The 55043-nt window shown below is 58.3% G+C and carries 65 protein-coding genes and 1 tRNA gene (2 of these 66 only partly in view); 53 read left to right on the top strand and 13 right to left on the bottom strand.

The features are described from left to right. The 33 genes from rplC to rplQ form a co-directional block, all read left to right on the top strand. A protein-coding gene (rplC, locus tag GOX88_RS15720) for a 50S ribosomal protein L3 (RefSeq protein WP_170351686.1) crosses the window boundary here: on the top strand, positions 1-249 show its 3' end. 477 nt of this gene lie to the left of the window's left edge; 249 of the gene's 726 nt are visible here — the last part of the coding sequence; the start codon falls outside the window, past its left edge; it ends in the stop codon at positions 247-249. Next, entirely contained in the window at positions 246-863 is a 618-nt protein-coding gene (rplD, locus tag GOX88_RS15715) for a 50S ribosomal protein L4 (RefSeq protein WP_068340788.1), read from the top strand. Before rplC ends, rplD begins: the two co-directional genes overlap by 4 nt. Beyond that, a complete protein-coding gene (locus GOX88_RS15710; protein WP_008757532.1) occupies positions 860-1156 on the top strand; it encodes a 50S ribosomal protein L23 in 297 nt (98 codons plus the stop codon). Before rplD ends, GOX88_RS15710 begins: the two co-directional genes overlap by 4 nt. A 147-nt stretch (positions 1157-1303) precedes the next feature. Beyond that, entirely contained in the window at positions 1304-2938 is a 1635-nt protein-coding gene (locus GOX88_RS15705; RefSeq protein WP_170403712.1) for a sulfatase-like hydrolase/transferase, read from the top strand. A gap of 329 nt (positions 2939-3267) precedes the next feature. Beyond that, positions 3268-4020 carry a hypothetical protein gene (locus GOX88_RS15700; protein ID WP_170403709.1) on the top strand — a complete coding sequence of 251 codons (753 nt, stop codon included), beginning with the start codon at positions 3268-3270 and terminating at the stop codon, positions 4018-4020. 290 nt (positions 4021-4310) lie between these two features. Next, complete coding sequence (gene rplB / locus GOX88_RS15695; RefSeq protein ID WP_008757664.1) at positions 4311-5153, top strand: 50S ribosomal protein L2; 843 nt, start codon at positions 4311-4313, stop codon at positions 5151-5153. A 3-nt stretch (positions 5154-5156) separates the two neighbouring features. Then, a complete protein-coding gene (gene rpsS, locus GOX88_RS15690) occupies positions 5157-5435 on the top strand; it encodes a 30S ribosomal protein S19 (RefSeq protein ID WP_010437056.1) in 279 nt (92 codons plus the stop codon). A gap of 3 nt (positions 5436-5438) precedes the next feature. Further along, entirely contained in the window at positions 5439-5819 is a 381-nt protein-coding gene (rplV, locus tag GOX88_RS15685; RefSeq protein WP_039538267.1) for a 50S ribosomal protein L22, read from the top strand. Further along, positions 5819-6529 (top strand): 30S ribosomal protein S3, encoded by a 711-nt coding sequence (gene rpsC, locus GOX88_RS15680; protein WP_008758042.1) that lies wholly within the window; start codon positions 5819-5821, stop codon positions 6527-6529. The genes rplV and rpsC overlap by 1 nt, the downstream gene beginning before the upstream one ends. 12 nt (positions 6530-6541) lie before the next feature. Then, entirely contained in the window at positions 6542-6955 is a 414-nt protein-coding gene (rplP, locus tag GOX88_RS15675; protein WP_085823145.1) for a 50S ribosomal protein L16, read from the top strand. A 144-nt stretch (positions 6956-7099) separates the two neighbouring features. Further along, entirely contained in the window at positions 7100-7648 is a 549-nt protein-coding gene (locus tag GOX88_RS15670) for an amino acid synthesis family protein (protein ID WP_170403706.1), read from the top strand. A gap of 50 nt (positions 7649-7698) precedes the next feature. Next, positions 7699-8319: a 2OG-Fe(II) oxygenase family protein gene (locus GOX88_RS15665; protein WP_170403702.1), complete on the top strand. Its 621-nt coding sequence runs from the start codon at positions 7699-7701 to the stop codon at positions 8317-8319. A 716-nt stretch (positions 8320-9035) separates the two neighbouring features. Next, positions 9036-9242 (top strand): 50S ribosomal protein L29, encoded by a 207-nt coding sequence (gene rpmC / locus GOX88_RS15660; protein WP_010437082.1) that lies wholly within the window; start codon positions 9036-9038, stop codon positions 9240-9242. A 4-nt stretch (positions 9243-9246) separates the two neighbouring features. Beyond that, the gene (rpsQ, locus tag GOX88_RS15655; RefSeq protein ID WP_170328773.1) at positions 9247-9477 is read left to right on the top strand and encodes a 30S ribosomal protein S17; all 231 of its coding nucleotides are present in this window, start codon (positions 9247-9249) and stop codon (positions 9475-9477) included. A gap of 76 nt (positions 9478-9553) precedes the next feature. Further along, complete coding sequence (gene rplN, locus GOX88_RS15650; RefSeq protein WP_008757934.1) at positions 9554-9922, top strand: 50S ribosomal protein L14; 369 nt, start codon at positions 9554-9556, stop codon at positions 9920-9922. Positions 9923-9924: 2 nt separating this feature from the next. Continuing rightward, positions 9925-10236, top strand: coding sequence for a 50S ribosomal protein L24 (gene rplX / locus GOX88_RS15645; protein WP_170328772.1), 312 nt, complete (start codon positions 9925-9927; stop codon positions 10234-10236). Beyond that, on the top strand, positions 10229-10789 hold the full coding sequence (rplE, locus tag GOX88_RS15640; protein ID WP_170403699.1) for a 50S ribosomal protein L5: 561 nt from the start codon (positions 10229-10231) through the stop codon (positions 10787-10789). Before rplX ends, rplE begins: the two co-directional genes overlap by 8 nt. Positions 10790-10808: 19 nt before the next feature. After that, positions 10809-11114: a 30S ribosomal protein S14 gene (rpsN, locus tag GOX88_RS15635; RefSeq protein WP_068340744.1), complete on the top strand. Its 306-nt coding sequence runs from the start codon at positions 10809-10811 to the stop codon at positions 11112-11114. A 13-nt stretch (positions 11115-11127) separates the two neighbouring features. Further along, on the top strand, positions 11128-11520 hold the full coding sequence (gene rpsH, locus GOX88_RS15630; RefSeq protein ID WP_068340741.1) for a 30S ribosomal protein S8: 393 nt from the start codon (positions 11128-11130) through the stop codon (positions 11518-11520). 11 nt (positions 11521-11531) lie between these two features. Next, positions 11532-12065, top strand: a complete 534-nt coding sequence (rplF, locus tag GOX88_RS15625) for a 50S ribosomal protein L6 (RefSeq protein ID WP_170403693.1) — start codon at positions 11532-11534, stop codon at positions 12063-12065. Positions 12066-12076: 11 nt separating this feature from the next. Beyond that, positions 12077-12436 carry a 50S ribosomal protein L18 gene (gene rplR / locus GOX88_RS15620; RefSeq protein ID WP_170328769.1) on the top strand — a complete coding sequence of 120 codons (360 nt, stop codon included), beginning with the start codon at positions 12077-12079 and terminating at the stop codon, positions 12434-12436. 115 nt (positions 12437-12551) lie between these two features. Then, on the top strand, positions 12552-13121 hold the full coding sequence (gene rpsE, locus GOX88_RS15615; RefSeq protein WP_155148691.1) for a 30S ribosomal protein S5: 570 nt from the start codon (positions 12552-12554) through the stop codon (positions 13119-13121). 12 nt (positions 13122-13133) lie between these two features. Next, positions 13134-13322, top strand: coding sequence for a 50S ribosomal protein L30 (gene rpmD / locus GOX88_RS15610; protein WP_005621828.1), 189 nt, complete (start codon positions 13134-13136; stop codon positions 13320-13322). A 112-nt stretch (positions 13323-13434) separates the two neighbouring features. Next, positions 13435-13818, top strand: a complete 384-nt coding sequence (locus GOX88_RS15605) for a hypothetical protein (RefSeq protein ID WP_170403690.1) — start codon at positions 13435-13437, stop codon at positions 13816-13818. Positions 13819-14006: 188 nt separating this feature from the next. Beyond that, positions 14007-14222 (top strand): DUF1127 domain-containing protein, encoded by a 216-nt coding sequence (locus GOX88_RS15600; RefSeq protein ID WP_170403687.1) that lies wholly within the window; start codon positions 14007-14009, stop codon positions 14220-14222. Positions 14223-14400: 178 nt separating this feature from the next. After that, entirely contained in the window at positions 14401-15261 is an 861-nt protein-coding gene (locus GOX88_RS15595; protein WP_254436301.1) for a hypothetical protein, read from the top strand. Positions 15262-15406: 145 nt separating this feature from the next. Next, on the top strand, positions 15407-15880 hold the full coding sequence (gene rplO / locus GOX88_RS15590; RefSeq protein ID WP_170403684.1) for a 50S ribosomal protein L15: 474 nt from the start codon (positions 15407-15409) through the stop codon (positions 15878-15880). Between the two features lie 109 nt (positions 15881-15989). Beyond that, positions 15990-17354, top strand: a complete 1365-nt coding sequence (gene secY, locus GOX88_RS15585; protein WP_170403681.1) for a preprotein translocase subunit SecY — start codon at positions 15990-15992, stop codon at positions 17352-17354. Beyond that, the gene (locus GOX88_RS15580; RefSeq protein WP_170328763.1) at positions 17351-17995 is read left to right on the top strand and encodes an adenylate kinase; all 645 of its coding nucleotides are present in this window, start codon (positions 17351-17353) and stop codon (positions 17993-17995) included. Before secY ends, GOX88_RS15580 begins: the two co-directional genes overlap by 4 nt. A 201-nt stretch (positions 17996-18196) precedes the next feature. After that, positions 18197-18565: a 30S ribosomal protein S13 gene (gene rpsM / locus GOX88_RS15575; protein WP_008757392.1), complete on the top strand. Its 369-nt coding sequence runs from the start codon at positions 18197-18199 to the stop codon at positions 18563-18565. Positions 18566-18580: 15 nt separating this feature from the next. Continuing rightward, complete coding sequence (rpsK, locus tag GOX88_RS15570) at positions 18581-18970, top strand: 30S ribosomal protein S11 (RefSeq protein WP_093965380.1); 390 nt, start codon at positions 18581-18583, stop codon at positions 18968-18970. A gap of 114 nt (positions 18971-19084) precedes the next feature. Then, positions 19085-20101 carry a DNA-directed RNA polymerase subunit alpha gene (locus GOX88_RS15565; protein WP_170403678.1) on the top strand — a complete coding sequence of 339 codons (1017 nt, stop codon included), beginning with the start codon at positions 19085-19087 and terminating at the stop codon, positions 20099-20101. 130 nt (positions 20102-20231) lie between these two features. Continuing rightward, positions 20232-20654 carry a 50S ribosomal protein L17 gene (rplQ, locus tag GOX88_RS15560; RefSeq protein ID WP_170387757.1) on the top strand — a complete coding sequence of 141 codons (423 nt, stop codon included), beginning with the start codon at positions 20232-20234 and terminating at the stop codon, positions 20652-20654. Between the two features lie 74 nt (positions 20655-20728). On the opposite strand, the gene GOX88_RS15555 is transcribed toward rplQ, so the two are convergent. After that, positions 20729-21682, bottom strand: coding sequence for a TAXI family TRAP transporter solute-binding subunit (locus GOX88_RS15555; protein ID WP_254443349.1), 954 nt, complete (start codon positions 21680-21682; stop codon positions 20729-20731). A gap of 168 nt (positions 21683-21850) precedes the next feature. On the opposite strand from GOX88_RS15555, the gene GOX88_RS15550 reads away from it, so the two are divergent. The 10 genes from GOX88_RS15550 to GOX88_RS15505 all read left to right on the top strand — a co-directional run bounded on the left by GOX88_RS15550 (position 21851) and on the right by GOX88_RS15505 (position 32746). Beyond that, entirely contained in the window at positions 21851-23239 is a 1389-nt protein-coding gene (locus GOX88_RS15550) for a trypsin-like peptidase domain-containing protein (protein ID WP_437436427.1), read from the top strand. Between the two features lies 1 nt (position 23240). Then, positions 23241-24551 (top strand): replication-associated recombination protein A, encoded by a 1311-nt coding sequence (locus GOX88_RS15545; RefSeq protein WP_170403669.1) that lies wholly within the window; start codon positions 23241-23243, stop codon positions 24549-24551. A gap of 75 nt (positions 24552-24626) precedes the next feature. After that, positions 24627-25433, top strand: coding sequence for a crotonase/enoyl-CoA hydratase family protein (locus GOX88_RS15540; protein ID WP_170403666.1), 807 nt, complete (start codon positions 24627-24629; stop codon positions 25431-25433). A 107-nt stretch (positions 25434-25540) separates the two neighbouring features. Further along, complete coding sequence (locus GOX88_RS15535) at positions 25541-26584, top strand: RluA family pseudouridine synthase (RefSeq protein ID WP_170403664.1); 1044 nt, start codon at positions 25541-25543, stop codon at positions 26582-26584. Further along, the gene (locus GOX88_RS15530) at positions 26581-27252 is read left to right on the top strand and encodes an HAD-IA family hydrolase (RefSeq protein WP_170403661.1); all 672 of its coding nucleotides are present in this window, start codon (positions 26581-26583) and stop codon (positions 27250-27252) included. The genes GOX88_RS15535 and GOX88_RS15530 overlap by 4 nt, the downstream gene beginning before the upstream one ends. Before the next feature lie 4 nt (positions 27253-27256). After that, positions 27257-27964: an ATP12 family chaperone protein gene (locus tag GOX88_RS15525; RefSeq protein ID WP_170403658.1), complete on the top strand. Its 708-nt coding sequence runs from the start codon at positions 27257-27259 to the stop codon at positions 27962-27964. Positions 27965-28171: 207 nt separating this feature from the next. After that, complete coding sequence (locus GOX88_RS15520; protein WP_170403655.1) at positions 28172-29188, top strand: amino acid ABC transporter substrate-binding protein; 1017 nt, start codon at positions 28172-28174, stop codon at positions 29186-29188. Positions 29189-29316: 128 nt separating this feature from the next. After that, positions 29317-30585, top strand: a complete 1269-nt coding sequence (locus GOX88_RS15515; RefSeq protein WP_170403652.1) for an amino acid ABC transporter permease — start codon at positions 29317-29319, stop codon at positions 30583-30585. Position 30586: 1 nt separating this feature from the next. Beyond that, positions 30587-31942 (top strand): amino acid ABC transporter permease, encoded by a 1356-nt coding sequence (locus tag GOX88_RS15510; protein ID WP_170403650.1) that lies wholly within the window; start codon positions 30587-30589, stop codon positions 31940-31942. 12 nt (positions 31943-31954) lie between these two features. Then, positions 31955-32746: an amino acid ABC transporter ATP-binding protein gene (locus GOX88_RS15505; RefSeq protein WP_058283489.1), complete on the top strand. Its 792-nt coding sequence runs from the start codon at positions 31955-31957 to the stop codon at positions 32744-32746. A 45-nt stretch (positions 32747-32791) separates the two neighbouring features. On the opposite strand, the gene GOX88_RS15500 is transcribed toward GOX88_RS15505, so the two are convergent. From GOX88_RS15500 to rpmH, 12 genes are all read right to left on the bottom strand, one after another. Continuing rightward, positions 32792-33289, bottom strand: a complete 498-nt coding sequence (locus GOX88_RS15500; protein WP_170403646.1) for a SixA phosphatase family protein — start codon at positions 33287-33289, stop codon at positions 32792-32794. Then, on the bottom strand, positions 33286-33972 hold the full coding sequence (locus tag GOX88_RS15495) for a ferredoxin (RefSeq protein ID WP_170403645.1): 687 nt from the start codon (positions 33970-33972) through the stop codon (positions 33286-33288). The genes GOX88_RS15500 and GOX88_RS15495 overlap by 4 nt, the downstream gene beginning before the upstream one ends. 19 nt (positions 33973-33991) lie before the next feature. Then, positions 33992-34855, bottom strand: a complete 864-nt coding sequence (argB, locus tag GOX88_RS15490; RefSeq protein ID WP_170403642.1) for an acetylglutamate kinase — start codon at positions 34853-34855, stop codon at positions 33992-33994. A gap of 60 nt (positions 34856-34915) precedes the next feature. Further along, positions 34916-35569, bottom strand: coding sequence for a ribosome biogenesis GTP-binding protein YihA/YsxC (gene yihA, locus GOX88_RS15485; protein WP_170328749.1), 654 nt, complete (start codon positions 35567-35569; stop codon positions 34916-34918). Continuing rightward, positions 35566-36303 carry an MOSC domain-containing protein gene (locus GOX88_RS15480; RefSeq protein ID WP_170403639.1) on the bottom strand — a complete coding sequence of 246 codons (738 nt, stop codon included), beginning with the start codon at positions 36301-36303 and terminating at the stop codon, positions 35566-35568. The genes yihA and GOX88_RS15480 overlap by 4 nt, the downstream gene beginning before the upstream one ends. Beyond that, positions 36300-38129: a membrane protein insertase YidC gene (yidC, locus tag GOX88_RS15475; RefSeq protein ID WP_170403636.1), complete on the bottom strand. Its 1830-nt coding sequence runs from the start codon at positions 38127-38129 to the stop codon at positions 36300-36302. The genes GOX88_RS15480 and yidC overlap by 4 nt, the downstream gene beginning before the upstream one ends. Positions 38130-38252: 123 nt before the next feature. Further along, on the bottom strand, positions 38253-39797 hold the full coding sequence (locus GOX88_RS15470; RefSeq protein ID WP_170403634.1) for a putative bifunctional diguanylate cyclase/phosphodiesterase: 1545 nt from the start codon (positions 39795-39797) through the stop codon (positions 38253-38255). A 72-nt stretch (positions 39798-39869) separates the two neighbouring features. Beyond that, positions 39870-40763 (bottom strand): tRNA 2-thiocytidine(32) synthetase TtcA, encoded by an 894-nt coding sequence (gene ttcA / locus GOX88_RS15465; RefSeq protein WP_170403631.1) that lies wholly within the window; start codon positions 40761-40763, stop codon positions 39870-39872. Between the two features lie 44 nt (positions 40764-40807). Further along, positions 40808-42424, bottom strand: coding sequence for an acyl-CoA dehydrogenase family protein (locus GOX88_RS15460; protein ID WP_170403628.1), 1617 nt, complete (start codon positions 42422-42424; stop codon positions 40808-40810). 67 nt (positions 42425-42491) lie between these two features. Next, positions 42492-42734: a membrane protein insertion efficiency factor YidD gene (gene yidD, locus GOX88_RS15455; protein ID WP_170403624.1), complete on the bottom strand. Its 243-nt coding sequence runs from the start codon at positions 42732-42734 to the stop codon at positions 42492-42494. Then, on the bottom strand, positions 42731-43156 hold the full coding sequence (gene rnpA, locus GOX88_RS15450) for a ribonuclease P protein component (RefSeq protein WP_170403621.1): 426 nt from the start codon (positions 43154-43156) through the stop codon (positions 42731-42733). The genes yidD and rnpA overlap by 4 nt, the downstream gene beginning before the upstream one ends. Before the next feature lie 25 nt (positions 43157-43181). After that, a complete protein-coding gene (rpmH, locus tag GOX88_RS15445; RefSeq protein ID WP_005980833.1) occupies positions 43182-43316 on the bottom strand; it encodes a 50S ribosomal protein L34 in 135 nt (44 codons plus the stop codon). Between the two features lie 297 nt (positions 43317-43613). Here rpmH and GOX88_RS15440 point away from each other — a divergent pair, with 297 nt between their 5' ends. The 10 genes from GOX88_RS15440 to GOX88_RS15400 form a co-directional block, all read left to right on the top strand. After that, positions 43614-44345 (top strand): TVP38/TMEM64 family protein, encoded by a 732-nt coding sequence (locus GOX88_RS15440; RefSeq protein WP_170403619.1) that lies wholly within the window; start codon positions 43614-43616, stop codon positions 44343-44345. 4 nt (positions 44346-44349) lie between these two features. Beyond that, on the top strand, positions 44350-45768 hold the full coding sequence (locus GOX88_RS15435; protein ID WP_170403617.1) for a dihydrolipoyl dehydrogenase family protein: 1419 nt from the start codon (positions 44350-44352) through the stop codon (positions 45766-45768). 18 nt (positions 45769-45786) lie between these two features. Beyond that, positions 45787-47169, top strand: coding sequence for an ATP-binding protein (locus tag GOX88_RS15430; protein WP_254436304.1), 1383 nt, complete (start codon positions 45787-45789; stop codon positions 47167-47169). Positions 47170-47233: 64 nt separating this feature from the next. After that, positions 47234-47310 (top strand) — tRNA-Arg (locus GOX88_RS15425). Between the two features lie 922 nt (positions 47311-48232). Beyond that, the gene (locus GOX88_RS15420; protein ID WP_217354250.1) at positions 48233-49282 is read left to right on the top strand and encodes a sugar ABC transporter substrate-binding protein; all 1050 of its coding nucleotides are present in this window, start codon (positions 48233-48235) and stop codon (positions 49280-49282) included. A 167-nt stretch (positions 49283-49449) separates the two neighbouring features. Then, positions 49450-50982 carry a sugar ABC transporter ATP-binding protein gene (locus GOX88_RS15415; RefSeq protein ID WP_170403614.1) on the top strand — a complete coding sequence of 511 codons (1533 nt, stop codon included), beginning with the start codon at positions 49450-49452 and terminating at the stop codon, positions 50980-50982. Positions 50983-50994: 12 nt separating this feature from the next. Further along, positions 50995-52155, top strand: a complete 1161-nt coding sequence (locus tag GOX88_RS15410) for a sugar ABC transporter permease (protein ID WP_217354249.1) — start codon at positions 50995-50997, stop codon at positions 52153-52155. Positions 52156-52292: 137 nt separating this feature from the next. Continuing rightward, positions 52293-53306 carry a substrate-binding domain-containing protein gene (locus GOX88_RS15405; RefSeq protein ID WP_217354248.1) on the top strand — a complete coding sequence of 338 codons (1014 nt, stop codon included), beginning with the start codon at positions 52293-52295 and terminating at the stop codon, positions 53304-53306. A 60-nt stretch (positions 53307-53366) separates the two neighbouring features. Then, positions 53367-54350: a carbohydrate kinase family protein gene (locus tag GOX88_RS23485; protein ID WP_170431677.1), complete on the top strand. Its 984-nt coding sequence runs from the start codon at positions 53367-53369 to the stop codon at positions 54348-54350. Continuing rightward, positions 54292-55043: the 5' end (the start) of a glycoside hydrolase family 65 protein gene (locus tag GOX88_RS15400; RefSeq protein WP_367648079.1), read on the top strand. The gene runs 1690 nt beyond the window's last position; 752 of the gene's 2442 nt are visible here — the first part of the coding sequence; the start codon lies at positions 54292-54294; its stop codon lies beyond the right edge, outside the window. Before GOX88_RS23485 ends, GOX88_RS15400 begins: the two co-directional genes overlap by 59 nt.

The raw sequence follows: 55043 nt of genomic DNA, 5'->3' as shown, positions 1-55043 counted from the left end.
AAGAAGATGGCCGGTCACATGGGTGCTGCCCGTGTCACCACCCAGAACCTGGAGGTTGTCAAAACCGACGCCGACCGTGGTCTGGTCTTCATCAAAGGCGCCGTTCCCGGACCGAAATCGGGCTGGGTTACCGTCAAGGACGCCGTCAAGAAGAAAGCACCGGAAGGCCTGCCTTTCCCGGCTGCTGTGAAATCGGCTGCAACCGAAGCACCTGCGGAAGAAGCTCCCGCGGAAGGTGGTGAAGCATGAAACTTGATGTAATCAAACTGGACGGCGGCAAAGCCGGCGACATCGAGCTGAACGCCGATCTGTTCGGTCTCGAGCCTCGTGCGGACATCCTGCACCGTGTGGTCCGTTGGCAGCGCAACAATGCGCAGGCTGGCACCCACAAGGTCAAGACCCGCTCGGAAACCAGCTACTCGACCAAGAAGATTTATCGCCAGAAGGGCACCGGTGGCGCTCGCCATGGTGACCGTAACGCGCCGATCTTCCGCAAAGGTGGTATCTACAAGGGCCCGACCCCTCGTTCGCACGGCCACGACCTGCCGAAGAAGTTCCGCAAGCTTGGCCTGCGCCACGCTCTGTCGGCCAAAGCCAAAGCAGGTGAACTGGTTGTGATCGAGAACGCCGAAGCCGAAGGCAAGACTGCCGCTCTGGCCAAACAGGTTGCAAACCTGGGCTGGAAGCGCGCTCTGGTCATCGACGGTGCGACCGTGAACGAAGGGTTCCTGAAAGCGTCCAAGAACATCGAAGGTCTGGATATCCTGCCGTCGATGGGCGCAAACGTCTATGACATCCTCAAGCGTGACACCCTGGTGCTCACCAAAGCGGCTGTCGAAGCACTGGAGGCTCGTCTGAAATGAGCGCGAAGGCAGAACACTACGACGTGATCCGCAAGCCGATCATCACCGAAAAGTCGACCATGGCGTCCGAAAACGGCGCGGTTGTCTTTGAAGTGGCGATCGACAGCAACAAGCCGCAGATCAAAGAGGCCGTTGAGGCGCTGTTTGGTGTGAAGGTCAAGGCGGTGAACACCACCGTGACCAAAGGCAAGGTCAAGCGGTTCCGTGGCCAGCTGGGCCGTCGGAAAGACGTCAAAAAAGCATATGTGACCCTGGAAGAGGGCAACACCATCGACGTGTCCACCGGTCTCTGATCGGACCCGTCTTTGGAGAGAGATAAGGGCCCCCGCGAAAGCGGGGGCCTTTTTTGTTTGACGCGACACTCTCCTTCAAATTGTTGAATGTTTGACTGGCGGGCTCAAACCGCTATCCTTGAGACGATAGTTAATGAGGGGGATTTGATGCTTTTTCGAACCATTTTTGCTGCGTTGACTGCTGCAACAACTCTGCATGCACAAGGGCAACCGATTGTACATGACGGCGAGTACGAATTCCTTCGGGCGCAATTCGGTGATCAATGGGACGCGCAGGATCTCGAAGTCGATGCAAGGCTTGCGGCTATTCGATCAGCCAATAACGACCGCCCACCAAACATATTCTTTGTACTGATAGACGATGTGAGTTTCGGCCTGATGGGCAGCCGGGCAATGAACTATGTGACGGGCTTTGATACCCCGGAAATCAACGATTTCGCCGCTGAGAGCCTTTCTCTCATGCGCATGTATACAGAGCCCTCTTGCACTCCGACAAGAACGGCTTTTTTGACGGGTCGCCACCCGGTTCGTGCCGGGCAGGAAGAAGTGAAAGTTGCCCTGGTCGGCGAAGGGCTGGCGGCAGATGAGGTGACGCTGGCTGAGATCCTAAAGCAATCCGGTTACAATACTGCCCATGTAGGTAAATGGCATCAGGGAGATATTGAGCAGTCGTTCCCGCACAATCAGGGGTTCGATAACGCCTTTTTTCCTGTCCATCAGCAAGTGCAGCTGAGTTTGATGACACCTGAAGCCGCAGCGGCGAGCAATCTAAACGGTTGGCACCGATCTACCCAGTCCGGTGAATTTGCCGTTGACCAACTGTTCAAACCCTATGGGCTTGTGACGGGGTTGGAGGCTAAGGCGGGAGGATTGGCCCGAGAAGTTGACCTCGCTCCGGGTGAAGAATGGACGCAGGCGCATTACGAGCGAATGAATGAACGCTATCAATCCCAAGCCCTGGAGCAACTCGAACTACTATCGAAAGAAGACTCTCCCTTCTTCCTGCAATATTGGCCGCTATATCCGTTGAACTTCACCTATTCCGATCAGCAAACGAGTCGGAATGGTGGCTTCATGGCGGACAAGTTGGAAGTTGTAGATACATGGTTTGGCGAATTGCTGGCCAAGATTGATGACCTCGGTATATCCGAGAACACGCTGGTCATTTTTATGGCGGACAACGGGATTTTCAAACAATACTCGCCGGATTCGGGGATGATGGAGTTGATATATCGCGGTGGTAAAGCTGAACACCTTGAAGGAGGTGTGCGGGTTGATGCTTTTGTCAGATGGCCGGCCGCCGTCGAAGCCGGCAGCTATGCCGGTGACATTATTCATGTCTCAGACCTATACACCACGCTGGCTCGGATCGCGGGAGGCAGTGAACATATTCCGCGCGATCGTGTGATAGATGGGATAGACCAGACCGCATTGCTTTTGGAGGGCGAAGGGAACTCACGCCGAGACTACGTCTATATCTATGAAGGCCCTGTTCTGCGTTCGATTGTTAAGCAGGAATTCAAAATGCACTTGCCGGCGCCCGGTGTGCCTGGCGCTGCAGCGCCGGTTTATAACGTGTTGCGTGACCCTCGTGAATCCACACCTGATATCGGTGGCTCACTCTGGTCCGGCGCGTCCTTTCAGGACATGATGAAAAGGCACCAGAAGATGATCGAAAAGTATCCCCACCTGCCACTGGGCAAAGGTGTGCCCTATGGGGGGATCGAAAATCTGCGGCCCGAAAGTGAGAAAGCCCGGGAAGTTTTTTCAAGCTGGCAGTGAGAACGGGTAAGTGCTTTCGGCCCACTGGGCCATCGGAAAGACGTCAAGACTGCATTATGTGACCCGGGAAGAGGGGAACACCATTGACGTGCCCACTGGTCTCTGATCGAATCCGTCTTTGGAGAGAGGTAAAGGCCCCCGCGAAGCGGGGGTTTTTTTGTTTTGGACATTATTGAGAGTCAGTCTATCAGCTGCCTCCATCTCATTTTGTAGTTTTTAGTGTATGGAGTAGGGTTTTATTTAGACCGGCGCGAATTGTGATGCGGGCGCACGACTAACTTCATCCTATTGCCCTTACATATTTTTTTAGAAAGTTGGAGGAACCCGAAATGCAAATCTCATTCAAAGAATTGGTTTCATTTGGTTCACTCGTTCTCTCTGTGTTTGCACTTGTTTTTTCCACCCAAGCAAAACAGAAGGCACAAGAGCTGGACGAATTGGTGTTTCGGGCGGAAACCGTGCATCAGTTACTAAAAGAAGTGCACGATAACACGACGAATGCTGAGAATGATGAGGACAAGTTGGCAGGCTGTCTTTACGCAGGTGCATTGGCAAAAGCTGAAGAAAGAGTCGTCCAAGAACCAGAGCAACGATTGGTGCTGAGCCTATTTTTGGACCAAGTTGACCGCGGGTTGCTACCGCAAAACTGTGTGGTGGGAACGCTTGAGTTTTTGGAGAACACCGAGCGAGCTGAAGCACCCGATGACGCAGTTACGCAGATTCCGAACACTGATGGACATCGTGAGATCGGAAGCTACCATGCGCTTATCGCCTCTTACCCTGCGGTGGAATCGAGCTGTGATCATGCGACTGATGACGTCAAAGAATTCGCTAAACTCTTAGAGGGCATGGGGTTAAAAGATCGTGATATCTATGTTGCGCGGACAGTCAAATCTAATAGTTACGCTGTTACCGTGGACGCTGGGAACAACAAAGGTCTCGCTGTGGAAATAGTGACCAAAATAAAATCTGTTGCTCCCAGTTCAGTTGATGGAAGAACCGGGCACGATTCCTTTGTGCAAATAAATAGCGATTGGTACATTGACCCAGAATGCACTGCGGCTGCGCAGATTAAGAGCTAACCTAAGCAACGACGTAGAGTTATGGCGGCTTTAGTGTTTGGCTAACCGGATTGCTTCTGCAGAGCGATTTGAAAACTCAGCGTCAGTGTTGCTTGCCGTTTTAGGCTATTTAACTATGGACGAGCCAGCAGGTCTCTGTTACACGCTCCCAATCTTGCGGCCTCGGATTCGTTCCGGGGCCTCTGATATTTGTAACCGGGGACCTTCGGGGCCCTATACCCTTGGCACCTACGGGGGCCTATCACATAGCGGGGAACATCCCTGCACTTGCTAAACGGAAGACAGAAAGCATGGCACTCAAGTCGTACAAGCCGACGACGCCGGGCCAGCGCGGGCTGGTGCTGATCGACCGTTCGGAGCTTTGGAAAGGACGTCCGGTCAAGTCTCTCACTGAGGGTTTGACCAAATCGGGCGGCCGGAACAACACCGGACGGATCACTTCACGCCGCCGCGGCGGTGGCGCAAAGCGTCTCTACCGGATCGTTGACTTCAAACGGAACAAATTTGATGTCGCGGCAACCGTCGAGCGGATCGAATACGACCCGAACCGGACCGCATTCATCGCACTGGTAAAATACGAAGACGGCGAGCAGGCATACATCCTGGCTCCGCAGCGTCTGGCTGTTGGTGACAAAGTCGTGGCATCCGCCAAGGCCGACATCAAGCCGGGCAACGCAATGCCGTTCTCGGGCATGCCGATCGGTACCATCGTCCACAACATCGAGATGAAGCCTGGCAAAGGCGGTCAGATTGCACGTGCGGCCGGTACTTACGCTCAGTTCGTTGGTCGCGATGGCGGCTACGCTCAGATCCGTCTGAGCTCGGGCGAGCTGCGCATGGTCCGTCAGGAATGCATGGCCACCGTTGGTGCCGTGTCCAACCCCGACAACTCGAACCAGAACCTCGGTAAAGCCGGTCGTATGCGCCACAAGGGCGTTCGTCCGTCGGTTCGTGGTGTTGCAATGAACCCGATCGATCACCCGCACGGTGGTGGTGAAGGTCGTACCTCGGGTGGCCGTACGCCGGTTACTCCGTGGGGTAAGGACACCAAGGGTAAGCGTACCCGCAACAAGAACAAAGCGTCCCAGAAGCTGATCATCCGCTCGCGGCACGCCAAGAAGAAGGGACGTTAATCCATGTCTCGCTCTGTTTGGAAGGGTCCTTTCGTCGATGCTTACGTGCTGAAAAAAGCCGAAGCAGCGCGCGAGTCGGGCCGCAACGAAGTCATCAAAATTTGGTCGCGTCGTTCCACCATTCTGCCCCAGTTCGTGGGTCTGACCTTTGGTGTGTACAACGGCCATAAGCATATCCCCGTCAACGTCTCGGAAGACATGATCGGTCAGAAGTTCGGTGAATACTCGCCGACCCGGACCTATTATGGCCACGCCGCAGACAAAAAAGCGAAGCGGAAGTAAGTCATGGGCAAGGAAAAGAACCCCCGCCGCGTGGCTGAAAACGAAGCAATGGCGAAAACCCGCATGCTTCGCACCAGCCCGCAGAAACTGAATCTGGTTGCGCAAATGATCCGCGGCAAGAAAGTCGAGAAGGCTCTGACCGACCTGACTTTCTCGAACAAGCGTGTCGCGCAGGACGTCAAGAAGTGCCTGCAGTCCGCAATCGCGAATGCCGAAAACAACCACAACCTGGACGTTGACGAGCTGATCGTCGCCGAAGCATGGGTTGGCAAAAACCTGGTCATGAAGCGCGGTCGTCCGCGTGCCCGTGGCCGTTTCGGCAAGATCATGAAGCCGTTCTCGGAGATCACCATCAAGGTGCGTCAAGTTGAGGAGCAAGCCTAATGGGTCATAAAGTAAATCCGATCGGCATGCGCCTGCAGGTCAACCGCACCTGGGACAGCCGCTGGTACGCCGACACCAAGGACTACGGTGATCTTCTGCTGGAAGACCTCAAGATCCGTGAGTTCATCAACAAAGAGTGCAAGCAGGCCGGTGTTGCCCGTGTGATCATCGAACGTCCGCACAAGAAGTGCCGCGTTACGATCCACACCGCACGTCCCGGTGTCATCATCGGCAAGAAAGGTGCAGACATCGAAGTTCTGCGCAAAAAGCTTGCTCGTATGACCGACAGCGAACTGCACCTGAACATCGTCGAAGTGCGCAAGCCCGAGCTTGACGCGCAGCTGGTTGCCGAGTCCATCGCTCAGCAGCTGGAGCGCCGCGTCTCGTTCCGTCGCGCGATGAAGCGGTCGGTTCAGAACGCCATGCGCATGGGCGCCCTGGGTATCCGGGTGAACGTCGCGGGCCGTCTGGGCGGCGCCGAAATCGCACGGACCGAGTGGTACCGCGAAGGCCGCGTGCCTCTGCACACCCTGCGTGCCGACATCGATTACGCACATGCCGAAGCGATGACCCCCTACGGGATCATCGGGATCAAGGTCTGGATCTTCAAAGGTGAGATCATGGAGCACGATCCGCAGGCACGTGACCGTAAAGCACAGGAACTCCAGGACGGCCCTGCACCTCGTGGTGCTGGTGGCGGTCGTCGCTAAGGAGGGAAAGATATGCTTCAACCAAAGCGTACTAAATTCCGCAAGATGCACAAAGGCCGGATCAAGGGCGAAGCCAAGGGCGGCTCTGATCTGAACTTTGGCACCTATGGTCTGAAAGCTCTTGAGCCTGAGCGTGTAACTGCACGCCAGATCGAAGCTGCACGTCGTGCCATGACGCGTCACATGAAGCGTCAGGGCCGTGTCTGGATCCGCATCTTCCCCGACACTCCGGTCACTGCAAAGCCGATCGAAGTTCGTATGGGTAAAGGTAAAGGTTCGGTCGACCGCTGGGCATGCAAAGTCAAGCCTGGCCGCGTGATGTTCGAGATCGACGGCGTCAATGACGACATCGCCCGCGAGGCCCTGCGCCTGGCTGCGATGAAGCTGCCGATCAAGACTCGCGTCGTGGTTCGCGAAGACTGGTAAGCGATTGGGGGAAACCCCGTTCGTGACAAGATTTGCCCCCGTCGGGAAACCGGCGGGGGTTTTCGTTTTGTATGGCGCCGCAAATTAGTTCGACGCGACGACAACGCGCACCTAGGCTGACAGCGAACAAATCGGGAGGCTACTATGGTACGACTGCGAAAGAAGGTGTTCGTCAAAGAAGTGATCATCACTGATCAATTGGGGCAATCTTGCAACCCCATCAGCCGCGTCGCCGCATTGGCGGTGGTTCGAAATCCTCTCGCCAGTACTATTGCAGAAGACCTCTCAGAATTGTTCGAGATCGGGGCTTCGCTTGGTGAGGAGCTCGCCAGCGAAGCCATTAAACAGTTGAACGGAGAGCCAGTCTCGTATGGGAAAGCGGCGATTGTCGGCGTGAACGGCGACCTTGAGCAGGGTGGGGCGATTATCCATCCAAAACTTGGTGCGCCGATGCGTACCGCGGCTGGCGGCGGTGAGGCTGTAATCCCTTCGAACGCCAAGCTGGGTGGACCGGGTTGTGCGATTGACCTGCCGCTTGGGCACAAGGACAATCCGTGGTCGTTCGACCATTTCGATACAATGACACTGAACATTCCCGATGCACCAAAACCGGATGAGATCGTGCTGTGCCTCGCCTATGCTGACGGTGGTCGCCCGATACCACGCTGCGGCAAAGGGCCTATCAAGACGTAACCCGCCAACATTGGCTGGCCTTGTCGAAGGGGCTGGGTTATGCCCGGCCTATGGCACAGATTGAATCACTCTTCGTTACCCGTCTTTATCGCGCAGCTCTGTCCGAGTTTGATCCCAAGATCGACACTGAAGAGCTGGAAAGCTCCTGCCTTGTCATCGCCGAGGATGATGAGGCCGGGCAGGAGTGGTGTGAAGAGAATGGCTATCCCGGCTATACCAGCTATGCCTCGCTGACTGATCTGCCCTGGCGGTTTCCAATCTTCGCCGATCTGGTCAAGGCGCTGGATCAGCATGTTGCGGCCTTTGCCAAGGATCTTGAGTTCGATCTGGGCGAGGGTGAGCTGAAGCTGGAAGACCTTTGGATCAACATCCTGCCCGAGGGTGGGATGCATTCCAGCCACCTGCACCCGCACAGTGTAATCTCGGGCACGACCTATGTGGCGATGCCGGAAGGGGCCAGTGCGTTGAAACTGGAAGACCCCCGTTCGGGCCGCATGATGGCCGCGCCGACGCGGCTGAAAGGTGGGCGGCGCGACCTGCAGCCGTTCATCTATATGAAGCCGCAGGTGGGGGATGTGCTGCTGTGGGAAAGCTGGCTGCGCCACGAGGTGCCGATGAACATGGCCGAGGAAGAGCGGATTTCGGTAAGCTTCAACTACAAGTGGGAGTGAGCTTTGCCTCGGATGAGGCAACAGAAAACTTCGCTCCAGTTTAAGTCAGGCAAGAGAGTCCACGAGCGCGCCACAGCCTGTGGACTTCTTTTTGCCTAAGGAGTTTGATCACTTTGCTCCACATTGCTTTTTGGATAGCCGGGCCGTTTTTTTCATTTGGCTAAGGGTTTTTCTTTGAGATTGCCTCAGAGAGTTCATCTCTTGTTCTCGCGATTCACCTAGGTACATCGCCTGGGTCCACAAGGCATATAGTTCGGGGGACATGTTCTGCTTCGCAATCTCGGCCACGCAAATGCACTGGTCGGTAGACATCCCGTTCATGCGATTCTCTGCAACGGCTCTCGAGCAAACGTCCTTCCCGGCATACGTCTGAGCTTGAGTGGAACTGGCAATCAGTGCCAGGGCAGCGGTCCAATACAAATTCTTCATTACTTACCTATGTTTTAACGCATCAAGGGTGCGGGTACAGTGGTGTTGGATTGTGCGCAAGCTTAAGGGGGGCTCTGACGTGTAGTTTCGCCTGTGCGCCTGCTTTGCGGATGGTACCTGCTAGTGATCCAAACTTCCTCTTGCCACCCACCCGCCAAACCCTTATACGGCGGCATCCTGCGATCTCCCGGCGTTGTCGGGCGATTCGTATGTCTATCATTCATCCACCAGGTCCAAGGTGACCCTGTCAGGGGGCCTTCTGGTGTTTTGAGCAAAGGAAAAAGGCGATGAACGCCCAAGAACTGCGTGACAAGACCCCGGACCAGCTCCGCGAGGAACTGGCCAACCTGAAGAAAGAAAGCTTTAACCTGCGCTTTCAACAGGCCACCGGTCAGCTGGAAAACACTGCCGGCATCAAAGCGGCCCGCCGCAATGCTGCCCGCGTCAAAACCATTCTGAACGAAAAGGCCGCTGCTGCGGCATCCGAGGAGTAATCAGATGCCCAAGCGTATCCTGTCCGGCACCGTAACAAGCGACGCAAACGAACAGACCGTAACCGTTCTGGTCGAGCGCCGTTTCAAGCACCCGCTGCTGCACAAAACCGTTCGTAAGTCCAAGAAATACCGGGCTCATGACGAAAAGAACGCCTTCAAAGTCGGCGACTCTGTACGCATCATCGAATGCGCGCCGAAATCGAAGACGAAACGTTGGGAAGTTCTGGAAGCGTAAGTTTCCGGGATTTTCCCATTTGTCGAAACCCTGGGGGATCTAATCAGACCAGCCCCCACAGGTCGGGAGAAACCACATGATCCAGATGCAGACCAATCTGGATGTCGCTGACAACTCCGGCGCACGCCGAGTTCAGTGCATCAAGGTCCTGGGTGGTTCCAAGCGTAAATACGCCTCCGTTGGCGACATCATTGTCGTCTCGGTGAAGGAAGCCATCCCGCGCGGTCGCGTAAAGAAAGGTGACGTCCGCAAGGCCGTCGTCGTACGCACCGCCAAGGAAGTCCGTCGCGAAGACGGCACCGCGATCCGTTTTGATCGCAACGCCGCCGTCATCCTGAACAACAACAACGAGCCCGTAGGTACCCGTATCTTTGGCCCCGTTGTTCGTGAACTGCGCGGCAAGAACTTCATGAAAATCATCTCGCTGGCTCCGGAGGTGCTGTAATCATGGCTGCTAAACTCCGCAAAGGCGACAAGGTCGTCGTGCTGGCCGGCAAGGACAAGGGCAAAGAGGGAACGATCACCTCGGTTGACCCGAAAGCCGGTAAAGCTGTTGTCGATGGCATCAACATCGCCATCCGCCACACCCGTCAGTCGCAAAACTCGCAAGGTGGTCGCCTGCCTCAGGCAAACCCGATCGAGCTGTCGAACCTGGCACTGTTGGACAAAAACGGCAAAGCAACCCGCGTTGGCTTCCGCATGGAAGGTGACAAGAAGGTTCGTTTCGCCAAGACCACAGGGGACGTGATCGATGCTTGATTCCGCAACCTACACCCCGCGTCTGAAAGCTCAGTACGTTGAAACCATCCGTGCCGCTCTGAAAGAAGAGTTCGGCTACAAGAACGACATGCAGCTGCCCAAGCTGGAAAAAATCGTTCTGAACATCGGTTGTGGTGCTGAGGCCGTCAAAGACTCGAAGAAAGCGAAAGCTGCTGTCGAAGATCTGACTGCGATTGCTGGTCAAAAGGCCGTTGCAACCAAGGCGAAGAAGTCGATCGCGGGTTTCCGCGTCCGTGAAGACATGCCGCTGGGCGCGAAAGTGACCCTGCGCGGTGACCGGATGTACGAATTCCTGGATCGCCTGATCACCATCGCGCTGCCGCGCGTTCGTGACTTCCGCGGTGTTAAGCCTTCTTTCGACGGCCAGGGCAACTTTGCCATGGGCATGAAAGAGCACATCGTGTTCCCGGAAATCGACTTCGACAAGGTCGACGAGGTCTGGGGCCTGGATATCGTAATTGCCACCACAGCGAAAACCGACGCTGAAGCAAAGGCACTGTTGAAAGCTTTCAACATGCCGTTCAACGCGTAAGCGCCGGGAGGATTGAGACATGGCTAAAAAAGCAATGATCGAACGCGAGAAGAAGCGCGAACGCCTGGTGGCCAAATATGCCGCAAAGCGTGCCGAGCTGAAAGAAATCGCGAATGACGAGAGCCGCCCGATGGAAGAGCGCTTCAAAGCGCGTCTGAAACTGGCGAAACTGCCGCGCAACAGCTCGGCTACCCGTCTGCACAACCGTTGTCAGCTGACCGGTCGTCCTCACGCTTACTACCGTAAGCTGAAGGTCAGCCGTATCGCGCTGCGCGAGCTGGGTTCTGCTGGTCAGATCCCCGGCATGGTGAAATCGAGCTGGTAAGGGAGACATAGATATGAATGATCCTATCGGCGATATGCTCACCCGTATCCGCAACGCGCAAATGCGCGGCAAGTCCACCGTTTCCACCCCGGCTTCCAAGCTGCGCGGTTGGGTTCTGGACGTGCTGGCGGACGAAGGCTACATCCGTGGTTATGAAAAGACGACCGGTGAAAACGGTCATCCGGCCATCGAAATCAGCCTGAAATACTACGAAGGCACTCCTGTCATTCGCGAACTGAAGCGGGTTTCCAAGCCCGGTCGCCGCGTCTACATGGGCGTCAATGACATCCCGCAGGTCCGTCAGGGTCTGGGCGTGTCGATTGTCAGCACTCCGAAAGGTGTGATGTCGGACGCAAACGCTCGCTCCAACAATGTTGGCGGCGAAGTGCTCTGCACCGTCTTCTAAGGAGGTCTGCAATGTCTCGTATTGGTAAAAAACCGGTCGAGCTGCCCAGCGGCGTTTCCGCCTCTGTGTCGGGTCAGACCATCGAAGTCAAAGGTCCGAAAGGCACCCGCAGCTTCACTGCAACTGACGATGTGACCATCGCGGTTGAGGACAACGTGGTCAAAATTGATCCGCGTGGTACGTCCAAGCGTGCGCGTCAGCAGTGGGGCATGAGCCGCACCATGGTTGCCAATCTGGTGACCGGTGTGACCGAAGGCTTCAAGAAAGAGCTGGAAATCCAGGGTGTGGGTTACCGCGCTCAGATGCAGGGCAACACCCTGAAGCTGAACCTGGGCTACAGCCACGATGTTGATTTCACTGCTCCGGAAGGTGTCACCATCACCGCACCGAAGCAGACCGAGATCGTTGTGGAAGGTATCGACCAGCAGCAGGTGGGCGAAGTCGCGGCCAAAATCCGTGAATGGCGCCGTCCCGAGCCGTACAAAGGCAAGGGCATCCGCTACAAGGGCGAGTTCATCTTCCGCAAGGAAGGCAAGAAGAAGTAAGGACGCAAACAATGGCAAACAGCAAAAGAACCCTGTTTCTGAAGCGCCGCCTGCGCGTTCGGAACAAACTTCGCAAAGTCAACGCGGGCCGTGTACGCCTGTCGGTTCACCGTTCGAACAAGAACATCAGCGTTCAGCTGATCGACGACGTTCGTGGCGTGACCCTGGCCGCAGCCTCGACCCTGGAAAAAGACCTGGGCGTAGTTGGCAAGAACAACATCGAAGCGGCCACCAAAGTGGGCGCGGCTATCGCCGAGCGTGCCAAGAAGGCAGGCGTCGAAGAGGCCTATTTCGATCGTGGTGGCTTCCTGTTCCACGGCAAAGTGAAGGCAGTTGCCGACGCTGCGCGTGAAGGTGGTCTGAAGATCTAAGACCTGCGGGCAGCTTCGCGGCTGCCCCGATGATCCGGGGGCCTCGGCGACAGTCGGGGCTCACTTGGATTGAAGAAACGGCGCGACAAGCGCCACATGAGAAAAGGGATGCCAAATGGCAGAACGTGAAAACCGTCGGGGCCGTGGCCGCGACCGTGAAGAAGCACCGGAATTTGCAGATCGTCTGGTCGCAATCAACCGCGTGTCGAAAACCGTAAAAGGCGGTAAGCGCTTTGGCTTCGCCGCTCTGGTGGTTGTCGGCGATCAGAAAGGCCGCGTCGGCTTTGGCAAAGGTAAAGCGAAAGAAGTACCTGAAGCCATCCGTAAGGCAACCGAACAAGCCAAGCGTCAGATGATCCGCGTGCAACTGCGCGAAGGTCGTACCCTGCACCACGACATCGAAGGCCGTCACGGCGCCGGTAAAGTGGTAATGCGTACCGCACCTGAAGGTACCGGTATCATCGCCGGTGGTCCGATGCGTGCCGTGTTCGAAATGCTGGGTGTCAAGGACGTTGTGTCCAAGTCGCTGGGCTCGCAGAACCCGTACAACATGATCCGCGCCACCATCAACGGCCTGCAAAAAGAGCAGAGCCCGCGTTCGGTTGCCGCACGTCGTGGCAAAAAGGTTGCCGACATCCTGCCCAAGCGGGACGAAGCACCGGCTGCTGCTGAAGCAGAAGCATAAGGAGAGCGACCCATGGCAAAAACCATCGTCGTCAAGCAGATCGGCTCCCCGATCCGCCGCCCCGCCGAACAGCGCGCAACCCTGATCGGCCTGGGCCTGAACAAGATGCACAAAACCCGTGAGCTGGAGGATACTCCTTCGGTCCGCGGCATGATCAACAAGATCCCGCATCTGGTAGAGATCGTCGAAGAGCGCGGCTAAGCGCACTTCCATCGAACAAAGAAACGCCTCCGATCCGTTCGGGGGCGTTTTTTGTTGCCATTTGAACGGGCCGGGGTAACTTCAACCGTGTTTATTTGAATGGATGATTAGTATGAAACTGTTTCTTGCTGCGCTTTGCGTCTCTGCAATTGGTACGACCGCTTACGCCGAATGCCCGGCCAAATCGCCGAAATTTTCGAAAAGCTACTATTCCGATGGCGACCAGAAAGTGAATGCGGCCTGGCTGCAAAAGAACCTTTCTGGGCGCAAGGTTGTATATCCCGGGAAAGAATTTGAGACCTACTCTGCCAACGGGTCCTATTCCTACACAGCCAACGGGAAAGCATGGAAGGCGAATTCCTACAGGTTCTACGACAACGGGGTGCGGTGCATCGGCTATGACAAACCCCGGTTTGATCTGTATGTCGTGAACAACGGTAAACTGGTCCTGGTGAACCAGCAAAAGCAACGTTACGTGGGTGAAATCCGGAAGTAGGTTACCCGAGGTCGAACAGAGCCAACCTGTTCGGTCCTGCAGATCCCACCCATGCATTGTTTGCAATGCAGCTAGACCGAAACTTCGGTTGTTAGCGGTATCTGGTGCGCCTATCTGAACGCTGTCCCAAACAGGAACAGAACAGAAATCATCGGGGAATGCGCCCCGGTCAGGAAAGGAATTCAGATATGGCTTACACAGCAACAACCACTCATGGCGGCAGCAACCTGTTCGCACGCATCGCAGAATTCGCCGCAAAGGTGAAAGAGACATATACCCTGCGCGCAGAATACAACCGCACCTACTCGGAACTTCAAGGTTTGACCGATCGCGAGCTGAACGACATCGGCGTGCGCCGCTGCGATATCAAGGACATCGCTCAGGAACACGTTTACTGCTCGTAATTGCAGGCATACCACCACTCACACAGAGGCGCCATTTGGCGCCTCTTTTGGTTTCAGGGGCCATCGCGCCACAGCCAACAGATTTTTCGGGCCAAGCATTGCGACAGCGCCGTTAATACGTCAAATGCGGATTAGGCGGTTGTTTGAGGCCGATAGAATTGTGTGGAAAGACATATTTATGGCGCGCGAATATCAGATCGGAATGCTGTGGGTCGACGGACCGCTGAGCTTTCTTGAGCAGCTATGCATCAAGTCCTATCTGGATGTCGGGCAACATGTGCGTCTTTACACCTATGGGACTGTCACAGGGATCCCCGACGGCGTGGAACAGCGCGATGCACGCGAGGTTCTGCCGGATTCCGAGTTCATCACCCATGACAGAACCGGAAGCCCCGCACCGCATTCGGACAAGTTCCGGTATCGGCTTCTGGCGCAAGAACCTGACTTGATCTGGGCAGATACGGACGCTTATTGCCTCAAACCCTTCACCACCGAAAACGGCCATTACTACGGATATCTCGAAGGCGATGTTGCCATCGGCGTGCTCGCCCTGCCGCAGGACAGCGAAACGCTGGCCAAGCTGATCGAATTCACCAATGATCCGTACCTCATCCCGCCATGGCTGCCCCCTCGTCACCGTAGGCCGCTGGAAGAGGCGCAGCAGAACGGAGAGCCGGTGAACGTGCCAGAAACTCTTTGGGGCGTTTGGGGTCCGAGTGCATTCACCTGGGCGTTGAGGCAAACGGGTGAGATAAAGTACGCCTTGCCTGAGCATGTGTTCTACCCGCTCAATTACACGCGTCGGCGGGCCCTGGCCCGGCCGGGGGCCCAAATAGACCATTTCTTCAAGGACGATACGGTTTCCATCCACCTTTATGGTCGGCGGATGCGGGCGATCATGCGGAACAAGTATGACGGCCAACCCGATCCTGACAGTTTGGTCGGAAGGCTCGTCGAGAAACACGGCATCGATCCGCTTGCAGCGCCCATTATCAAACATGATGAGGATGAAGCCGAGGCTCCGCAGGTCGACGGCTGATCTTGCACCGTTCCGCGGGCTTGCCAAGCGGGGGTAACGGGCCTATACGCCTCCGGTGGGTTTCTGCCCATGAGAATCAAAACCAAGAAATGCCGTGTTTGGCCCATCACGCTTCGGGGGTCACATCCGGCTTAGGAGAAGCGAAATGAAACTGAACGAACTGCGCGACAATCCCGGCGCCAACCCGAAACGCACCCGCGTTGGCCGTGGCCCCGGTTCCGGCAAAGGTAAAATGGGTGGCCGTGGTATCAAAGGCCAGAAATCCCGTTCGGGTGTGGCCATCAATGGCTACGAAGGCGGCCAGATGCCGCTGTACCAGCGTCTGCCCAAGCGTGGCTTCAACAAGCCGAACCGCAAGGAATTCGCCGTTATCAACCTGGGCCTGATCCAGAAATTCGTCGAGGCCGGCAAGCTGGACGCCAAAGCTGCGATCACCGAAGACGCACTGGTTGCGTCGGGTCTGGTGCGTCGCAAGCTGGACGGTATCCGCGTTCTGGCCAAGGGCGAAATCAGCGCCAAAGTGAACCTGGAAGTAACCGGTGCTTCGAAAGCTGCCGTCGAGGCAGTTGAAAAAGCGGGCGGTTCACTGACGGTCACAAAAGCCGCTGCGGCAGAGTAAGCGCTTGTGAGCGGGCGCAGACCCGCTTACATAGACCTCAGAGTTTTCCAAGACGCCGTCCGAGCCGGAAAACGGTTCCGGGCGGCGTTTTCATAAGAGAGACCGATTTATGGTATCAGCAGCAGAACAAATGGCGGCCAACACAAGCTGGGCTGCCCTTGGCAAAGCCACCGATCTGCGCAACCGCATCCTGTTCACGCTGGGTTTGTTGATCGTCTATCGTCTGGGCACATTTATTCCGGTGCCGGGGATCGACGGTCAGGCTTTGCGCGAGTTCATGGAACAGGCGGGGCAGGGCATCGGCGGCATGGTTTCGATGTTCACCGGTGGGGCGCTTGGGCGGATGGGTATCTTTGCCCTCGGCATCATGCCCTATATCTCGGCCTCGATCATCGTGCAGCTGCTGACATCAATGGTTCCCGCGCTCGAACAACTCAAGAAAGAGGGCGAGCAGGGCCGCAAGAAGATCAACCAATACACCCGTTTCGGCACCGTGGCGCTGGCCACCGTTCAGGCCTATGGTCTGGCCGTTTCGCTGGAATCGGGCGATCTGGCGACCGATCCGGGCATGTTCTTCCGTCTGTCGACCATGATCACTCTGGTTGGCGGCACCATGTTCCTGATGTGGCTGGGTGAACAGATCACCGCACGCGGCATCGGTAACGGTATCTCTCTGATCATCTTCGTCGGCATCATCGCCGAGGTTCCGGCCGCTCTGGCGCAGTTCTTTGCCTCGGGCCGTTCGGGTGCCATCAGCCCCGCCGTGATCGTTGGTGTGATCGTGATGGTCATCGCCGTCATTACCTTTGTGGTGTTCATGGAACGGGCGCTGCGCAAGATCCACATCCAGTATCCGCGCCGTCAGGCCGGTATGAAGATTTATGAGGGCGGCTCGAGCCACCTGCCGGTCAAAGTGAACCCGGCGGGCGTGATCCCGGCGATCTTTGCAAGCTCGCTGCTGCTGCTGCCGGTGACGATCTCGACTTTCTCGTCGGGCGCAACCAGCGGGCCGATCATGTCCTGGCTGCTGGCCAACTTTGGTCCCGGACAGCCGCTGTACCTGCTGTTCTTCGCGGCCATGATCGTGTTCTTTGCCTACTTCTACACGTTCAACGTGTCGTTCAAGCCGGACGATGTTGCGGACAACCTGAAAAAGCAAAACGGTTTTGTGCCGGGTATCCGTCCGGGCAAGAAAACCGCCGAGTATCTGGAATACGTGGTCAACCGCGTGCTGGTTCTGGGTTCGGCCTATCTGGCGGCTGTCTGTCTGCTGCCTGAAATCCTTCGGAACCAGTTTGCCATCCCGTTCTATTTCGGCGGTACCTCGGTTCTGATTATCGTCTCTGTGACCATGGACACGATCCAACAGGTCCAGAGCCACCTGCTGGCGCATCAATACGAAGGGCTGATCGAAAAGTCCCAACTGCGCGGCAAGGGTAAGAAACGCGGCAGGAAGGGACCCGCTCGTCGATGAACATCATTCTTCTTGGGCCCCCGGGGGCCGGTAAAGGGACGCAGGCGCGTCACCTGGTCGAAACTCGGGGCATGGTTCAGCTGAGCACCGGCGACATGCTGCGCGAGGCAAAGACCAGCGGAACAGAGATGGGCCAGAAGGTTGCGGCGATCATGGACGCGGGCAAGCTGGTCACCGATGAGATCGTGATCGGCCTGATCGAAGAGAAGCTGACCACGGAAACCGGCGCCGGCTTCATCTTTGACGGCTTCCCGCGGACGCTGGCGCAGGCTGATGCGCTGGCCGCGTTGCTGGCCAAGCTGGGTCAGTCGCTGCACACCGTGATCGAAATGCGTGTGGATGACGAAGCGCTGGTTCAGCGGATCACGGCGCGCTCGACCTGCGGTGGCTGCGGTGAGGTCTATAACGACATCACCAAGCCGATCCCGGCCGATGGCAAATGCACCAATTGCGGCAAGGAAAATGACTTCCAGCGTCGCGCGGATGACAACGAAGACAGCCTGCGCACACGCCTGATGGAATACTACAAAAAGACCTCGCCGCTGATTGGGTATTACTACGCCAAAGGCGATCTGCGCCCGGTCAATGGCCTGGCTGAGATCAAAGAAGTCACCGCCTCGATCGAGGCGATTCTGGGCTGACTTCAGGTTGGGGCTTGACGGCCCCACCAAAACCCCATATCGACCCCCATCCCCTTGGGGAATCAAGACCGCAGGCGGGATTCGTCCCAACTGCCCCGACCACCTCGAATAATGCTGAACCCTCTGGCGGCACTGCCACGGTTAGGCGTTGTGAAAAAAGGTTCTGGAGTTACGGAACCGCAACGAAAAGGAAAGTGAAACGTGGCACGTATTGCCGGCGTAAACATCCCGACTGCAAAGCGGGTACCAATCGCCCTCACATATATCACCGGTATTGGAAACACCTCGGCCAAAGCGATCTGCGAAGCCGTAGGCATTGAAGCGCACCGTCGCGTTAACGAACTGTCCGACGCCGAAGTTCTGGCCATCCGCGAGCACATCGACGCCAACTTCACCGTCGAAGGTGACCTGCGTCGTGAAGTTCAGATGAACGTCAAACGCTTGATGGACCTGGGCTGCTATCGCGGTCTGCGTCACCGCCGCAACCTGCCGGTTCGCGGTCAGCGTACCCACACCAATGCTCGTACCCGCAAAGGCCCCGCAAAGGCCATCGCTGGTAAGAAGAAATAAGGGAGGGTCTGACTGATGGCACGTGATAAGACTCGCGTTAAGCGCAAAGAGCGTAAGAACATCGCATCGGGCGTCGCCCATGTGAATTCGACCTTCAACAACACCAAGATCCTGATCTCGGACGTACAGGGCAACGCCATCGCGTGGTCGTCTGCCGGTACCATGGGCTTCAAGGGATCGCGGAAATCGACACCCTACGCCGCTCAGATGGCTGCAGAAGATGCAGGCAAGAAGGCGCAGGAACATGGCGTCAAGACGCTGGAAGTCGAAGTTCAGGGCCCCGGTTCGGGTCGTGAATCGGCTCTGCGCGCGCTGGCTGCTGTGGGCTTCAACATCACGTCGATCCGCGACGTGACTCCGATCGCTCACAACGGCTGCCGCCCGCCGAAGCGTCGTCGCGTCTAAGCGATTTTGAATTGAGCTGGGGCTGTGTTTTTGCACGGCCCCAGCACGTCATTTTGAACCTCGGGCGTCTGCACCTTGTTGGTCATGGGGCGCGGACAGGAATGGAGGGATTACATGATCCATAAGAATTGGGCAGAATTGATCAAACCGACCCAGCTTGATGGTAAGCCGGGCAACGATCCCGCACGTCAGGCGACCCTGGTTGCTGAGCCGCTGGAGCGTGGTTTTGGTCTGACTCTGGGTAACGCACTGCGCCGCGTTCTGATGAGCTCGCTGCAAGGCGCGGCCATCACCAGCGTCCAGATCGACAACGTCCTGCACGAGTTCTCTTCGGTTGCGGGCGTGCGCGAAGACGTCACCGACATCATCCTGAACCTCAAGCAGGTTGCCCTGCGCATGGAAGTCGAAGGCCCCAAGCGTCTGTCGATCAATGCCAAAGGTCCCGCAGTTGTCACCGCTGGCGACATCAGCGAAAGCGCCGGCATCGAGGTTCTGAACCGCGATCACGTCATCTGCCACCTGGACGATGGCGCCGACCTGTTCATGGAACTGACCGTCAACACCGGTAAAGGCTATGTCTCGGCTGAGAAGAACAAGCCGGAAGACGCACCTATCGGCCTGATCCCGATCGACGCGATCTATTCGCCGGTCAAAAAGGTTGCGTATGACGTTCAGCCGACCCGTGAAGGTCAGGTTCTGGACTATGACAAACTGACCCTGAAGATCGAAACCGATGGTTCGATCACGCCGGAAGACGCGCTGGCCTTTGCCGCACGCATCCTGCAGGATCAGTTGTCGATCTTCGTCAACTTCGACGAGCCGGAATCGGCTGGTCGCCAGGACGAAGACGATGGTCTGGAGTTCAACCCGCTGCTGCTGAAGAAAGTGGACGAGCTGGAACTGTCGGTCCGTTCGGCAAACTGCCTGAAGAACGACAACATCGTCTATATCGGCGACCTGATCCAGAAGACCGAAGCCGAGATGCTGCGCACCCCGAACTTCGGCCGCAAGTCGCTGAACGAGATCAAAGAAGTGCTGTCCGGCATGGGTCTGCACCTTGGCATGGATGTCGAGGATTGGCCGCCCGACAACATCGAAGATCTGGCGAAGAAATTCGAAGACGCGTTCTAAGCGCGTCTTCCCCAATGCCCGGCCCGAATTGGGAGTATCCGGGGACCGCATGGGCACTTCCGCCCCAAGGAGAGCCGGTGACACGCATCGCCGGCCAGACAAAGCAAAACGCGAAAGAAGGAATTGAAAAATGCGTCACGCACGTGGTTACCGCCGCCTGAACCGTACTCATGAGCACCGCAAGGCGTTGTTTGCGAACATGGCTGGCTCGCTCATCGAGCATGAGCAAATCAAAACGACTCTGCCCAAGGCAAAAGAACTGCGCCCGATCATCGAAAAGCTGGTCACTCTGGGCAAGCGCGGCGACCTGCACGCCCGCCGTCAGGCCGCAGCACAGCTGAAAGAAGACAAAGACGTCGCAAAGCTGTTCGAAGTTCTGGGCCCCCGCTACGCCGAGCGTCAGGGCGGTTACGTCCGTATCCTGAAAGCAGGCTTCCGCTATGGCGACATGGCACCGATGGCGATCATCGAATTCGTTGATCGTGACATCGACGCCAAAGGCGCGGCCGACAAAGCCCGCGTTGCCGCCGAAGAGGCAGCAGACGAAGAATAAGAAAGCCCTGCTTTCATGTAAAAACCCCCGCGTCCCGGACGCGGGGGTTTTTGTTTCAGCGCACCACAGGGCTGTCACTTGATCCAACCCTGCTCCCGGTAATAGCGCGCCGCGCCGGGATGCAATTGCGCGGTCAGACCCTCGCGGATCATGTCTGACGGTTGCAACCCTCTCAGCGCCGGATGTTTGCGGGCCAGTTGCGGCAGGTTTTCAAACGTGGATTTGACAAACGCATAGACTTCGTCTTCGGACACACTGGCGTTACTCAGCAAAACAGCTTTGTAGCCAAGTGTTTTTGTGGGTGACGTCACCCCGCTATACATATTCGCGGGGATCGAAACTTGGCTGAGCGCATCCGACCCGGAAATCAATCGGTCAATCTGACGCCCGGACACCGTAACCAATTGGATCGGACAGGTCTGTGCTGTTTTTAGAATCCAATTGGACGGGTTGCCGACGACGATTGCAACTGCGTCAATGTCACTGGAACACAACTGTTTTCGCAACGGGTTCTTTTCGTTGGGCTTATAGGTGTCAAAGGCTGAAGTGTCCCAGTTTGCTGCCTGGGGAAGCTGTTTCACCAAGTAAGTGGCTGAACCATCCAGCATGACACGCTTCCCGTCCAGATCATCAACAGAGCTGATGTCGGATCCTTTGCGTGCAATGACGCTCAAAGGTGCGCTGTGAATTGAGAACAAAGAACGCAGAGATGTGTCTGCGCCCTTGCTTTTGAAAAAACCTGCGCCCTTCAGCGCGTCTTGCGCCCAATCCGACCGCGCCACGACGATGTCGAATTTACCCCGGCGCAGCTTTGGCAAATTCTCCCGTGGGCCATCTGTGGCTTTGGCGTTGCACCTGTATCCAGTCGCACTTTGGGCAAACGATGTGCACAGCAGGTTGCCGACGGCAAAATAATATCCGCTTTTTCCCCCCGTCCCCATGGTCAGTTTAGTATCCGCGGCCTGCGCGGTGACCGCGAACAACCCAAGGGCAGCGGCCAGGAGCAAAGAAGATGGTCGCAGGTGCATCTGCCCTGCCGCGATTATTCTGTTGCGCACAATTGGTCCGTTTCAGTTTGTTAGATCGGGCAAGCGTTTTCACCGCCCCGCGCTCAAGTCAAGGCGCAAGAGACAGCATCGCGCTTGCAATCTTGTCACATGCCTCGCATATCCGATGGGCAAGTCATCTACGGGAAGATCATGCGAAAAATACTGTGCTCGCTGCTGTTGGCCTCATTCGCGGTTTCAGCCCAGGCCGAAACCAAAGTGCCCACATCGCAGGCCGAGATCAGCCTTGGCTTTGCGCCCGTCGTCAAACAGGCCTCACCGGCAGTCGTCAACATCTATGCCAAGATCGTGCGGCAGGGGCGGGCGAACCCGTTCTTCTCGGACCCGTTCTTTCAGGACTTCTTTGGCCGTGGGTTCGGAGAGCCCCGCCCGCGGGTGCAGAATTCGCTGGGATCGGGCGTAATCCTGTCGGACGATGGTTACGTGGTGTCGAACTACCACGTGGTCGGGACAGCCACCGAAATCCGGGTGGTGACCACGGATCGGCGCGAGTTTTCGGCGCAGGTGGTTCTGGGTGACAAGGAAAGCGACATCGCCATCCTGCGGCTGGAAGAGGCCGAGAATCTGCCTTACCTGCAAATGCGCGACTCGGATCATGTCGAGGTTGGTGAACTGGCGCTGGCCATTGGCAACCCGTTCGGGGTGGGGCAGACGGTGTCGTCGGGCATCATCTCGGGGCTGGCTCGGACCGGCGCGGCCACGGGCAACGCGCGGGGCTATTTCATTCAGACCGATGCGGCGATAAACCCGGGCAATTCAGGCGGGGCGCTGATCGACGTGAATGGGGATCTGATCGGGATCAATACCGCTATCCTGACCCGATCGGGTGGGTCGAACGGCATCGGCTTTGCTATTCCGGCCAATCTGGTGGCCGAGTTTCTGCGACAGGCGCAGGGCGGCAATGACAGTTTCATAAGTCCCTGGGCCGGAATGGCTGGCCAGCACATGAGCGCGGATATCGCCGAGTCTCTGGGTCTGGTGGTCCCGCTGGGTGTGGTGGTTTCCGACTTGCACCCTCTGAGCCCCTTGGCCGAGGCCGGTCTGCGCGTGGGGGATGTGGTCACCCATGTGGATGGGGATGAGGTGAACTCGCCCGCCGAGATGAAATTCCGTATGGCTGTCGCCGGTGTGGGCGGTACGTCCATGGTGACCCGCCTGCGGGGGGAAGAGCGTACCGAAGTGGAAATTGCGCTGATCAAGGCGCCCGAAACCCCGGCGGCCGAGGAAACAACTCTGGACGACCAGACCGTGATGCCGGGTTTGACGGTCTCGCGCGTCAACCCGGCCGTGATTGCGAAGATGGGCTTGGTGTTGTCGCAGACCGGAGTGGTCGTGGTGGATGCGGGGTCTTATGGCGGCGGGGGCGGTTTGCGCGCGGGTGATGTGGTCAACAGCATCAATGGCACAGAAATTGAGACCCCCCGTGACGTGGTCGACGCGCTGACCGATCCGGGCCGCCGGATTAACCTGGATGTTCTCAGAGGGGGCCGTTCGGTCTTTCTCCGGTTCCGGTTGTGACGTGAGCGATCTGTTCGATACCGGGGCCGCTGCGCCCACGCCACCCGCGCACCGTCCGCTGGCCGATCGGCTGCGGCCGCAGACATTGGCCGAGGTGATCGGGCAAGAGCAGGTTCTGGGCCCGGATGCGCCACTGGGGGTCATGCTGGCCTCGGGCAGCCTGTCCAGTCTTGTGTTCTGGGGTCCTCCGGGCGTTGGCAAGACCACCATCGCGCGGTTGCTGGCGCAGGAGACCGATCTGCATTTCGTTCAGATCAGCGCGATCTTCACCGGTGTGCCTGACCTGAAAAAAGTGTTCGAGGCCGCCAAGATCCGCCGCCAGAACGGGCAGGGTACATTGCTGTTCGTGGATGAAATCCACCGGTTCAACAAAGCCCAGCAGGACGGGTTCCTGCCGCATATGGAGGACGGCACTATCCTGCTGGTCGGGGCCACGACCGAGAACCCGTCTTTTGAGCTGAACGCCGCTGTGCTCAGCCGGGCGCAGGTACTGGTGTTGGAACGCCTCAGCCTTGCCGATCTGGAGCGCCTGACCCAACGGGCCGAGAAGGAACTGGATCGCGCGTTGCCCCTGACGGGTCCGGCGCGCGAGGCGCTGCAAGAGATGGCCGATGGCGACGGCCGGGCGCTGTTGAACCTGATCGAACAGATCGCGGCGTGGAAGGTCGATGCACCGCTGGACCCGGATGCGCTGTCGACGCGGCTGATGCGCCGGGCGGCAAAATACGACAAGTCAGGCGATGAGCATTACAACCTGATCTCGGCCCTGCATAAATCGGTGCGGGGATCGGACCCGGATGCCGCGCTGTATTGGTTCGCACGGATGCTGACGGGGGGTGAGGACCCGCGCTATCTGGCCCGTCGCATCACGCGCATGGCGGTTGAAGATATCGGTCTGGCCGATCCGCAGGCGCAGGCGATCTGCCTTCAATCCTGGCAGACCTACGAACGGCTAGGCTCACCGGAGGGCGAGTTGGCGCTGGCGCAAGCGCTGGTCTACCTGGCCTTGGCTCCGAAATCGAACGGGGCTTATGTCGGTTACAAGGCGGCGATGCGGTTGGCCAAGCAATCAGGCAGTGAGCCGCCGCCCAAGCATATCCTGAACGCGCCCACCTCGTTGATGAAGGATCAGGGCTATGGCGCGGGTTATGCTTATGACCATGACGCCGAGGATGGGTTTTCCGGTCAGAACTACTTTCCAGACGGGATGGAGCGGCCAGAGCTGTACCAACCGGTGGAACGCGGCTTCGAGCGTGAATTGAAAAAGCGTCTGGACTACTTCGCCAAGCTGAGAGCGCAGCGTAACGGCTAAGTTCCGCCGCGTCAGAGGCGACAGGGGACGCAAAACGGGTTTCCCTTGGGTCATGAGAGTCGAGGGAGGATACTCATGACCGTCTCAATCGAGAAAACCGAGGACGTCTGGACCATCATTCATGACCGCCCGGATGCGCGCAATGCCGTGGACACAGACCATGCCGAGGCGCTGGTGGCCGCGTTTCTGGAGTTTGAGGACAGCCCGGCCAAAGCGGCCGTGTTCTGGGGCAAAGGCGGGAATTTCTGCGCGGGATGGGATCTGAAACTCGCCGCCACCCTCGGGGACCCGGAACTGAGAGAAGCCTATTTCGATAAACATAGCTTCCCCATTGGATCGGCGCCCTCGACACTTGGCCCTATGGGTCCTTCCCGTCTGGAACTCTCCAAGCCTGTGATCGGTGCCGTGGAGGGGGCCGCTGTGGCAGGCGGGATGGAGCTTGCCCTGTGGTGCGATATCCGGGTGATGGCCGAAACCGCCTATCTGGGTGTTTATTGCCGTCGCTGGGGGATCACGTTGATGGATGGTGGCTCGGTCCGGTTGCCGCGTCTGGTCGGGCAGGGGAAGGCGTTGGAGATCGCGCTGACAGGGCGCAAGGTCGAAGCCGAGGAATGCTATCGCATCGGTCTGGCCGAAAAGGTCGTGCCGCATGGCGAAACCCGAGCGGCCGCCGAAGCGATGGCACATGAAATTGCCCGGTTCCCGCAAGAGGCCGTGCGGGCCGATCGCCGTTCGATCATCGAAACGCGCGGTATGCCAGTGCGCGACGCGCTCAAGGTCGAGTGGGCCAATGGGCTAGAGGCGATCCGGCGTGAAGGCACTGCCGGGGCGAGCCGTTTCCGCGACGGGGCCGGGCGGCACGGGGATTTCTCGAACATCTGACCGGGTTGACTTTTGACCCTTTGCACGCCACAGACGCGCATGTTTTCTAGGGCACTTACAGACGGGTTTACCGCTCGGGCAATCCGCGCGACGCAGGGGATATCGGCATGAGCGGCGTACAGAATATTACCGTGGCAGAGGGTGACGGCGACCAGCGACTGGATCGGTGGCTGCGCCGTCTGTTTCCGCATGTCAGCCAAGGGCGCATCGAAAAGATGTGCCGCAAGGGCGAGCTGCGGGTTGAAGGTGGCCGGGTGAAGGCTTCGACCCGGCTTGAGGTTGGGCAGGTCGTGCGTGTGCCACCTCTGCCCGATGCCGATCACAAGCCTGCCGAGGTCAAACAGCGTGTCTCGGACGCCGATGCCAAGATGATTCAGTCCTGCGTGATCTATCGTGACGATCACGTTCTTGCGCTGAACAAGCCCCATGGCTTGCCGGTTCAGGGCGGTAGCGGCCAGACCCGCCATGTGGACAGCCTGTCCGAGGCGCTGCGCTTTGGCTATGACGAGAACCCCCGCCTTGTTCACCGGTTGGATAAGGATACCTCGGGCGTTCTGTTGCTGGCCCGCACCCGCGAGGCCGCCAAGGGGCTGACGGCTGCGTTCCGTCATCGCGACACGCGCAAAATCTACTGGGCGTTGGTCGCCGGGGTGCCGACCCCCTATCTGGGCGAGATCAAGACCGGGCTGGTTAAAGCCCCGGGTCATGGCAAGCACGGTGAGGGCGAAAAGATGATCCCCGTCCAGCTGAACGAAATCAACGACACGCCAGGCGCGAAACGAGCGCATACACTCTATTCGACGCTGTATCGGGTGGCCGGGCGTGCCGCGTGGGTGGCGATGGAGCCGATTACTGGCCGCACCCACCAGCTGCGGGCACATATGGCGGCGATCGGGCACCCGATCATCGGGGACGGCAAATATGGCGGCTCGGGGCAGGAAAACCTCGGCGATGGATGGGGTGCGCAATTGGGCGGGATCATCAGTAAAAAGCTGCACCTGCATGCCCGTCAGGCGACCTTCCAGCATCCGATGACGCGCAAGACGATTACCGTCACCGCGCCGTTGCCGGATCACATGAAACACAGCTGGGACACCTTCGGCTGGACCGAAGATCTGGCCGCGGACGACCCGTTCGAGGAATTGCAATGAGCGCATCGCTGCGTCTGGTGCTGTTCGATGTGGACGGCACCCTGGTCGACAGTCAGGGCAGTATCGTTTCGGCGATGACCGCCTGTTTTGGCGCCCAATCCCTGCAGGTGCCGGACCGCGCAGCGATCCTGTCCATCGTGGGGCTGTCTCTGCCCAACGCGATGGCGCAATTGGCGCCCGAGCATTCCGACACTGTGCAGCAGCGTCTGGTCGAGGGCTACAAGGAAGCCTATCACGCGCAACGGTTGGAGCAGGGGGCGGCCAGCTCTCCGCTGTATCCCGGGGCGCTGGACGCCATCCAAGCCCTGCACGCAGTGCCCGAGGTTCTGCTGGGCGTGGCCACAGGTAAATCTCAGCGCGGTCTCGACGCGCTGATCGAGGCGCACGGGCTGGAACGCTTTTTCGTGACCCGTCAGGTGGCAGACCACCACCCGTCCAAACCGCACCCGTCGATGATCGACACGGCGCGCAGCGAAACCGGGGTGGATGCGGCCAATACGGCCATGATCGGCGACACAAAGTTTGATATGGACATGGCCCTTGCCGCTGGGGTGGCGAGCATTGGTGTGACCTGGGGCTACCACGACCGATCCGTTCTGGATGGCGCGACCTGCATTATTGAAACCTTTGATCAGCTGCCTCGCGCGCTGGACGATATCTGGACCTGACAACATGAGCGACTGGAAGCCGAAACGATTCTGGACCGAGAGCGCGGTGGTGGAAACCGAAGGCGGCTTTACCGTTGAACTGGATGGTCGCCGCGTGAAAACCCCGGCCAAGGCGGCTTTGGTGCTGCCGACCCGTGGCATGGCAGATGAAGTCGCCGCAGAATGGGATGCGCAGGAAAAAGTGATCGATCCGACGGTGATGCCTTTCACCCGTTCGGCAAATGCCGCCATCGACAAGGTCCACCATCAACACGCCGAGGTTGCAGACATGCTGGCCGATTATGGCGATTCGGACCTGTTGTGCTACCGCGCGGTTCACCCGCAGGAGTTGCAGCAGCGCCAGGCCGAACAATGGGACCCGGTGCTGGATTGGGCGGCCGAAACGCTGTCAGCGCGGCTATTGCCTGTGGCCGGTGTGCTACACCAGCCCCAGTCGGCTGAGGCGGTGGAAACCCTCAGGCAGCGTGTCCACGGGCTGAATGATTTTCAACTGGCGGCCTTTCACGATCTCGTCAGCCTGTCGGGCTCTCTCATCCTGGGATTTGCTGCGGCGCAAAACCGGGCCGATGCGGAAGAAATCTGGCAGATTTCACGGCTGGATGAGCAGTGGCAGATCGACCAATGGGGCCATGATGACGAAGCCCACGCGCTTGCAGAAACCAAGAAGTCGGCCTTTTTGCACGCCAAACGGTTCTTTGACCTCTCGATTTGATCCCTTACGGCCATTTTTTAGAACGTTGGGAGAGTCATCTCTGGATTGATCCATCGTTTTCCCTGATCCGACCCTTGACGTTTGTTTATGAATGCGCCCAAACTCATGCCCACTAAAGGGGAGACACCTTTGGGAAACCTTTCTGGTGCCAGAGGTGCCGGACAGAACCGTCCTTTGACCGGGGCGGAAAATCAGGAAGAGGTAAAAATGAAAAAATCCGTACTCTTGGGCGTGGCAACCATCGCCGGCCTGGCTGCTGGTGTAGCGGCGGCAGGGACTGCTGACGATGTAAAAGCACGCGGCAAGCTGAACTGCGGCGTGGCGACCGGTGTTCCCGGCTTTGCCAGCCCGGATGCCAACGGTGAGTGGCAGGGCTTTGACGTGGCTGTATGTCGTGCCGTCGCAGCCGCCGTTCTGGACGATCCGTCCGCAGTTGAATTCATCCCGACCACCGGTAAAACGCGTTTCACCGCTCTGGCTTCGGGCGAGATCGACATGCTGGCCCGCAACACCACATGGACCTTCAGCCGCGACGTCGACCTGAAGTTCGAATTCGTCGGCATCAACTATTATGATGGTCAGGGTTTCATGGTTCCCAAGGCTCTGGGCGTCAGCTCGGCCAAGGAACTGGACGGCGCAACCGTCTGCATCCAGACCGGCACCACAACCGAGCTCAACCTGGCGGATTTCTTCCGCATCAACAACATGAGCTACGAGCCGGTTCCGATCGAAACCAACGCCGAAGCGCAGCAGCAGTATCTGGCTGGTGCCTGTGACGTCTACACCACCGACGCATCGGGCCTGGCGGCTACCCGCGCCACCTTTGAAAACGCAGGCGACCACGTGATCCTGCCCGAAATCATCTCGAAAGAGCCGCTGGGACCGCTGGTCCGTCACGGCGATCACGAGTGGGGCGATGTGGTCCGCTGGACCCTGAACGCGCTGATCGCAGCCGAAGAGTTGGGTGTGACCTCGGCCAACATCGACGAGATGGCCGCTGGCACCGACAACCCCGAAGTGAACCGTCTGCTGGGCAGCGAAGGCACTCTGGGTGAGATGCTGGGTCTTGACGCAACCTGGGCACAGCGCGCGATCAAAGTCGGTGGTAACTATGGCGAAATCTTCGCCAAGAACATCGGTGAGGAAACTCCGATCGGTCTGGCGCGCGGCTTGAACGCACAGTGGACCGATGGCGGCCTGATGTACGCACCGCCATTCCGCTAAAATCCACGGAAAAGGGCGCGGGATATCCCGCGCCCTTTTTCCATCCATAAGAAACACGCCCGGATCGTTCTGAGCAGAGGTCAACTCTGCCAATGAAAAACCGGGATGCACGGGGAAAAACATAGGTCATGACGACACTCACTGACCCGCCGAAGGAGCACTTCCGGCTGTCCATGCTCCTTTACGATACGCGGTATCGATCTGCGACCATCCAGGTCATTGCATTGATCGGTTTCATGCTTCTGGCAGCTTGGATTATTAGCAACACCATTCAGAACCTCGAAACGCTGGGCCGAACAGTCGGGTTCGGTTTTTTCAGCGAGCCGTCGAGTTATGACATCAACCAACGCCTGCTGGAATACGACTCGCGCGATACCCATCTGCGCGCGGCCTTTATTGGTCTGCTGAACACGCTGGTTGTTGCGGTTCTGGGCTGTATCACGGCAACGATCATCGGCGTCATGGTTGGTGTTCTGCGCCTGTCGAACAACTGGCTGATCGCCCGTATCATGACCGTCTATGTCGAGATGTTCCGCAACGTTCCGGTTCTGCTTTGGATCGTGTTCGCTATGGCGATCCTGATTGAAAGCCTGCCGGCGCCGCGCGCCTTCCGGGGTGAAAATCCAGAAGCCACGATGGATCTGTTCGGCACGGTTGCAGTGACCAATCGCGGGGTCTATATCCCCGAGTTTCTGTTCTCACGCGGTCTGGGTGACATCCACCTGTTCGGCACGTCGAGCCTGCGCTTTGATGTATCGCTGGACCTGATCGCCTTCCTGATCGTTTTTGGCGGCAGCATCTTTGCCATGCGCAAAGTGTCGGCCTGGGCCAGTGCCACGCAGGAAAAGACCGGTGACCGTCCGACCATCTGGTACATCCAATTGGGCCTGCTGTTCGTGCCATCGGCCATCCTGCTGGGCGCGCTGGGTTTCCATCTGGGCTACCCCGAGCTGAAGGGCTTTAACTTCACCGGCGGTACCCACCTGCGGAACTCGCTGATCGCCCTGTGGCTGGCCTTGTCGCTGTACACCGCAGCCTTCATCGCCGAGATCGTCCGTGCCGGTATTCTGGCCATTTCGAAAGGCCAGACCGAGGCCGCATCCGCTCTGGGCCTGCGCCCGGGCCGCACGATGCGTCTGGTGATCCTGCCGCAGGCATTGCGGGTGATCATCCCGCCGATGATCTCGAACTATCTGAACCTGACCAAGAACTCGTCGCTGGCGATTGCGGTCGGATATATGGACATCACGGGGACCCTAGGTGGCATCACCATGAACCAGACCGGCCGCGAGCTGGAATGTGTTCTGCTGCTGATGCTGGTCTATCTGACCATCTCGCTGAGCATTTCGGCGGTGATGAACTGGTACAACAACCGTGTCAAACTGGTGGAGCGGTAATATGAGTGATGTTTCATTTGTCCGCACGGAAATGTTGCCGGAAAAAGCTCCGCCTGCATCCGAAGTGGGTGTGCTGGGCTGGATCAGGCACAACCTGTTCTCAAGTTGGCTCAATGCTATCCTGACGATCATCTCACTGATTTTCATCTACTACGTGCTCTCCAACATCCTGGCCTGGACGTTCGAATCCGTTTGGAACGCGAATTCGCTGTCGGAATGCCGAGAGATCATGATGGCGACTTGGGGCGATACTCATGGGCATGCCTGCTGGGGTGTGATCAAGGACCGGTGGCTGCAATTGCTGTACGGTTTCTATCCGCCTTATCCTGTTGATCCGGACGCAACGTGGTCAAACCCGCCCGAAGCCGGCGGCTGGCCCGCCTATTTCCGGCCGAACCTGACCTTCATCCTGTTGCTCGTCTCGATTGCGCCGGTGCTGTTCACCAACGTACCGCGCAAACTTCTTTTCGTGACGGCGGCCTACCCGTTCCTTCTGCCCTGGCTAATGTGGGGCGGCAGCATCTGGGGACCGCTGATGGTCGCTGCGGGGTTTGCCATCGGGTATCTTGCATACAAGTTTGTGCTCCCCGTCGCGGGTTCACTGACAGCGATGATCCTTGCGGCGGCGCTGCCAATTCTATGGTGGTTGTTTGCTTCTGGTTCGGTTGCTGACGCGATCAACTCAGTCATTCCGATCGGCATCGCTCCGGTTGAAAGCCGCGACTTTGGTGGCTTCATGCTGGCGATCCTGTTGGGCGTTGTGGCCATCGGTGTCTCGCTGCCCATCGGTATCGTTCTGGCACTCGGCCGTCAGTCGGATCTGATGATCGTCAAATACCTGTGCGTGGGCTTTATCGAGTTCATCCGCGGCGTGCCGCTGATCACCCTGCTGTTCGTGGCCTCGCTGCTTTTGAACCTGTTCCTGCCGCCGGGCACCAATTTTGACATCATCCTGCGGGTGATGATCATGATGACCCTGTTCTCGGCCGCCTATATGGCCGAGGTGATCAGGGGTGGTCTGGCTGCCCTGCCACGCGGTCAATACGAAGGGGCTGACAGTCTGGGCCTGAACTACTGGCAGGCGCAGCGGCTGATCATCATGCCACAGGCTCTGAAAATCTCGATCCCGGGCATCGTGTCGACCTTTATCGGCATTTTCAAGGATACCACGCTGGTCTCGATCATCGGTCTGTTCGACGTGATCGGCCTGACCAACGGCATCCGCGCCGATACCGCCTGGAACGGCGTCTACTGGGAACTGTTTGCCTTTATCGGCGTTCTGTTCTTCGTCGTCTGCTTCTCCATGTCCCGTTATTCCATGTATCTGGAGCGCAAGCTTCAGACTGGCCACCGCTAAGGAGTTCAACACATGTCTGAACTTGCAATTGAACGCGAAATCGACCGCTCCAAGATGCAGGTGAGCGACGAGGTCGCCATCGAAATCACCAACATGAACAAGTGGTACGGGGCCTTCCACGTGCTGCGCGACATCAATCTGACCGTCAACCAGGGCGAGCGGATCGTGATCGCGGGGCCGTCGGGGTCGGGCAAGTCCACCTTGATCCGCTGCCTGAACGCGCTGGAGGAACACCAGCAGGGCAGGATCGTCGTGGATGGGACCGAGCTATCGAATGACCTCAAGAACATCGACAAGATCCGGTCCGAGGTTGGCATGGTGTTCCAGCACTTCAACCTGTTCCCGCATCTGACCATTCTGGAAAACTGCACGCTGGCCCCGATCTGGGTGCGCAAGACGCCCAAGAAAGAGGCCGAAGAGCGCGCGATGCATTTCCTGGAAAAGGTGAAAATCCCTGAACAGGCTGACAAGTATCCCGGTCAGCTTTCCGGTGGTCAGCAGCAGCGTGTGGCGATTGCCCGCTCGCTCTGCATGATGCCGCGCATCATGTTGTTCGATGAACCGACCTCGGCGCTGGACCCCGAGATGATCAAAGAGGTGCTCGACACCATGATCGAACTGGCCGAAGAAGGCATGACCATGCTGTGCGTGACCCACGAGATGGGCTTTGCCCGCCAGGTCGCCAACCGCGTGATCTTTATGGATGCCGGCCAGATCGTGGAACAGAACGAACCGGAAGAGTTCTTCAATAACCCGCAGAGCGAACGGACCAAGCTGTTCCTGAGCCAGATTCTGGGTCACTGATCCCAGTGAAACGGATGAAAAGGCGGGGTTTTGCCCCGCCTTTTTTCATTCCAGCAACTCGCGAGGAATGGCAAATCCCTGCACGTTGCCGCTGTGCCACTGAACATGCGCCCAGTCGTCGATGTCAAACCGGATCACGGTCGTGGCGCAGGTCGGGTAGTCATGAAACCGCGCATGGTCTGGGGCCCGTCGGACAATACGGCTGGCAAAAGCGGCAATGCCGGGGTTGTGGCCCAGCATCAGCACCGCGGGCTCCGTGGCGCCCGAAAGCTCGATCAGCATGTCCTCGGGGGCCGCGTGGTAGAGCGTGCGGTGAAAACGGACCTTGTCCGCTTGCAGGTCCATACGTTCCCAGGTCTCGCGCGTGCGGGTCGAGGTCGAACTGAGCACCTCATCCGGCAGCCAGCCGTTTTCGCGCAGCCAACCGGCAATTGCTGGAGCCGATTTGCGCCCGCGCTTGTTCAGGGGGCGGTCGTGATCAGTAAGAGCCGGACTGTCCCAACTGGATTTCGCATGGCGGGTCAGGATCAGGGTGCGGGTCATGATGGGTGAAACGCTCTCATATGGTGGGCGGATTGTTCCGGGTCGCGCTCTGCACCTACGCTGAGCGGGCAGGACAGCCGCGCAAGGCAGCCACCGGTCATGCAGGTCTGGCCTTCAGGTGTGGATAGATGTGCGTGACAGGCGGGTACGTCATAAAAGTCTCGGGTGTTCAGGGCCTGGACCGGGCAGGAGGTTGCACAGGGCGCCGGGCAATCCGTGCAGGGCGACGCGCTGCTGCCTTCAGGGATGTCGAATTCCCGTGCGAAATGCAGCGCCCCGCGATACGAGATCATCATACCCACGGTGTCATGCACCAAAGCGCCAACCGGGCTGCTGAAGGTGCGCCCGGATTTCAACGCCCAGTCAATGAAGGGCGCATAGGGTGGTCCGCCAAACGGAAAATAGGCCTGCGCGCCCAGATCCTGTGCCATCTGACCAATGACGCGGCTGGACCATCGGTCCACCGGGTCGGGCCCCGACCATTCCGGGGACGCCTTCAAGACAGGCCAGAAAGCCGAGCCCGCGCCTAAAAGAACCAGGGTTCCCCCGTCCAGACCCTTGGCGCCACTGCGTCTTGGATGCGTCGCACCCATGACGATCAGGCCCGCCTGATGCGCCGCACGCATTACCCAACCATAGCTGATTGCTGCCGCGTAAGAGGAGGGTGGGGGGTGTCCGTTCATCTCTCCTCCGCGGGTTACGTCAATCGGGGCGGATCAGTGACCCGGCACCGTGCTCGGTATACAGTTCCAGCAGGACCGCATTGGGCGCGCGACCGTCCAGAATGACAACCGCCCGCACACCGCTGTGCAGCGCATCCAGCGCCGTTTCCGTCTTGGGGATCATGCCGCCCGCGATGGTGCCTTCCATCGTCATCTCGCGAATCTGACCAGCTTTCAGCTCGGTCACGACCTCTCCGGCGGCGTTCTTGACGCCCGACACGTCCGTCAGCAACAGGAGCCGGTCTGCCTTGAGCGCGGATGCGATGGCCCCGGCTGCCGTATCCCCATTGATGTTGAAGGTCTCTCCGTTCTTGCCCGCGCCCAGAGGAGCGATCACAGGGATCACATCATGGGCGAACAGGTCGTGCAGAATTTTCGGGTCCATCGTGGACGGAGAGCCGACAAACCCCAGCGCGGGATCGGCCTGATCACAGACCATCAGGTTCGCGTCCTTACCCGACAGGCCGACGGCCGTACCGCCCTGACCATTGATCGCCTGAACGATGCGTTTGTTGACGAGGCCGGACAGAACCATCTCGACCACCTCGACGGTGGCTTTGTCGGTCACCCGCTTGCCGTTCACGAATTCGGATTGGATATTCAGCTGATCCAGCATCGCGTTGATCATCGGACCGCCGCCATGCACGATCACCGGGTTCACGCCGACCTGACGCATCAGCACGACGTCACGGGCAAAGCTTTCCATCGCCTCGTCGCTGCCCATGGCGTGACCGCCCAGTTTGATGACGACAATCGCGCCGTCATAGCGCTGCAGATAGGGCAAGGCGCTGTTCAAAGTGGCGGCGGTGGCGATCCAATCCCGGTTCATATCTCGTGTCTTCATGGCTTAGGTCCCTTTGACGTTCCGTGTTAGGGCCTTTGCTCGGTGCTGCCAAGAGGCAAGCTATTCCAGATGTGCGATGATCGAACGCAGAGTGGGGATACCGTCACCCTTTTCAGACGAGGTCAGCACGATTTCCGGGAAGGCCGCCGGGTGTTTCGACAGCGCTCCACGCACCTGTTCCAGTACCTTTTCCCGATCCTTGGCCTTGACCTTGTCGGCCTTGGTCATCACGCATTGAAAGGTCACGGCGCTGGTGTCCAACAGCTTCATGATCTCGGCATCCACCGGTTTCACCCCATGGCGCGAGTCGATCAGGACAAAGGCCCGGCGCAGGGTCTGGCGACCGCTCAGGTACTGTTTCAGCAGCCGCTGCCACTTTTCCACCACCTTCACCGGAGCGTTGGCATAGCCATAGCCGGGCAGGTCGACCAGATAGAGCTCGGGACCTTGGGTAAAAAAGTTGATCTCTTGCGTGCGGCCCGGCGTGTTTGACGCGCGCGCCAGCCCCTTGGTGCCGGTCAGTGCGTTGATTAGGCTGGACTTGCCCACGTTCGAGCGACCGGCAAAGCAGACCTCCAGCCGGTCGGGCGCGGGCAGGCCATTCATGGCGACCACGCCTTTGACGAACTCGGACTCGCCAGCGAACAGCTTGCGGCCACGCTCCTGCGCGAACTCATCGGGGTCTTCAGCCAGAGGGAAGGGGAGGGTGCTCATAGCAATTCTACCTTATCGCCAACCGAGATTGCGCCGCCTTTAAGAACCTCGGCATAGACACCAAAATCCTTGTGGCCCCAGGATTCCAGCGTGCCCAATGTGTCTGCATCACGGATGCCCGTGTCCGGGTTGGCCGTTGTTGCCAGACAGCGTGTGATGCGTTCACGAACGCGGAACACGGCCTCGCCGATCTGAACCTCGCGGCCCAGCCACTCGAATTCTTCCCATAGGGGCATGCCATCGAACCAGATATTGCCGCGCCAGCGGTGGATCGACAGGTCCTGGCCCAGCTTTTGGCCAACCGCGCGATGAGACGCCATGTTGCACAGGCTGATCGAGGGGAAATCGCTGTCGGTCATGCCACGCCCCGGCACCCGGATGATCCGCGCCGAGGCGGCCCGGTCAGCGGGCATCAGGGGTTTGACCCAGTCCAGAAACACTTGCTGTTCACTGTCGGGGGCAAAGGTCAGATCCGGACGGTCTGGGTGGGACAATGTCAGGGTTTCACCGTTGTACAGCGCCGAGATTGCCATCAGCTTCGGCGCTTTCGCGCCCCGGCTGAAATTGGCGCACGGCACCCATACCGAGCCGTCCGCCTTGGACGCCTCATGCGCAACCGCCCAAACACGATCCCCGGGCATGGTCTGCCCGGGGATCACGTTTACGGTTGCGACAGTTTCCCGACCATGGCTTTTGATCGGGTGCCGGCAAAGCTGGGTCACTTCAGCTGTCATTTATCATCCGTTTTCGGAGTACGCTTGAAGCCGGATTTGATGTTGCCGAAAACGTCCGGCTTATAACCCTGGCTGCGCATGATCAGGTACTGCTGAGTAAACGTGATCGTGTTGTTCGCGATCCAGTAGACCACCAGCCCGCTGGCAAAGCTGCCCAGCATGAACATGAACACCCACGGCATCCAGGCAAAGATCATCGCCTGCGTCGGATCGGTTGGTGCCGGGTTCAGCTTTTGTTGCAGCCACATCGAGATACCCAGCAGCAGCGGCAGGATGCCGATGAAGATCAGCGCCATGAGGCTGTCGGGCTGCGGACCAGCAAAGGGCAGCAGGCCGAACAGGTTCATGATCGAGGTCGGATCCGGCGCGCTCAGGTCCTGGAACGGGCCGAACCATGGGGCCTGACGCAGTTCGATGGTGACGAAGATCACCTTGTACAGCGAGAAGAAGATCGGAATCTGCATCAGGATCGGCAGACAGCCTGCGGCGGGGTTCACCTTTTCCTTCTTGTACAGCTCCATCATGCCTTGCTGCATCTTCTGACGGTCGTCGCCAGCGGCCTCTTTCAGGGCTTCCATCTGCGGCTGCAACTCCTTCATCTTCGCCATCGAGACGTAGGACTTGAACGCCAGCGGGAACAGGATCGCCTTGATGATCAGGGTCAGGCCGATGATGGACCAGCCCATGTTGCCGATCAGGGCGTTGATGTTGTGCAGCAGCCAGAAGATCGGCTTGGTCAGGAAGAAGAACCAGCCCCAGTCGATGCTGTCGATGAACTTCTGGACACCTTCCGCTTGATACTCACGGATAGTTTCCCATTCCTTGGCGCCCGCGAACAGCTGTGTGGTGACCTCTTCCGTCGCACCGGGGGCAACGTTCACGGTCGGAAGAACCGTTTCGGTCTGATAAATCTTGCGGCGGGCGTCATATTTCGCAGCGGCTTTGAACGCGGTCCCCGGTTCGGGGATCAGCGTTGTCATCCAGTAGTGGTCGGTAAAGCCGATCCAGCCGTCTTCCTTGACCTGATAGACCTCGGCCTGCGCCCGTTCGTTCGGGTCGATATCGAAATCACGGACATCGCCATAGTCGACCTCGGCCAGCGTGCCGTCGGCCATGCCGATCACGCCTTCGTGCAGAATGAAGAAGTTTTTCAGGTCGGGCAGGTCGCCATCTTCGCCAATGCCGTGGCGCGCCAGAATGCCGTAGGGGGCCATTCCAACCGGCGCCTGTGTGTTGTTTTCGACGGATTGGTTGACCGTGAACATATAGTCCTGATCCACCGAGATCGTGCGGCGGAAGGTCAGACCGTTACCGTTGTCCCATTTCAGGGTAATCGGTGTGTCGACGCCCAGCGCCTCACCCTCTTCTACCGTCCACAGTGTATTCGGGCCGGGCACGTCCGCGCTAGCCACTCCGGCGCCCGGCGCCCAGCCATAGAGGGCATAATACGCCGAATCCGATCCGACCGGAGACAGAAGCTCGACAATCGGCGCGCCTTCTTCGATCGAGACCTTGTAGTCCTTCAGGAACAGCTCATCGATGCGGCCGCCCGACAGCGACAGGCTACCCTTCAGACGAGGCGTGTCGATCTCGACTCGCGGGGCCTGTTCTTCGGGCAGGGTTTCCTCAGCGGCGGTTGTCGCTTCTCCAACGGTGCTGGAGCCTGCGGCGCTTGGAGTTTGAACCTCATCGCCCTCGACGGCGGTAATCTCGGCCTGATCCGGTGCGGGCGCTTGTTCCGGCGGAGGGAACAGCACGAACCAAACAAGGATCACGACAAAGCTGAGCGCGGTTGCAAGGATGAGATTCTTGTTCTGATCGTCCATCTGGGACAGCCACCTTAAGCAGTGAAACACACCCGGTGGGTTCAACAGAGTGCAGGCCCAAAGGTCAAGCGGAATCGCCTGTCAATTCCACACGGATTGCGTTTCTGTGGCGTAAATTTGCGATTACTGGCCGGTCTTGCGCCCGATCTTCGGCATTCCGTTGACCTTGTTCTGATGTGCCGCGACCCAGTCCAGTGTCTTTTCAAACGGCATCGGTTTGCCAATCCCGAACCCCTGAACATGGTTGCATCCCAATTGCGCCATCAGGGCGTGTTCACCGGGGGTCTCGACCCCTTCGGCCAGCGTTTCGACGTTCAGGCGTTCGGCCATGGTCAGGATGGCGCTTACCAGTTGCTGCTGGCCAGCGTCACGATCCGCCTTGGCAACAAAGGACCGGTCGATTTTGATCCGCGAGACATTGAAGCGCTTGATCGACGCAATCGAGGCATGTCCGGTGCCGAAGTCATCCAGATCAATGCAGCACCCCAGTTTGGACATGCTGGTCACGTTGCGGGTGATCACATCGTCTGGCCGACGTGAGAACACGGTTTCCAGAATCTCAACCGCCAGCCGGTCGGGCGTCAGGTCATTCTGGTCCAGCTCCCATTTCAGCCGGTCGATCAGGGCGGGGTCGCGCAGCTCATCGGATGAGAAGTTCACCCCGATCCGTGGCACCACGATCCCGGCGCGATCCCAATCGCGCATGGCGGCAAAGGCGTGGTGCCGCATCGCCTGGCCAAGCCTCTCCATCAGTTCGGCCTGTTCGGCGAAGGGCAGGAAGACCTGCGGGCTCAGGACCCCTTTTTGCGGATGCTCCCAGCGGGCCAGCGCCTCGAACCCCGTGACACGCCCGGTATCGGTCGAAATCTGAGGTTGGTACCACGGGCGGATTTCACTATTGTCCAGAGCTGCCTCGAACTCTTTGCGCAAATTGGCCCGAATACGCGAACGGCGCTGCGTTTCGCTGGAAAAGGCGCGAATGGTCGATGGTCCGTTCCTTTGCGCTTCGCTCAATGCGGCCGAGGCGGCGTCGATCCAATCCTCGTATCGGCTATCAGCTGCGCTGGACAGCTGGCTGAACCCGATCGAGCAGGACACATACACGCTCGTGCCGTTGAGCATAAAAGGTTCCTCCACGACGGACTGAATGCGCCCGGCCATTTGAATACAGGCCTCAAGATCCAACTGGTGCGAAGGGTGCAGGCCAATTGCGATCTTGTTCTTGTCCAGCCGGGTCACGATATCCTGCGTTCGGATGACCGAAAGGATGCGGTGGCCGAACTGGTCCGCCAGATGATCGGCGGCGGCGTTGCCGTGCAGGTCCAGAAAATCCGGGTAGTCATCCAGCGCAACGAGGATGCAGGCCGAATCCGCGCCGCCGGGCGTGAATGCCTTGAAAAAACCCTCCAGTTCCGTGGCGAAGGCGTCGATGGTCATCATGCCACCGGGCGGGTTGCGTCGTTGGCGCCGCTGATCGGACCGGGCGTCAATCGCGGCGGCGCCTAGGTAAATCAGCGGTAGGCAGAAAGCGACGACCACCAGCGCTCGTTCCCCGCCGATCCAGAATGCGGCAAGGCTGATCGCCGGGACAAAGGCCAAAGCGGCAGGGCCGCTCAGAACCGAAGTAAGAGCATCGAGAACGCGTTCAACTGAGATATGTTTCCACATCGGTTTTCTGGGCCTCTACGTTTAGGCATAGCACGTATTGGGCAACCGTAGAAAACCATTCTGAGTCAGACGTTAACGCAACTGTGGAATTTCATCCGAATTTTCGTCTTTTTTGCCGGGGTTTAGCGTGAGGCCCTGGAAATCGAACAATTTCGGGTCCAGCAGGTGCGAGGGCCGCGCGTTGGTCAGGGCCCGGAACATCACCTGTCGCCGACCAGGGCTGTTCTTTTCCCACTGGTCCAGAATCTGTTTTACCTGCTGGCGCTGCAACCCGTCCTGACTGCCGCACAGGTCGCAGGGGATGATGGGATATTTCATCGCGGTGGCGAATTTCTCGCAGTCGGCTTCCGCCACATGGGCCAGCGGGCGAAAGACAAACAGGTCGCCTTCTTCGTTCACCAGTTTCGGCGGCATTGTCGCCAGGCGCCCGCCGTGGAACAGGTTCATGAAGAATGTCTCGAGGATATCGTCCCGGTGATGGCCCAGAATCACGGCGCTGCAACCTTCCTCGCGCGCGATCCGATACAGGTTGCCGCGGCGCAGGCGTGAACACAGGGCGCAAAAGGTGCGGCCCTGCGGAACCTTGTCCATCACCACGGAATAGGTGTCCTGATATTCGATGCGATGGGGCACGCCCATCCGTTCGAGAAATTCGGGCAGGACGGTGGCGGGAAAGCCGGGCTGGCCCTGATCCAGATTGCAAGCCAGCAGGTCGACCGGCAGAAGCCCCCGCCATTTCAGCTCATAAAGCACCGCCAGTAAGGTATAGCTGTCTTTGCCGCCGGACAGGCAGACCAGCCAGCGGGGCGGTTTGCCATCCTTGTCATGGGCGGACGGGTCCACCATCCCGTACTGCTCAATGGCTTCGCGGGTCTGGCGCACGATGCGTTTGCGCAGCTTCTTGAACTCGGTGGTCGAGGGCGCGCCGGCAAAGAGCGGGTGGATATCGTCAGCTTCGTCAAACATGCGCAGCCCCTACAGCAGATGGCTTAACCGGGCAAGGGGATGGGTCAGCCCAGGCGGGCCAGCAGGGCGTCCGTTTCCAGCCCGGCCGCCGATCCGGGGATCCGGCCGCTATCGCCTGAAAGACGCGTGGTGATGAACCCATCGGCAACCGCGCCGGGGGCATGGCGCAGAAGTTGTGAGGCCGTGAGCAGCAGTGCCGTGCGTTCAGCGAACCAGCGCGCCTCGGCCTCGGGTGGCAGGTCAGGCCAGCGGTCGCGATGCGCCTTCAGGGCCGCATCATAGGCGCGATCTACGCCCGTTGCGGCATCCAGTTCGCCCTGCAGCACGTCGGCGGCCAGCGGCTCTCGGGCAAGGGTGCGCAGGATATCCAGGCAGATGACGTTGCCTGACCCCTCCCAGATGCCGTTCAGCGGGGCTTCGCGATAGAGCAGAGGCAGGGGGGTATCCTCGACATAACCCATGCCGCCCAACACCTCCATCGCCTCGGCCACAACCACGGGGCAACGTTTACTGTTCAGGAATTTGGCAAGGGCGACGCTGATCCGGGCAAAAGCCTTGTCCTCGGCGGTTTGCCCGTCGAACGCCTGCGCCACGCGCATCCCCAGCGTCAGCGCGCCTTCCCAGTCCAGCACCAGATCGGCCAGAACCGCACGCATCAGGGGCTGGTCGATCAACCGGCGCTGAAAGGCGCTGCGATGGGTGACCCAGTGATTGGCCTCGGACAAAGCGGCGCGCATCAGGCCCGCCGGGGCCATAGCTGTATCGAGCCGCGTGTGGTGGACCATCTCGATGATCGTGTGCACGCCTTGGCCCTCGTCGCCCAACTGATAGGCCAGCGTGTCGTGGTATTCGATTTCGGCCGAGGCATTGGATCGGTTGCCCAGCTTGTCCTTCAGTCGCATCAGGTGGATGGCGTTCCGCTCGCCCTCCAGCCAGCGAGGGACAAGGAAACAAGTCAGCCCACCCGGTGCCTGCGCCAGCGTCAGGAACCCATCCGACATCGGGGCCGAGCAAAACCACTTGTGCCCGCGCAGCCGCCAGTGATCGCCGTCCCGCGTGGCCGTGGTGGTATTGGTGCGCAGGTCCGAGCCACCCTGTTTCTCGGTCATCGCCATGCCCAGCGTGGCGCTGGTTTTCTCGGTGACTGGTTTTGTCGCCGGGTCGTATGTGCGTGCCGTCAGTTTTGACTGCCAGACCGCGGCGATGTCCGTATTGGCAGTCAGCGCCGGAAACGCCGCATAGGTCATGGTCAGCGGGCAGCAATGGCCGGGTTCGATCTGGCTGGCCATATAGATCATCGCGGCATGGGTGCTATGGCCACCCGGCTGACCGTCCCATGGTATGGCAGCGTATCCGGCGGATTGGCTGATCTGCATTATCTGATGGTAGGCGGGGTGAAAGCGAACCTCGTCGAGACGCCTGCCGCCCGAGTCGAACAACTTCAGTTCCGGCGGATGCCGGTTCGCGTCGCGCGCCAGCTCGCGGGTTTCAGCGCGTCCTAGATGTGCGCCATACGCCGCTAGAGGTACGGAGCGCCCTGCGACGAAGCCAACCACGTTGCGCAGCACCGGGTCCGCGCTCCAAAGGTTGCAATCCCCGCGCGCGGGCGGTTGATTCAGGACCTCATGTGTGGGCAGCGTTTGGCGCGCGTCGGATGTCATCTGGACCTCGGGCTTTGTGGGTCCAAGTGTTCAGCGCAGAATTTGATGGGTCAAGTCTGACCGGGGGTCACGCGGAATCGTCGCACTTGCACTCGGGCACCGGGTCGTACCCGTCACCGCCCCATGGATGACAGCGCCCGATCCGCCGGGCAGCCAGCCACGCCCCTTTGACGGCGCCGTGTTTTTCCAGCGCTTCCAGCGCATAGGCCGAGCATGTGGGCTGATAGCGACAGTTGAACCCGACCCAGGGGCTGAACACCAGCCGATAGGCCCGGACGGGCAGGGCAAGGATATGCGACAGAAAAGTCATTTCTGCTGCCCGTGCACTTTGCGCAGGGCGTAGCGCAAGTCATCCAGCAGAGCCTCGAACGGGCGTGCGGCAGTTACTTCGGCACGGCCGATCAGAACGTAGTCCCACCCGTCCTGCCCCTGAACAGGCAGCACTGCACGCGCGGCCTCGCGCAAGCGTCGCTTGGCGCGGTTGCGAGCCACAGCGTTGCCGACCTTCTTGGAACACGTGAAACCGACGCGAATCCCCGGCGCTTCGTCCGGGGCACGCCTGCGGGCCTGTACCATCATCGATGAGGTGCCCTGCCGGCGCGCGCGTGCGGCTTTCAGGAAATCTGACCGTTTCTTGAGAACGGTCAAAGTTTCAGGCGCGCAAACGGACGCCGCCGGGGGCATTTCCCCGGGGTGGTTCTTACCATCCACAGGGGCCTCCGGCGGCGTCATGTTCATAACCTGATCGGTGAGCGGTTTACGCGCTCAGCGATTTGCGGCCACGTGCGCGGCGCGCGTTCAGGATTTTGCGGCCGGCCTTGGTGGCCATGCGCGCGCGGAAACCGTGGCGGCGTTTGCGAACCAGGTTCGAAGGCTGATAGGTGCGTTTCATCGCTCCGTCTCCAATCTATAGCGGTGGGGTGCGGCGCGGATTCGCCTGGCCCTAGTGTTCGAAGCCCGTCCTCTACTGGGAAGCGGGGGGTAAGTCAAACCCCTAGGTGGGGGTTTTATCCCCTTTTGCAACAATTCTGTAACCGCAGCAGGCAAAAGGTTTCAAAATCGCGGTTTTGACGCCCCAAACCCTCACATTCCCTGCGGAAAACATCAAGGCCGCGTGATGTCCCTGTTGTGCAGCCCTTTGGCGGCGCATGTTGGGGGCAGAATGAAACGAACGAAACCGGATAGCCTCATGAGCGACACAACTCAGGCACCGCGCAACGGGCTTGCGCGCCATATCCCTTTGCTGGTGATTCTCGCCGTGGCCGCGGTGGGGTTCTTTACGCTGGGCGATTACCTGACATTCGAGACGCTGCGCGACAATCGCGAGGCCCTTTTGGCATGGCGGGATGCCAATTACTGGTCCATGGCGGCGGCTTTTGTGGCGATATACATTGTCATCGTCGCCTTTTCGCTGCCGGGTGCTGCAGTGGCCTCGATGACAGGCGGGTTCCTGTTCGGTTTGATTGCAGGCACGGTCTTTAACGTCTTTGCCGCCACCATCGGCGCCTCGGCCATCTTTCTCGCGGCGCGTTGGGGGTTGGGCGAATCCCTGACGGCGCGATTGGAATCCTCGGAAGGCACCATCAAAAAGCTCAAGGACGGGTTGCGCGAGAATGAAATCCCGGTGCTGTTCCTGTTGCGCCTTGTGCCGGTGGTGCCGTTCTTTGTCGCCAATCTGGTGCCTGCGCTGGTGGGGGTGAAGTTCCGCAATTTCCTGGTCACCACGGCGCTGGGCATCATTCCGGGCGGCATTGTCTATACATGGATCGGCGTCGGGCTGGGCGGCGTGTTCGACCGGGGTGAGACGCCGGATGTCTCGCTGCTGTGGGAGCCCTTCGTCATTGGCCCGATCATTGGCTTGTGTGTGCTGGCGGCTCTGCCGATAGTCATCAAAGCCCTGCGTGGCCGAAAGGACAGCTGATCTCATGCAAGAACTGAAAACCGATATCCTGGTGATCGGGGCCGGGTCGGGCGGTTTGTCCGTGGCCGCCGGGGCCAGCCAGATGGGGGCGGATGTCATCTTGCTGGAAGGTCACAAGATGGGCGGCGATTGCCTGAATTTCGGCTGTGTGCCCTCTAAGGCCCTGATCGCCAGTGGCAAGGCCGCCTATGGGCAGGCGCATTCCGCCGCGCTGGGCGTGGCTGATGTGGTGCCGCAGGTGGACTATGCCGCCGCGAAGGATCATGTGCATGACGTGATCGCCCAGATCGAACCAATGGACAGTCAGGACCGGTTCGAGGGCTTCGGTGTCAGGGTGATCCGCGAATACGGCAGCTTTGTCTCCCCGACCCAGGTGCAGGCGGGCGATCACTTGATCACCGCGCGGCGGGTGGTGATTGCGACCGGATCGTCGCCTCTGGTGCCGCCCATTCCCGGGCTGGACCAGGTGCCCTATTACACCAACGAGACGATCTTTGATCTGCGCGACAAGCCCGAGCATCTGCTGATCATCGGTGGCGGCCCCATCGGCATGGAGATGGCGCAGGCCCATATCCGTCTGGGTTGCGAGGTGACGGTAATCGAGGGCTTGCAGGCGCTGGGCAAGGACGACCCCGAAGCGGCAGAGATCGTGCTGGACACGCTGCGGGCCGAAGGCGTGGCGATCCACGAACAGGCGATGGTTGCCCAAATTCGCAACAATAAGGGCCTGGTCGAGGTCGTGACCGAGAATGGCGACATCTATACCGGCTCGCACCTGTTTCTAGCCGCCGGACGCAAGGCCAATACGGACCGTCTGAACCTGAAGGATGCCGGTGTCGAGCCGACGCGTACTGGCATCAAAGTGGATGAGTCGCTGCGCACCTCAAACCGCAAGGTCTATGCCATCGGTGACGTTGCAGGCGGGATGCAGTTTACCCATGTGGCCGGATATCACGCCGGGATCATCATTCGATCTGCCTTATTTGGGCTACCCTCCAAGGCAAAGACAGCCCATATCCCCTGGGCCACCTATACCGACCCCGAATTGGCGCAGGTCGGCCTGACCGAGGCACAGGCGCGGGATCAGCACGGCGACAATCTCGAAATTGCGCGCTTTGACTACCACCACAACGACCGCGCCATTTCGGAACGCAAGACGAAAGGCTTCATTAAGGTCATGGTCGTAAAAGGCCGACCTGTGGGCGCCACAATCGTGGGTCATCAGGCGGGCGAACTGATCAACTTGTGGTCGCTGGCCTTGGCCAATAACCTGAAGATGGGGCAGATCGCTGCAATGGTTGCGCCCTATCCGACGATCGGAGAGCTTAACAAAAGGGTGGCGGGCGCCTATTTCTCGCCAAGGCTGTTTGAGAATCAAATGGTTAAACGTGTGGTCCGGTTCGTCCAGCGCTGGATACCCTGACCGGGAAGGGAGAGCAGATTGAACTCGCTGTCGGGCCGATTTCTGATCCTGACGACGGTCTTCGTGATGTTGGCCGAGGTCCTGATCTTTGTCCCCTCGATTGCGCGTTTTCGCGAAGATTTCCTGCTGAACCGGCTTGAGCGCGCCCAGATCGCCTCATTGGCGTTGCTGGCCGATGACATGCTGGCCGAAGATCTTGAGGCCGAACTGCTGGCCAACGCCGGGGTCTACAACGTGGTGCTGCGGCGGGACGAGGTACGGCAGTTGATGCTGTCTTCTCCGATTCCCGAGCCGATCACCAAAACCTACGACCTGCGCGATGCGGGGCCATGGATATTGATCCGGGATGCCGTAGCGCGCCTGTTCACGCCGGAAAACGAGGTCATTCGCGTCATCGGCGAGCCGGTCAAAGGGGCGGGCCTGCTGATCGAGGTCACCACGGACAGCGAACCCCTGCGGATGGCGATGACCGATTACGGGCTGCGCATCCTGGGCCTGTCCTTTGTCATCTCGATCATCACCGCTTTTTTCCTGTTTCTTGCCGTGCGGGTTGTACTGGTGAAGCCCATCAAGGGCGTCGTGGGCTATATGCAGCGCTATGCGGGCGCCCCCGAGGACGCGCGGGGAATCATCTCTCCCAATTCCAAGGTGACCGAACTGCGCGAGGCGGAAGAGGCCTTGCAACAGCTGCAAACCGAACTGACGCAGGCCCTGAAACAGCGCGAGCGTCTGGCGCAGCTGGGCGGTGCGGTGGCTAAGGTCAGTCACGATCTGCGTAACATCCTGACCTCGGCGCAGCTGTTCACCGACCGGATCGAGGCCAGCGATGACCCGCTGGTGCGGCGCATGGCGCCAAAGCTGGTGAACTCCATCACCCGGGCGGTGTCCTTGTGCGAAAGCACGTTGGCCTTTGGCCGCGCGGAAGAGCCCGCGCCGACCCTGACAATGGTGCCCCTGCGCGACGTAGCCGAAGACGTTGTGGCCAGCGAAAGGCTGGCTGTCGCCGATGCATGTGTCGAAATCATCAACGACGTGCCCGAAGATCTGATAGCCCGCGCTGACCCCGAGCAGATGTTCCGCGTCATGATGAACCTTGTCCGCAACGCGCGACAGGCGCTGGTGGCGTCAGGCAAGCCGGGCAGGATCACAATCGCCGGGTGCGAACATGAAGATGACTGGTGCATAGAAATAAGGGATAACGGCCCCGGCCTGCCGCCCAAGGCCCGCGAGAACTTGTTCACGCCATTCCAGGGCGGGGTGCGCAAAGGGGGCTCGGGGCTTGGTCTTGCGATCTCGCAAGAACTGGTGCGCGGACATGGCGGAGACCTTGTTCTGGCCGAGACCGGACCCGAAGGAACGACCTTTGAAATCCGCCTGCCGCGGGGCGGCGTGACTTTTTAAATTATTTTTGTAGAATCGACTTGCACGTCCCCGGAGGTAGGTCTACATAGCGCCTCACCAACGCGGACCGATAGCTCAGCTGGATAGAGTACTTGACTACGAATCAAGGGGTCGGGGGTTCGAATCCTCCTCGGTCCGCCATTGGTATCTGTGTCAGGCGACACATAGTTCTGCCACCAGCGACAGAACCTTGCCATTTTCGCCTCACTTCCTTCATCCAGCACCTAGACCGATTTCAATGATCCTGACTTCACTTTTTGGGAAAATCAGGGCTGATTTGCAGATCAGACGCCGAAGGCGCGTGTTCCTGCTGATCTGCCACGTGCCGAACGCGGATGGGGGCGAGGCAATGCTATTCGACAGTAGTGGTGCGGCCCGCAGGCGTAGCCGAGGACACGGTGTTGTCTAATAGGGTTGCCCGAGGGGGAAGGCAGCGTCTTTCCCCTGATGGCAGGGGGCGTTTGGCTTGCCCAAATCCCGCGGCCCCAAAAACAAGCACGGCGGTGCAGGCCGCGCCGGTACTTATCGCGCCAGAACGCGTTGTTATTCAAATGAATCGGGCGGAAACCGGCCATTCGCGGCGAGCGCGAAAAAGCCATTCGCAGCCTTGCTTAGCGGTCATTCGACGACGTCTGCATGAATTGACCTATTGGTCCGCTTGAGCACGCCACCAGAGAAAATACCAGACGGTGTCGGCCTGGCGATCTCATCAGGATGTTTGATCGCCGATTTCGCGGCTTTACAACCCGCTTCGCGATTACGGTACAACTCTGTCGCGGCCTGTCCAAGAGACTTCAATGTTTTCGATTAGTAAGTGGCAACCTATTATGGTGTTGTTAAATATCCAAAATCCCTTTGGGCGCAGGGGTCCCAACGGTGTTTTGAATATGTATGCTGTCTATATATACAAATTCTCCCCCGTTCTTCACTGCTATGTTAGCGTTATCGCTTTGAGATTGACGCTTGTTCTCACCGGTTAGCCGGCATCCAGCACAATTTGCGAAGCATTTCATGCTGCCGAACCTATTGGTCTGGCAGCCAAGGAACATACACTGGAGGAAATATGTCCCTGTTGCAGACCATTACCCGTAGAACCGCCTTGCTTTCCGTCGCCGCCGTCGCCCTGACCGCCGGCACAGCGTATGCAGGCGATGTCAAAATTGGCTTTCTGCTGAAAACCATGCAGGAAGAGCGCTACAAGCGCGACCGCGCGGCGTTTACTGAGAAAGCTGAGGAGCTTGGTGCCGAAGTCATCTTTGATTCTGCGAACAATGACGAACTGACCCAGCTGGCGAAATTTGAAAACATGCTCGCCAAGGGCGCAGACGTCATCGTGTTGCAGCCTGTGAACACCGGTACCGCCGGAAGCATGGTCAGCATGGCAAACAGCGAAGGAGTGCGCGTTGTCGGGTATGACTCGATGCTCGTGGACGGGCCGCTTGATGCGATGGTGATGCAGGACAGCTGGGCCGTGGGCCGCTTGCAAGGCGAAGCCATGGTTGAATGGCTGCAGGAGAAGAACGGAGAGGTGTCCGGCAAGATCGCCCTGATTCAAGGTCAACCCGGCGACTCCAACGCGATTGCGATGAGCAGCGGTGTGTTGGAGATTGTCGAAGCGAACCCGGGGTTGGAACTGGTAACAAATCAGGCGCATGAAGGTTGGTCATCTGAGAAGGCCATGGCGACTGCGGAAAACACGCTGACCTCTAACAGCAACAGCATCGACGCGTTTATCGCCAACAACAGCGGCATGGCTCGTGGTGTTATCGCGGCACTGGAAGCACAGGGGCTGGCGTCATCGGACAAAGTGTTTGTAGCCGGATCTGATGCCGACCTGGCCAATATCCAATATGTTGCGCAAGGCAAGCAAGCCGTTGAAATCTGGAAACAGATCGATCCCCTGGCTGAAACTGCAGCAGAAGTGGCGGTTGCCCTGGCTGCCGATCCGGAAACCGCACCTGCAGATCTTGTCGAAGTGGACAAGGTTATCAACAACGGTTTCGCCGATGTGCCGACGATTGTCACCCCGATCACGCTTGTGACTCAGGACAACATTGATGACACGATCATCGCTGGCGGCTTCTACTCCAAGGAAGAAGTCTACGGGAATTGATCCTCGGGACCTTTTCCTGAAGGAGGGCGTTTCGCCATCTGGCTCCCTATGCGTGTACTCCCCGCGCGCGGCTTCATGGTGCCCTCCTTCCTTAACCCGTCACGGCGAAACTGCCGGTCAGGGTGGGGAATGTCCGAAATACCTTTCTGAATGTGATGGGAAAAAGCATGTCTGAAGTCGTCCTGAAAATGCAGGGTATCATCAAGGATTTTCCCGGTGTTCGCGCCCTGAACAATGTCAATTTCGAAGCCCGCTCGGGCGAACTCTTGGCGTTGATGGGAGAAAACGGAGCGGGCAAATCCACGCTCATGAAAGTGCTTAGCGGGGTTTGGCCCTATCCAACTTACGAGGGCGATATCTTTTTGCGCGGTGAAAGAGTCCGGTTCGCGAATACGAAAGAGGCCGAGGCAGCAGGCATTGGCATCATCTATCAGGAACTCAACCTGATCCCCGGTTTGTCGGTTGCCGAAAACATCTTTCTTGATCGCCAGTTCACTGACGCCAAGGGCAGGATCAACTGGAACCAGACATTTGCTGAAACACAAAAGCTGCTGACCGAGCTGGGTATCAACGACATTCGTCCGACAGATCTGGTGCAGAACATCACTGTGGGCAAACAACAGATGGTCGAGATTGCCAAAGCTCTGTCGCTAAAAGCGGAAATACTGGTGCTTGACGAACCTACATCGGCGCTGACGGACAAAGAGGTCAAGGATCTCTTCCGCATCATTCGCAAGCTGAAAGCCGATGGCGTCTGCATGTGCTATATCTCGCACAAGATGGAAGAGATCGAGCAGATCGCCGACCGGATTGCGGTTCTGCGCGATGGCCAGACCATCGGTGAAGTCACGCCTATCGCGGATATCACGCTTGATCAGATCATCGCCCGAATGGTCGGGCGCGACATCAAAGATATGTTCCCCAAGGTCGATTTCACACCGGGTGAGGTGACTTTGGAGGTCAACGATCTGTCCGTCACAAACCCCGACCTACCTGGCAGCTATCTGGTCAAGAACGCCAGCTTCGTTGCCCGCAAAGGCGAGATATTGGGCATCTCCGGGCTTATGGGCGCTGGCCGGACCGAACTGGTTGGCGGTGTATTCGGTGCCTATCCGGACCAGACCACCGGTGAAGTGAAGCTGAACGGGCAAAAGCTGGACATCAAATCGCCGAAGGACGCAATTGATGCCGGTATCGCGCTGCTGACCGAAGATCGTAAGGCTTTGGGGCTGTTTCTGGACAAATCCATTTCCTTCAACACGACAATTTCCTCGCTTGAGACGATCAGTTCAAAGGTTCTGGGCATCATCAACACCCAGCAGGAACGCAAAGTCGTCAAGGAATATGTCGATCAGCTGGGCGTCAAAACGCCTTCGATTGACACAGTGATCGGTACGCTCAGCGGCGGCAATCAGCAGAAGGTCATTCTTGGTAAGTGGCTGAACTCGCGCCCAGATGTGTTCATTCTGGATGAACCTACGCGCGGGATCGATATCGGCGCCAAGGTCGAGATTTACAAGCTGCTGAACGAACTGGTCCAGCAGGGTGTCACTGTCATCATGATTTCTTCCGAACTGCCCGAGGTTTTGGGCATGTGCGATCGGATTCTGGTGATGTGCGAAGGCGAGATCGTGTCGAACTTTGAACGGGACGACGCGAAGAAAGAAGCAATCATGGCGTATGCCACCGGCAGCGCATAAGGGAGGAAGCAAATGAGTGCTGACAGCAACGTTGCAGGTGTTGGCGTCAATGGCGCCAAGGAAAACCACCTGATAAACTTCATAAAGGACAACGCGACGCTAATTGCGTTGATCGTGCTTGTCGTTGGGCTCAGCTTTGCCGACGACGCGTTTTTCACCGCGAGGAATCTTAGCAACCTATCCCGTCAGGTTACCATCATCGGGATCATTGCCGTAGGCATGACCATGGTCATTCTGATTGCGGGTATTGACCTTTCCGTTGGCTCTGTCGTCGGGTTATCAGCGGTCGTCTGTACGCTCATGATGCAATGGGGCGTGCCGACAATATTGGCGGTGCCTGCAACCCTTTTGATCGTAGGTGTTGGAATAGGTCTGTGGAACGGGTTCTGGATAGCCAAGTTCAACATACCCCCATTCATCATAACCCTTGGAATGCTGACCATTGCACGCGGTTTGGCTCTGACCCTGACCAACGGCAGTTCTGTACCGGTAACGAGTAATGTGTTTCCATTGATTGGTGGTGCTTATATCCCGCCGATGATGTCCAGTATCGTGCTGATCGTGTGTGCTGCGCTTGCTGTCTATTCGATCTTCCGGGACGTTCAACAAAGCAAAGCTCACGGCGTCGAAGTGAATATGCAGGAGCTGCTGGTCAACGGGGCGGTGATGATTGGTGGTTTTGCTTTGGCCTTCCACGTGTTTACCAGCTACAAAGGGATCCCCGTTCCTGTCGCGATCTTTGCAGTCATTGCATTTGCCGGGATCTATACGCTGAACAGCACCCGTTTTGGTCGCCGCCTCTATGCGCTTGGCGGAAACGAAGATGCGGCTCGCCTGTCCGGCATCAACGTCGTCCGCACCAAGATGATTGTCTATACGGTCATTTCGGTTCTGTCGGCGCTGGCTGGTATCATCCTGGCCTCGCGTCTGAACGGTGCCTCGCCCAACCTTGGAACCATGTTCGAGCTTGATGCGATTGCGGCCGTTGTTATCGGCGGCACCAGCTTGGCAGGTGGTTCGGGCAAGGTGAGCGGAACCATCATCGGGGCTCTGCTGATCGGCGTCCTGAACAACGGCATGAGCCTGCTTGGTGTGGTCACGTTCTATCAGTTGATCATCAAAGGCCTGATCATCATCCTCGCCGTCTGGTTCGATGTGATGCAGAAGAAGTAATGTTGCTGGCCTGCCCCCGGTCACACGCACCGGGGGCAACGCCAAAATCCCCGAAAACTTGAATGACAGTTGGGAGGTAAGCGATGGTTCAGTCCATTTTAGCAACCTTACGCACAGACGGCTTCAGAGCTTTGGGTTTGGCCGGCCTTCTATCCGCATCGCTGCCAATGATCGCGGCAGCGCAGGACAACGCTACAATCGGGTTCCTGCTCAAGACCATGCAGGAAGCCAGATACCAGACTGACAAATCCCTATTCATTGCACGCGCGGAATCCCAAGGCGCAGATGTGATCTTTGATAGCAGCGGCAATGATCCATTGCGTCAGTTGCAGCAGGTTGAGGAAATGCTGGAATCGGGGGTGGACGTTCTTGTCCTGCAACCCGTCAACACCGCAACCGCTGGTGCCCTTGTTGATCTGGCCCACGATCAAGGCGTCAAAGTGGTCGGGTATGACTCGATGCTGCAGGACGGGCCGCTTGACGTCATGGTCATGCAGGACAGTTGGGCTGTCGGGCAGCTTCAGGCCGAAGCGATGGTGGACTGGCTGAACGACACCCGCGGAGAGGTCAAAGGCCGGGTCGCCCTGATCCGCGGTCAGCCTGGTGATGCCAATGCCGAAGCGCTCAGCAGCGGTGTGCTGAAAGTGATTGCCGATCATCCAGGGCTCGAGCTTGTTGCGGATCGCAGCCATGTAGACTGGTCTCCCGATATGGCCAGAGACACTGCCGAGAACCTATTGGTCGAATATGACAACGACATTGATGCGTTCATCGCCAACAACAGCGGGCTTGCCTTTGGGGTTCTGGCAGCATTGTCGGATGAGGATCTGGCATCGGCTGATCAGGTCTTTGTTGCCGGGTCAGATGCTGATCTGAAGAATGTCCAAATGGTCGCCAATGACATACAGGCGCTGGAAATCTGGAAGCAAATCAAGCCTCTGGCCTATGAGGCGGCGGATATTGCCGTGAAAATAGCGCAGTCTCCGGATGCCGAAATCAGCGAACTGATCGGTGAGCATACGCTGATCGACAATGGTTTCGCGGAAATCCCGACGGTTGTCACCCCTGTCTCCGCAGTGTCAAAAGATACGATCGACAGCACGGTGATCGACGGCGGGTTCTATACCAGCGAACAGATCTATCAGAACTGAAGCTGCTATAATCACGCATACGCCCGTCGACAATACAGCGAATAAAAGCAAGGGACCGAAATGTCTGACAAGATCAATGTCGCAGTCCTTGGCCCGATCCCAAGGGACAATATCACCAGCTATCAGGGTGAGAAATTCAATAAATTTGGCTGCGCGGTCTATACAGCGGTCTGTATGTCCTCGCTGGCCGGTCCGGGTTCGCGGATCAACGTCGTCAGCCATGTGCGCAGGTCGGACGTCGACAATGTTCGCAACTTGCTGTCTGAGTTTCCGTATCTGGATGTCAGTCATGTCACAGGCGATGCAGATCAGGGCGCGGTGATCGATCTGGTTTACGTCGATCAGAACCATCGAAACGAAAAGCAAACGGGTTTCATGAACCCGATCCTGCCCGACGACATCGAAGACCTGATGGATTGCGAGGCTTTCGTTTTCGTTCCGATCACGGATTTCGAGGTTCCGTTGGAAACGATCCGATACATCAAGGCCAACAGCGATGGTCTGGTTGTATTTGATGCGCATGGTCCCACCAGCGGGTGTTCAGCACATGGTGAACGGTATCATAAATTCTGGATCGATAGAGATCGCTGGCTTCCGCATATCGACCTACTGAAGATGAATTTGGAAGAAGCTCAATGCAGTTGGTTCAAAGGGGAATACGGCTCTGACGAACTACAGGAAATAAGCGAACTCACGATGGACCAATTGCCCAAGTTCGCCCAGCACTGCCTGGATCTGGGCGTCAAGGCGCTCTACGTCACGTTGGATCAACACGGCTGCGCCGTCTACCACAAGGATGCAACCGGCCGGATGCGGGAACATCTGGTCAAGCGGGTGCTTGTCGAGGATGTGGTCGACACCACGGGCTGCGGTGACAGCTTTGCCGGTGGTTTGGCTTTTGGCTACCTCAAGACTGGCAATTTCGTTACAGCCTGCCAGTTCGGAAACTGTGCAGGAGCGCAGCGCTGCTCGAGTAGCGAGCTGGATGTCTACGGATCACTGGAAGAAACCGAACGTCAGATTGCTGAAACCTACGGCGACTGAATTATCCGAAATATCACCCGAATGGAGCCCTGACATGCAGACAATGCTGAGCAGTAGCGACTGGCTGATCGAAGAAACTCAATTCAATCTGGATGAAGCGAACTTCAAGGAAACCATTTTCACGGTCGGCAACGGCTATCAGGGCACACGTGGGTCGCTGGAAGAGGGCCACAAAGGAGAGCTGTCTGGCACCTATCTGGCCGGTGTTTACGATCACCATGACTCGACGGTGATCGATCAAGTCAATGTACCTACCTGGTTGCCATTTCGGGTCCGTGTCGAAGGTGAAATTCTGGATGTCCAAACGTGTAAAGTGGTCGAACACAAGCGCGTGTTGGATCTGCAGACCGGATTTCTCCACCGAGATACGGTGTTTGAAGACAGCAAAGGCCGTCGTACCCGCATCAACAGCATTCGGTTTGCCAGTTTTGCCGATCAGCACATCTGTGGCATTCGCCTGATCGTCACTCCGGAAAACCACTCGTCCGAAATCACTGTCGAAAGCGCCCTTGATGCCCATCGATACAATCTGGATCGATTGCCAGCTTATCAGGGAAATCCTGTCTTCCACCCCGAAGTCAAATGGGAGAAGTGGGCCAAAAGCCGGCACATGAAGGTCACTCAATCACATGCAAGCAGCGATGCGTCCTATATCGAAGCTCTGACCCTGGACACTGGCATTTCGATTGGCAT

The sequence above is a fragment of the Ruegeria arenilitoris genome, assembly GCF_013030985.1.
Lineage (GTDB): Bacteria > Pseudomonadota > Alphaproteobacteria > Rhodobacterales > Rhodobacteraceae > Ruegeria > Ruegeria arenilitoris_B.
Note: the sequence above shows the minus strand (reverse complement) of the source record. Positions and strands in the feature narration are given on the sequence as shown.

What these genes read in the sequence shown, in the direction of transcription:
- rnpA (WP_170403621.1), bottom strand. Translation starts at nt 43,156, where the DNA reads ATGACGCCGCCGGAGGCCCCTGTGGATGGTAAGAACCACCCCGGGGAA.
- GOX88_RS15505 (WP_058283489.1), top strand. Translation starts at nt 31,955, where the DNA reads ATGTCTGAACTTGCAATTGAACGCGAAATCGACCGCTCCAAGATGCAG.
- rpsE (WP_155148691.1), top strand. Translation starts at nt 12,552, where the DNA reads ATGGCAGAACGTGAAAACCGTCGGGGCCGTGGCCGCGACCGTGAAGAA.
- GOX88_RS15530 (WP_170403661.1), top strand. Translation starts at nt 26,581, where the DNA reads ATGAGCGCATCGCTGCGTCTGGTGCTGTTCGATGTGGACGGCACCCTG.
- GOX88_RS15415 (WP_170403614.1), top strand. Translation starts at nt 49,450, where the DNA reads ATGTCTGAAGTCGTCCTGAAAATGCAGGGTATCATCAAGGATTTTCCC.
- rpmD (WP_005621828.1), top strand. Translation starts at nt 13,134, where the DNA reads ATGGCAAAAACCATCGTCGTCAAGCAGATCGGCTCCCCGATCCGCCGC.
- rpsK (WP_093965380.1), top strand. Translation starts at nt 18,581, where the DNA reads ATGGCACGTGATAAGACTCGCGTTAAGCGCAAAGAGCGTAAGAACATC.
- GOX88_RS15580 (WP_170328763.1), top strand. Translation starts at nt 17,351, where the DNA reads ATGAACATCATTCTTCTTGGGCCCCCGGGGGCCGGTAAAGGGACGCAG.
- rplE (WP_170403699.1), top strand. Translation starts at nt 10,229, where the DNA reads ATGCTTGATTCCGCAACCTACACCCCGCGTCTGAAAGCTCAGTACGTT.
- rpmH (WP_005980833.1), bottom strand. Translation starts at nt 43,316, where the DNA reads ATGAAACGCACCTATCAGCCTTCGAACCTGGTTCGCAAACGCCGCCAC.
- rpsS (WP_010437056.1), top strand. Translation starts at nt 5,157, where the DNA reads ATGTCTCGCTCTGTTTGGAAGGGTCCTTTCGTCGATGCTTACGTGCTG.
- GOX88_RS15700 (WP_170403709.1), top strand. Translation starts at nt 3,268, where the DNA reads ATGCAAATCTCATTCAAAGAATTGGTTTCATTTGGTTCACTCGTTCTC.
- secY (WP_170403681.1), top strand. Translation starts at nt 15,990, where the DNA reads ATGGTATCAGCAGCAGAACAAATGGCGGCCAACACAAGCTGGGCTGCC.
- GOX88_RS15600 (WP_170403687.1), top strand. Translation starts at nt 14,007, where the DNA reads ATGGCTTACACAGCAACAACCACTCATGGCGGCAGCAACCTGTTCGCA.
- rpsH (WP_068340741.1), top strand. Translation starts at nt 11,128, where the DNA reads ATGAATGATCCTATCGGCGATATGCTCACCCGTATCCGCAACGCGCAA.
- GOX88_RS15460 (WP_170403628.1), bottom strand. Translation starts at nt 42,424, where the DNA reads ATGACATCCGACGCGCGCCAAACGCTGCCCACACATGAGGTCCTGAAT.
- GOX88_RS23485 (WP_170431677.1), top strand. Translation starts at nt 53,367, where the DNA reads ATGTCTGACAAGATCAATGTCGCAGTCCTTGGCCCGATCCCAAGGGAC.
- GOX88_RS15480 (WP_170403639.1), bottom strand. Translation starts at nt 36,303, where the DNA reads ATGACAGCTGAAGTGACCCAGCTTTGCCGGCACCCGATCAAAAGCCAT.
- rplB (WP_008757664.1), top strand. Translation starts at nt 4,311, where the DNA reads ATGGCACTCAAGTCGTACAAGCCGACGACGCCGGGCCAGCGCGGGCTG.
- GOX88_RS15605 (WP_170403690.1), top strand. Translation starts at nt 13,435, where the DNA reads ATGAAACTGTTTCTTGCTGCGCTTTGCGTCTCTGCAATTGGTACGACC.
- rplR (WP_170328769.1), top strand. Translation starts at nt 12,077, where the DNA reads ATGGCAAACAGCAAAAGAACCCTGTTTCTGAAGCGCCGCCTGCGCGTT.
- rplD (WP_068340788.1), top strand. Translation starts at nt 246, where the DNA reads ATGAAACTTGATGTAATCAAACTGGACGGCGGCAAAGCCGGCGACATC.
- rpmC (WP_010437082.1), top strand. Translation starts at nt 9,036, where the DNA reads ATGAACGCCCAAGAACTGCGTGACAAGACCCCGGACCAGCTCCGCGAG.
- GOX88_RS15555 (WP_254443349.1), bottom strand. Translation starts at nt 21,682, where the DNA reads ATGCACCTGCGACCATCTTCTTTGCTCCTGGCCGCTGCCCTTGGGTTG.
- GOX88_RS15540 (WP_170403666.1), top strand. Translation starts at nt 24,627, where the DNA reads ATGACCGTCTCAATCGAGAAAACCGAGGACGTCTGGACCATCATTCAT.
- GOX88_RS15520 (WP_170403655.1), top strand. Translation starts at nt 28,172, where the DNA reads ATGAAAAAATCCGTACTCTTGGGCGTGGCAACCATCGCCGGCCTGGCT.
- GOX88_RS15595 (WP_254436301.1), top strand. Translation starts at nt 14,401, where the DNA reads ATGGCGCGCGAATATCAGATCGGAATGCTGTGGGTCGACGGACCGCTG.
- yidC (WP_170403636.1), bottom strand. Translation starts at nt 38,129, where the DNA reads ATGGACGATCAGAACAAGAATCTCATCCTTGCAACCGCGCTCAGCTTT.
- GOX88_RS15670 (WP_170403706.1), top strand. Translation starts at nt 7,100, where the DNA reads ATGGTACGACTGCGAAAGAAGGTGTTCGTCAAAGAAGTGATCATCACT.
- GOX88_RS15535 (WP_170403664.1), top strand. Translation starts at nt 25,541, where the DNA reads ATGAGCGGCGTACAGAATATTACCGTGGCAGAGGGTGACGGCGACCAG.
- rplN (WP_008757934.1), top strand. Translation starts at nt 9,554, where the DNA reads ATGATCCAGATGCAGACCAATCTGGATGTCGCTGACAACTCCGGCGCA.
- yihA (WP_170328749.1), bottom strand. Translation starts at nt 35,569, where the DNA reads ATGAGCACCCTCCCCTTCCCTCTGGCTGAAGACCCCGATGAGTTCGCG.
- GOX88_RS15410 (WP_217354249.1), top strand. Translation starts at nt 50,995, where the DNA reads ATGAGTGCTGACAGCAACGTTGCAGGTGTTGGCGTCAATGGCGCCAAG.
- GOX88_RS15420 (WP_217354250.1), top strand. Translation starts at nt 48,233, where the DNA reads ATGTCCCTGTTGCAGACCATTACCCGTAGAACCGCCTTGCTTTCCGTC.
- rpsQ (WP_170328773.1), top strand. Translation starts at nt 9,247, where the DNA reads ATGCCCAAGCGTATCCTGTCCGGCACCGTAACAAGCGACGCAAACGAA.
- GOX88_RS15440 (WP_170403619.1), top strand. Translation starts at nt 43,614, where the DNA reads ATGAGCGACACAACTCAGGCACCGCGCAACGGGCTTGCGCGCCATATC.
- GOX88_RS15495 (WP_170403645.1), bottom strand. Translation starts at nt 33,972, where the DNA reads ATGAACGGACACCCCCCACCCTCCTCTTACGCGGCAGCAATCAGCTAT.
- GOX88_RS15705 (WP_170403712.1), top strand. Translation starts at nt 1,304, where the DNA reads ATGCTTTTTCGAACCATTTTTGCTGCGTTGACTGCTGCAACAACTCTG.
- argB (WP_170403642.1), bottom strand. Translation starts at nt 34,855, where the DNA reads ATGAAGACACGAGATATGAACCGGGATTGGATCGCCACCGCCGCCACT.
- rplP (WP_085823145.1), top strand. Translation starts at nt 6,542, where the DNA reads ATGCTTCAACCAAAGCGTACTAAATTCCGCAAGATGCACAAAGGCCGG.
- GOX88_RS15470 (WP_170403634.1), bottom strand. Translation starts at nt 39,797, where the DNA reads ATGTGGAAACATATCTCAGTTGAACGCGTTCTCGATGCTCTTACTTCG.
- GOX88_RS15525 (WP_170403658.1), top strand. Translation starts at nt 27,257, where the DNA reads ATGAGCGACTGGAAGCCGAAACGATTCTGGACCGAGAGCGCGGTGGTG.
- rpsC (WP_008758042.1), top strand. Translation starts at nt 5,819, where the DNA reads ATGGGTCATAAAGTAAATCCGATCGGCATGCGCCTGCAGGTCAACCGC.
- rplQ (WP_170387757.1), top strand. Translation starts at nt 20,232, where the DNA reads ATGCGTCACGCACGTGGTTACCGCCGCCTGAACCGTACTCATGAGCAC.
- rplF (WP_170403693.1), top strand. Translation starts at nt 11,532, where the DNA reads ATGTCTCGTATTGGTAAAAAACCGGTCGAGCTGCCCAGCGGCGTTTCC.
- yidD (WP_170403624.1), bottom strand. Translation starts at nt 42,734, where the DNA reads ATGACTTTTCTGTCGCATATCCTTGCCCTGCCCGTCCGGGCCTATCGG.
- GOX88_RS15515 (WP_170403652.1), top strand. Translation starts at nt 29,317, where the DNA reads ATGACGACACTCACTGACCCGCCGAAGGAGCACTTCCGGCTGTCCATG.
- GOX88_RS15710 (WP_008757532.1), top strand. Translation starts at nt 860, where the DNA reads ATGAGCGCGAAGGCAGAACACTACGACGTGATCCGCAAGCCGATCATC.
- GOX88_RS15510 (WP_170403650.1), top strand. Translation starts at nt 30,587, where the DNA reads ATGAGTGATGTTTCATTTGTCCGCACGGAAATGTTGCCGGAAAAAGCT.
- GOX88_RS15500 (WP_170403646.1), bottom strand. Translation starts at nt 33,289, where the DNA reads ATGACCCGCACCCTGATCCTGACCCGCCATGCGAAATCCAGTTGGGAC.
- rplO (WP_170403684.1), top strand. Translation starts at nt 15,407, where the DNA reads ATGAAACTGAACGAACTGCGCGACAATCCCGGCGCCAACCCGAAACGC.
- rplX (WP_170328772.1), top strand. Translation starts at nt 9,925, where the DNA reads ATGGCTGCTAAACTCCGCAAAGGCGACAAGGTCGTCGTGCTGGCCGGC.
- GOX88_RS15665 (WP_170403702.1), top strand. Translation starts at nt 7,699, where the DNA reads ATGGCACAGATTGAATCACTCTTCGTTACCCGTCTTTATCGCGCAGCT.
- rpsN (WP_068340744.1), top strand. Translation starts at nt 10,809, where the DNA reads ATGGCTAAAAAAGCAATGATCGAACGCGAGAAGAAGCGCGAACGCCTG.
- ttcA (WP_170403631.1), bottom strand. Translation starts at nt 40,763, where the DNA reads ATGTTTGACGAAGCTGACGATATCCACCCGCTCTTTGCCGGCGCGCCC.
- GOX88_RS15435 (WP_170403617.1), top strand. Translation starts at nt 44,350, where the DNA reads ATGCAAGAACTGAAAACCGATATCCTGGTGATCGGGGCCGGGTCGGGC.
- rplV (WP_039538267.1), top strand. Translation starts at nt 5,439, where the DNA reads ATGGGCAAGGAAAAGAACCCCCGCCGCGTGGCTGAAAACGAAGCAATG.
- GOX88_RS15565 (WP_170403678.1), top strand. Translation starts at nt 19,085, where the DNA reads ATGATCCATAAGAATTGGGCAGAATTGATCAAACCGACCCAGCTTGAT.